This is a genomic window from aff. Roholtiella sp. LEGE 12411, assembly GCF_015206995.1.
Classification (GTDB): Bacteria; Cyanobacteriota; Cyanobacteriia; order Cyanobacteriales; family Nostocaceae; genus Komarekiella.
Window position 1 is genome coordinate 1 of sequence record NZ_JADEXR010000007.1, and the last position, 57,671, is coordinate 57,671.

At 42.1% G+C, this 57,671-nt stretch carries 56 protein-coding genes and 1 pseudogene; 38 read left to right on the forward strand and 19 right to left on the reverse strand.

What is annotated here, in order from left to right; translation table 11 throughout:
* Positions 1-195: 195 nt before the first annotated feature.
* Positions 196-1,368 (reverse strand): Re/Si-specific NAD(P)(+) transhydrogenase subunit alpha, encoded by a 1,173-nt coding sequence (locus IQ246_RS02750; RefSeq protein ID WP_193999906.1) that lies wholly within the window; start codon positions 1,366-1,368, stop codon positions 196-198.
* 857 nt (positions 1,369-2,225) lie between these two features.
* Here IQ246_RS02750 and IQ246_RS02755 point away from each other — a divergent pair.
* From IQ246_RS02755 to IQ246_RS02785, 7 genes are all read left to right on the forward strand, one after another.
* Positions 2,226-2,738: a DUF2808 domain-containing protein gene (locus IQ246_RS02755; RefSeq protein WP_193999908.1), complete on the forward strand. Its 513-nt coding sequence runs from the start codon at positions 2,226-2,228 to the stop codon at positions 2,736-2,738.
* Positions 2,739-2,935: 197 nt separating this feature from the next.
* The gene (rpmH, locus tag IQ246_RS02760; RefSeq protein ID WP_193999910.1) at positions 2,936-3,070 is read left to right on the forward strand and encodes a 50S ribosomal protein L34; all 135 of its coding nucleotides are present in this window, start codon (positions 2,936-2,938) and stop codon (positions 3,068-3,070) included.
* Positions 3,071-3,095: 25 nt separating this feature from the next.
* Entirely contained in the window at positions 3,096-3,518 is a 423-nt protein-coding gene (rnpA, locus tag IQ246_RS02765; protein WP_193999912.1) for a ribonuclease P protein component, read from the forward strand.
* Positions 3,505-3,894, forward strand: a complete 390-nt coding sequence (locus IQ246_RS02770; RefSeq protein WP_193999914.1) for a PH domain-containing protein — start codon at positions 3,505-3,507, stop codon at positions 3,892-3,894. Before rnpA ends, IQ246_RS02770 begins: the two co-directional genes overlap by 14 nt.
* 311 nt (positions 3,895-4,205) lie before the next feature.
* A complete protein-coding gene (gene yidC / locus IQ246_RS02775) occupies positions 4,206-5,357 on the forward strand; it encodes a membrane protein insertase YidC (protein WP_193999916.1) in 1,152 nt (383 codons plus the stop codon).
* Positions 5,354-5,875, forward strand: a complete 522-nt coding sequence (locus IQ246_RS02780) for a R3H domain-containing nucleic acid-binding protein (RefSeq protein ID WP_193999918.1) — start codon at positions 5,354-5,356, stop codon at positions 5,873-5,875. Before yidC ends, IQ246_RS02780 begins: the two co-directional genes overlap by 4 nt.
* Before the next feature lie 114 nt (positions 5,876-5,989).
* Positions 5,990-6,496, forward strand: coding sequence for a DUF177 domain-containing protein (locus tag IQ246_RS02785; RefSeq protein WP_193999920.1), 507 nt, complete (start codon positions 5,990-5,992; stop codon positions 6,494-6,496).
* Positions 6,497-6,963: 467 nt separating this feature from the next.
* Here the strand turns inward: IQ246_RS02785 and IQ246_RS02790 are convergent, their stop codons facing one another.
* Entirely contained in the window at positions 6,964-8,928 is a 1,965-nt protein-coding gene (locus IQ246_RS02790) for an NACHT domain-containing NTPase (RefSeq protein WP_193999922.1), read from the reverse strand.
* A 9-nt stretch (positions 8,929-8,937) separates the two neighbouring features.
* Positions 8,938-9,390, reverse strand: a complete 453-nt coding sequence (locus IQ246_RS02795; RefSeq protein WP_244141913.1) for a hypothetical protein — start codon at positions 9,388-9,390, stop codon at positions 8,938-8,940.
* 343 nt (positions 9,391-9,733) lie between these two features.
* Between IQ246_RS02795 and IQ246_RS02800 the strand changes: the two genes are divergently transcribed.
* From IQ246_RS02800 to IQ246_RS02810, 3 genes are all read left to right on the forward strand, one after another.
* Positions 9,734-11,248, forward strand: a complete 1,515-nt coding sequence (locus IQ246_RS02800) for an AAA family ATPase (protein ID WP_193999924.1) — start codon at positions 9,734-9,736, stop codon at positions 11,246-11,248.
* 165 nt (positions 11,249-11,413) lie between these two features.
* Complete coding sequence (locus IQ246_RS02805; protein WP_193999926.1) at positions 11,414-11,932, forward strand: SH3 domain-containing protein; 519 nt, start codon at positions 11,414-11,416, stop codon at positions 11,930-11,932.
* A gap of 136 nt (positions 11,933-12,068) precedes the next feature.
* Positions 12,069-12,206 carry a hypothetical protein gene (locus IQ246_RS02810; protein ID WP_193999928.1) on the forward strand — a complete coding sequence of 46 codons (138 nt, stop codon included), beginning with the start codon at positions 12,069-12,071 and terminating at the stop codon, positions 12,204-12,206.
* 23 nt (positions 12,207-12,229) lie between these two features.
* Here IQ246_RS02810 and sbcC read toward each other — a convergent pair whose 3' ends face one another.
* The 3 genes from sbcC to IQ246_RS02825 all read right to left on the reverse strand — a co-directional run bounded on the left by sbcC (position 12,230) and on the right by IQ246_RS02825 (position 16,631).
* Entirely contained in the window at positions 12,230-15,256 is a 3,027-nt protein-coding gene (sbcC, locus tag IQ246_RS02815; protein WP_193999930.1) for an exonuclease subunit SbcC, read from the reverse strand.
* Positions 15,257-16,194: 938 nt separating this feature from the next.
* Entirely contained in the window at positions 16,195-16,449 is a 255-nt protein-coding gene (locus IQ246_RS02820) for a hypothetical protein (RefSeq protein ID WP_193999932.1), read from the reverse strand.
* A gap of 2 nt (positions 16,450-16,451) precedes the next feature.
* Positions 16,452-16,631 carry a hypothetical protein gene (locus IQ246_RS02825; protein WP_193999934.1) on the reverse strand — a complete coding sequence of 60 codons (180 nt, stop codon included), beginning with the start codon at positions 16,629-16,631 and terminating at the stop codon, positions 16,452-16,454.
* Positions 16,632-17,019: 388 nt separating this feature from the next.
* Here IQ246_RS02825 and IQ246_RS02830 point away from each other — a divergent pair, with 388 nt between their 5' ends.
* Together IQ246_RS02830 and IQ246_RS30130 are read left to right on the forward strand one after the other, a co-directional pair.
* Positions 17,020-17,808 carry a conjugal transfer protein TrbI gene (locus tag IQ246_RS02830; protein ID WP_193999936.1) on the forward strand — a complete coding sequence of 263 codons (789 nt, stop codon included), beginning with the start codon at positions 17,020-17,022 and terminating at the stop codon, positions 17,806-17,808.
* A gap of 88 nt (positions 17,809-17,896) precedes the next feature.
* Positions 17,897-18,019, forward strand: a pseudogene (locus IQ246_RS30130) (S-layer homology domain-containing protein); the annotation flags it as partial.
* Between the two features lie 48 nt (positions 18,020-18,067).
* Here IQ246_RS30130 and IQ246_RS02835 read toward each other — a convergent pair.
* The gene (locus tag IQ246_RS02835) at positions 18,068-19,420 is read right to left on the reverse strand and encodes a GAF domain-containing sensor histidine kinase (RefSeq protein WP_193999938.1); all 1,353 of its coding nucleotides are present in this window, start codon (positions 19,418-19,420) and stop codon (positions 18,068-18,070) included.
* A 284-nt stretch (positions 19,421-19,704) separates the two neighbouring features.
* Here IQ246_RS02835 and IQ246_RS02840 point away from each other — a divergent pair, with 284 nt between their 5' ends.
* Entirely contained in the window at positions 19,705-20,022 is a 318-nt protein-coding gene (locus IQ246_RS02840; RefSeq protein WP_193999940.1) for a DUF3155 domain-containing protein, read from the forward strand.
* 436 nt (positions 20,023-20,458) lie between these two features.
* Here IQ246_RS02840 and IQ246_RS02845 read toward each other — a convergent pair whose 3' ends face one another.
* A complete protein-coding gene (locus tag IQ246_RS02845) occupies positions 20,459-20,989 on the reverse strand; it encodes a cofactor assembly of complex C subunit B (protein WP_193999941.1) in 531 nt (176 codons plus the stop codon).
* A gap of 53 nt (positions 20,990-21,042) precedes the next feature.
* On the reverse strand, positions 21,043-21,390 hold the full coding sequence (locus tag IQ246_RS02850) for a PadR family transcriptional regulator (protein ID WP_193999943.1): 348 nt from the start codon (positions 21,388-21,390) through the stop codon (positions 21,043-21,045).
* Between the two features lie 558 nt (positions 21,391-21,948).
* On the opposite strand from IQ246_RS02850, the gene IQ246_RS02855 reads away from it, so the two are divergent.
* The 6 genes from IQ246_RS02855 (at position 21,949) to rpsN (ending at position 26,953) form a co-directional block, all read left to right on the forward strand.
* Positions 21,949-22,527 carry a DUF3611 family protein gene (locus IQ246_RS02855; RefSeq protein WP_193999944.1) on the forward strand — a complete coding sequence of 193 codons (579 nt, stop codon included), beginning with the start codon at positions 21,949-21,951 and terminating at the stop codon, positions 22,525-22,527.
* A 213-nt stretch (positions 22,528-22,740) separates the two neighbouring features.
* Positions 22,741-23,040: a hypothetical protein gene (locus IQ246_RS02860; RefSeq protein ID WP_193999946.1), complete on the forward strand. Its 300-nt coding sequence runs from the start codon at positions 22,741-22,743 to the stop codon at positions 23,038-23,040.
* Between the two features lie 179 nt (positions 23,041-23,219).
* Complete coding sequence (serS, locus tag IQ246_RS02865) at positions 23,220-24,500, forward strand: serine--tRNA ligase (protein WP_193999948.1); 1,281 nt, start codon at positions 23,220-23,222, stop codon at positions 24,498-24,500.
* A gap of 144 nt (positions 24,501-24,644) precedes the next feature.
* The gene (rseP, locus tag IQ246_RS02870) at positions 24,645-25,742 is read left to right on the forward strand and encodes an RIP metalloprotease RseP (protein ID WP_193999950.1); all 1,098 of its coding nucleotides are present in this window, start codon (positions 24,645-24,647) and stop codon (positions 25,740-25,742) included.
* Between the two features lie 162 nt (positions 25,743-25,904).
* Complete coding sequence (nth, locus tag IQ246_RS02875; protein ID WP_193999952.1) at positions 25,905-26,573, forward strand: endonuclease III; 669 nt, start codon at positions 25,905-25,907, stop codon at positions 26,571-26,573.
* 77 nt (positions 26,574-26,650) lie between these two features.
* On the forward strand, positions 26,651-26,953 hold the full coding sequence (rpsN, locus tag IQ246_RS02880) for a 30S ribosomal protein S14 (protein ID WP_191758068.1): 303 nt from the start codon (positions 26,651-26,653) through the stop codon (positions 26,951-26,953).
* Between the two features lie 70 nt (positions 26,954-27,023).
* On the opposite strand, the gene IQ246_RS02885 is transcribed toward rpsN, so the two are convergent.
* Entirely contained in the window at positions 27,024-27,353 is a 330-nt protein-coding gene (locus IQ246_RS02885; protein WP_193999954.1) for a hypothetical protein, read from the reverse strand.
* 96 nt (positions 27,354-27,449) lie between these two features.
* Here IQ246_RS02885 and aat point away from each other — a divergent pair, with 96 nt between their 5' ends.
* The 5 genes from aat to IQ246_RS02910 all read left to right on the forward strand — a co-directional run bounded on the left by aat (position 27,450) and on the right by IQ246_RS02910 (position 29,344).
* Positions 27,450-28,025 (forward strand): leucyl/phenylalanyl-tRNA--protein transferase, encoded by a 576-nt coding sequence (gene aat, locus IQ246_RS02890; RefSeq protein ID WP_193999955.1) that lies wholly within the window; start codon positions 27,450-27,452, stop codon positions 28,023-28,025.
* Positions 28,026-28,223: 198 nt separating this feature from the next.
* Positions 28,224-28,448 carry a type II toxin-antitoxin system HicA family toxin gene (locus tag IQ246_RS02895; protein ID WP_193999957.1) on the forward strand — a complete coding sequence of 75 codons (225 nt, stop codon included), beginning with the start codon at positions 28,224-28,226 and terminating at the stop codon, positions 28,446-28,448.
* Entirely contained in the window at positions 28,445-28,663 is a 219-nt protein-coding gene (locus tag IQ246_RS02900) for a type II toxin-antitoxin system HicB family antitoxin (RefSeq protein WP_193999959.1), read from the forward strand. Before IQ246_RS02895 ends, IQ246_RS02900 begins: the two co-directional genes overlap by 4 nt.
* 121 nt (positions 28,664-28,784) lie before the next feature.
* Positions 28,785-29,009, forward strand: coding sequence for a DUF433 domain-containing protein (locus IQ246_RS02905; protein ID WP_193999961.1), 225 nt, complete (start codon positions 28,785-28,787; stop codon positions 29,007-29,009).
* Entirely contained in the window at positions 29,006-29,344 is a 339-nt protein-coding gene (locus IQ246_RS02910; protein WP_193999963.1) for a DUF5615 family PIN-like protein, read from the forward strand. The genes IQ246_RS02905 and IQ246_RS02910 overlap by 4 nt, the downstream gene beginning before the upstream one ends.
* 20 nt (positions 29,345-29,364) lie before the next feature.
* On the opposite strand, the gene IQ246_RS02915 is transcribed toward IQ246_RS02910, so the two are convergent.
* Positions 29,365-30,222, reverse strand: coding sequence for a DUF3598 family protein (locus tag IQ246_RS02915; RefSeq protein WP_194000038.1), 858 nt, complete (start codon positions 30,220-30,222; stop codon positions 29,365-29,367).
* 73 nt (positions 30,223-30,295) lie between these two features.
* Positions 30,296-31,198 carry an ABC transporter permease gene (locus IQ246_RS02920; RefSeq protein WP_193999964.1) on the reverse strand — a complete coding sequence of 301 codons (903 nt, stop codon included), beginning with the start codon at positions 31,196-31,198 and terminating at the stop codon, positions 30,296-30,298.
* 602 nt (positions 31,199-31,800) lie between these two features.
* Here IQ246_RS02920 and def point away from each other — a divergent pair.
* Together def and IQ246_RS02930 are read left to right on the forward strand one after the other, a co-directional pair.
* Positions 31,801-32,364, forward strand: a complete 564-nt coding sequence (def, locus tag IQ246_RS02925) for a peptide deformylase (protein ID WP_193999966.1) — start codon at positions 31,801-31,803, stop codon at positions 32,362-32,364.
* 12 nt (positions 32,365-32,376) lie between these two features.
* Complete coding sequence (locus tag IQ246_RS02930; RefSeq protein ID WP_193999968.1) at positions 32,377-32,580, forward strand: hypothetical protein; 204 nt, start codon at positions 32,377-32,379, stop codon at positions 32,578-32,580.
* Between the two features lie 155 nt (positions 32,581-32,735).
* On the opposite strand, the gene IQ246_RS02935 is transcribed toward IQ246_RS02930, so the two are convergent.
* Together IQ246_RS02935 and IQ246_RS02940 are read right to left on the reverse strand one after the other, a co-directional pair.
* Positions 32,736-33,980 (reverse strand): glycosyltransferase, encoded by a 1,245-nt coding sequence (locus IQ246_RS02935; protein WP_193999970.1) that lies wholly within the window; start codon positions 33,978-33,980, stop codon positions 32,736-32,738.
* A 104-nt stretch (positions 33,981-34,084) separates the two neighbouring features.
* A complete protein-coding gene (locus IQ246_RS02940) occupies positions 34,085-35,539 on the reverse strand; it encodes a DUF2079 domain-containing protein (RefSeq protein WP_193999972.1) in 1,455 nt (484 codons plus the stop codon).
* Between the two features lie 681 nt (positions 35,540-36,220).
* Here IQ246_RS02940 and IQ246_RS02945 point away from each other — a divergent pair.
* The 4 genes from IQ246_RS02945 to IQ246_RS02965 all read left to right on the forward strand — a co-directional run bounded on the left by IQ246_RS02945 (position 36,221) and on the right by IQ246_RS02965 (position 41,199).
* Positions 36,221-37,048 carry a PD-(D/E)XK nuclease family protein gene (locus IQ246_RS02945; protein WP_193999973.1) on the forward strand — a complete coding sequence of 276 codons (828 nt, stop codon included), beginning with the start codon at positions 36,221-36,223 and terminating at the stop codon, positions 37,046-37,048.
* 61 nt (positions 37,049-37,109) lie between these two features.
* Positions 37,110-37,751, forward strand: coding sequence for a GNAT family N-acetyltransferase (locus IQ246_RS02950; protein WP_193999974.1), 642 nt, complete (start codon positions 37,110-37,112; stop codon positions 37,749-37,751).
* A gap of 129 nt (positions 37,752-37,880) precedes the next feature.
* Positions 37,881-40,418, forward strand: a complete 2,538-nt coding sequence (locus IQ246_RS02960; protein WP_244141914.1) for a DHH family phosphoesterase — start codon at positions 37,881-37,883, stop codon at positions 40,416-40,418.
* A 124-nt stretch (positions 40,419-40,542) separates the two neighbouring features.
* A complete protein-coding gene (locus tag IQ246_RS02965; RefSeq protein ID WP_193999976.1) occupies positions 40,543-41,199 on the forward strand; it encodes a Uma2 family endonuclease in 657 nt (218 codons plus the stop codon).
* 185 nt (positions 41,200-41,384) lie between these two features.
* Here the strand turns inward: IQ246_RS02965 and IQ246_RS02970 are convergent, their stop codons facing one another.
* Positions 41,385-42,080, reverse strand: a complete 696-nt coding sequence (locus IQ246_RS02970; protein WP_193999978.1) for a YdcF family protein — start codon at positions 42,078-42,080, stop codon at positions 41,385-41,387.
* Positions 42,081-42,389: 309 nt separating this feature from the next.
* Here IQ246_RS02970 and ctpB point away from each other — a divergent pair, with 309 nt between their 5' ends.
* The 3 genes from ctpB to IQ246_RS02985 all read left to right on the forward strand — a co-directional run bounded on the left by ctpB (position 42,390) and on the right by IQ246_RS02985 (position 45,666).
* Positions 42,390-43,739: a carboxyl-terminal processing protease CtpB gene (ctpB, locus tag IQ246_RS02975; RefSeq protein WP_193999980.1), complete on the forward strand. Its 1,350-nt coding sequence runs from the start codon at positions 42,390-42,392 to the stop codon at positions 43,737-43,739.
* A 61-nt stretch (positions 43,740-43,800) separates the two neighbouring features.
* Positions 43,801-44,769 (forward strand): glycosyltransferase family 2 protein, encoded by a 969-nt coding sequence (locus IQ246_RS02980; protein WP_193999981.1) that lies wholly within the window; start codon positions 43,801-43,803, stop codon positions 44,767-44,769.
* A 201-nt stretch (positions 44,770-44,970) separates the two neighbouring features.
* On the forward strand, positions 44,971-45,666 hold the full coding sequence (locus IQ246_RS02985) for a response regulator transcription factor (RefSeq protein WP_193999983.1): 696 nt from the start codon (positions 44,971-44,973) through the stop codon (positions 45,664-45,666).
* A gap of 516 nt (positions 45,667-46,182) precedes the next feature.
* Here IQ246_RS02985 and IQ246_RS02990 read toward each other — a convergent pair.
* Entirely contained in the window at positions 46,183-46,467 is a 285-nt protein-coding gene (locus IQ246_RS02990; RefSeq protein WP_193999985.1) for an Npun_R1517 family heterocyst differentiation transcriptional regulator, read from the reverse strand.
* A 474-nt stretch (positions 46,468-46,941) separates the two neighbouring features.
* Here IQ246_RS02990 and IQ246_RS30755 point away from each other — a divergent pair, with 474 nt between their 5' ends.
* The 5 genes from IQ246_RS30755 to IQ246_RS03010 all read left to right on the forward strand — a co-directional run bounded on the left by IQ246_RS30755 (position 46,942) and on the right by IQ246_RS03010 (position 54,086).
* Complete coding sequence (locus IQ246_RS30755; protein ID WP_255515430.1) at positions 46,942-47,073, forward strand: hypothetical protein; 132 nt, start codon at positions 46,942-46,944, stop codon at positions 47,071-47,073.
* Positions 47,074-47,348: 275 nt separating this feature from the next.
* The gene (locus IQ246_RS02995; RefSeq protein WP_193999987.1) at positions 47,349-47,708 is read left to right on the forward strand and encodes an NAD(P)H-quinone oxidoreductase subunit M; all 360 of its coding nucleotides are present in this window, start codon (positions 47,349-47,351) and stop codon (positions 47,706-47,708) included.
* A gap of 1,587 nt (positions 47,709-49,295) precedes the next feature.
* Positions 49,296-51,572, forward strand: a complete 2,277-nt coding sequence (locus IQ246_RS03000; protein ID WP_193999988.1) for a protein phosphatase 2C domain-containing protein — start codon at positions 49,296-49,298, stop codon at positions 51,570-51,572.
* A 133-nt stretch (positions 51,573-51,705) separates the two neighbouring features.
* Positions 51,706-53,286: a CHAT domain-containing protein gene (locus tag IQ246_RS03005; RefSeq protein ID WP_193999990.1), complete on the forward strand. Its 1,581-nt coding sequence runs from the start codon at positions 51,706-51,708 to the stop codon at positions 53,284-53,286.
* 152 nt (positions 53,287-53,438) lie between these two features.
* Positions 53,439-54,086 carry a hypothetical protein gene (locus IQ246_RS03010; protein WP_193999992.1) on the forward strand — a complete coding sequence of 216 codons (648 nt, stop codon included), beginning with the start codon at positions 53,439-53,441 and terminating at the stop codon, positions 54,084-54,086.
* Positions 54,087-54,380: 294 nt separating this feature from the next.
* On the opposite strand, the gene IQ246_RS03015 is transcribed toward IQ246_RS03010, so the two are convergent.
* From IQ246_RS03015 to IQ246_RS03025, 3 genes are all read right to left on the reverse strand, one after another.
* On the reverse strand, positions 54,381-55,760 hold the full coding sequence (locus IQ246_RS03015; protein WP_193999993.1) for a PrsW family glutamic-type intramembrane protease: 1,380 nt from the start codon (positions 55,758-55,760) through the stop codon (positions 54,381-54,383).
* A 583-nt stretch (positions 55,761-56,343) separates the two neighbouring features.
* Positions 56,344-56,796, reverse strand: coding sequence for a nitrate reductase associated protein (locus IQ246_RS03020; RefSeq protein ID WP_193999995.1), 453 nt, complete (start codon positions 56,794-56,796; stop codon positions 56,344-56,346).
* 322 nt (positions 56,797-57,118) lie between these two features.
* On the reverse strand, positions 57,119-57,577 hold the full coding sequence (locus tag IQ246_RS03025) for a phosphate-starvation-inducible PsiE family protein (RefSeq protein WP_193999996.1): 459 nt from the start codon (positions 57,575-57,577) through the stop codon (positions 57,119-57,121).
* Between the last annotated feature and the right edge of the window lie 94 nt (positions 57,578-57,671).

Genomic DNA, 57,671 nt, shown 5'->3' on the forward strand with positions numbered 1-57,671 from the left:
GGATGGGGCATTGGGGATGGGGCATTGGGCATTGGGCACTTGTACTGAGCGTATCGCTAAAGCGAAAGCTCCGCTAACGCGTAGCGTCTCGTAGAGAAGTATTGGGTATTGGGTATGGATGGATCTCAAGGCTCCTGTGTGTGCCCATCTGCTCCTCTGCCCGTCTGCTCATCCTGCTCCCCTGCTCGCTATTCCCTAATTAACCGCTGGTTGTTGAGTACTCAAAGCTTGTAGCGCATCCCGCACTCGTTGATTGCGAATTTCACCAGCATGGGTAACGCAAGCCGCATCAACAATATCGTCGGCAAAATTCACCTGCAAAGCTTTATCTTTGATCAGCAGTTGAATCAACGATGTCACGTTCTTGGAATACAGTTGGCTAGCGTGGATTGGCATCGATGAAGGGAGATTAATGGGCCCAATAATTGTTACGCCATTCCACACAATGTCTTTGCCGGGTTCGGTGCAGGCACAGTTACCACCCTGTTCAGCAGCCAAATCCACAATCACCGAACCTGGTTTCATTTGTGCCACCATTTCTTCTGTAACGAGCCGTGGTGCTTGTCTACCAGGTACTTGGGCGGTGGTTATTACAACGTCAGAGTTTTTGATATGTTCGGCGACAACTTCTTGGGTGCGCTGTTTACTAGCTTCGGAAATTTCTTTAGCGTAGCCGCCAGCTGCGACGGTTTCTTCTTCTAATTTGACTTCAACAAATTTAGCCCCTAAGCTTTGTACTTCTTCTTTGACGGCGGGACGAATATCGAAGGCTTCTACTACTGCTCCCAAGCGTCTGGCGGTAGCGATCGCTTGCAATCCTGCCACACCAGCACCCATAATAAATACTTTCGCTGGGGCGATCGTCCCTGCGGCTGTAGTCAACATTGGGAAATATTTCGGTAATGCCGCTGCGGCAATCAATACTGCTTTGTAACCTGCCAATGAAGCTTGCGAGGACAAAGCATCCATACTTTGCGCCCTGGTAGTACGGGGAATCATTTCCATACTTAGGGCTGTGATTTGGCGATTTGCCAGTTGCTGCGCCACTACCGGATTTCCCAAAGGATTGAGGAAGCTGACTAAAACAGATCCTTCTTTGAGCAAGTCAATTTCTGAGCGCCCATCTTCTCGCTCTTGGGGAGGGCTAACTTTTAGTAAAATATCTGCTTCGCCCCATAATGTGACAGGATCATCAATAATCTTGGCTCCTGCTGCTTGATATGCAGCATCGCTAAAAAATGCTCGCTCTCCTGCACCCGTCTCTACCCATACTTCCAAACCTTGTTTTACCAATCGGGCAACTATATCAGGAATCAATGCCACACGACGTTCACAAACTTCTATTTCTTTAGCAACTGCTATTCTCATGAAATCTCCTGGAGATAAATACCTAATCTCTGCCTACGCGATTGTCCAGATGAAGGACGTCCCACACCTTTCATAGTGCCTGGGCGGGAACTATCAGCCATGACTTTTACTAATAAATTGAATGAACTTTTCCTCTCCCACTCTTAACTCTTCAGGCAAGGCCTCACTTTCTTGTAAACTTCTGATGGACACCGAACTTCTAAGCGTCGGCTTCCGGCGATGATCTATCAGATTGATCGCAAACCTCAGCTGAGACTTTCCGCTTACCGCTTGCAGATGTCACAGTTTCAGATAGTTGCAAACAGGATTATATATTGCACATCCTAAGTGATTCCCAAATTTTGCATCTTTGTCTTCAGCTTCTTTTAGGGATTGGAAAATTTTGGTATACCTTTGTTGATATAGTGCAATATTCATCAAATTTTTTAAGCTTGATGATTTCCAAACTAAATTTTAATGATTACTACTTTGGTTCAAGCTTATTTTAACAATTTACCTCAATTTAACTGGCGATCGCTGATCGCATGGTTCAAGTTTTATCACAAAATTATTAAATTTAGATACACTTATACATATTCAGAAACACAATCTAATCTCAATTGTGTTTCTAGCTAGTTCAAATTTGACCGAACTGCCAATATAATTAGCACACCGCAAGGATAATGCGGTAAGTAAATATTATATTAGTAATATAAGTTACTAAGTAGTTTATCTTACCTAATCCTCTAAGACAAATGGCACTTTTTCTTGTCATTGAGCGTCCCTTGTCAGGGAGTCAGTAGTAAAGTTTAGTTACGAATACTAACGCATAGCTATTTTAGATAACAGATTTATATTTTGGTTGAGGAAGCCCCATTATGCGACGTTTACTTTCCGCTTTAGCTGTTACTAGCTGTTTAGTGACTGGATTTCCCGTGATCACCTGGGCGCAAAGCTTACCTGGATTTACGCTGTTTAGCGGCATCAAAAGCGAAAACCAGCTACCCTTCCGGTTAGATTTTGGTGGACAAACCAATAGCACAGATCGTTACATACTAAGAATTCCAGAACAAAAGATGAAGTTGGCAGTGGCTCAATTTGCCATTACCTACCCTAATTATTACAAAGGAAATTTTGATCCCAAAGAAATTGAGGTACGCGTCAAAGGCAAAAAAGTTCCGCTTTCTGAAGTGAAGTGGGACAAAGAAGCTAAACTTATCAACATTTATCCTCAAGAGCCAGTGCCAGCAGGTAACAAGGTTGAGTTAGTCTTATCTAACGTGCGAAACCCAGCCTTTGGAGGAGTTTACTATTTTAACTGCCAGATTCTCTCGCCTGGCGATGTGCCACTTTTACGTTACCTCGGAACCTGGATTATTAGCGTCAGTTAAGTACAGACGCAATTAATGGCCTCTGTACAAGGGCTAAGGGTACAGACGCAATTAATCACGTCTGTTATGGGGTATATTTATTTGACCTTTAACTTTGGACTGTTGACTTTTTAAGCTCAATCTCTAATTCTTCACGATTAAAGTGATACAATAGGAGATTGTGGCTTTTTATGAAAATCACCTAAGAGGAGAATAGTATGCAGAGAACTTTGGGCGGCACTAACCGTAAAAGAAAAAGAACCTCTGGTTTTCGCGCTCGAATGCGGACACCAGACGGGAGAAACGTGATCAACGCTAGGAGAAAGAAGGGACGTCATCGTCTGAGCGTTTAGGGCACTTGAAGCTAAAAGAGCAACTGTGGCTTTGCCCAAAGCAAATCGATTAAAATCTCGAAAAGATTTCCAGGCAGTTTTCCGGGAAGGAACTCGGCGTCATGGCTTTTACTTAACATTGAGAGCCTTAAAACCGCCATACGTAAAACAACCTTCTTTGGATACTGCCACCAAGACTACACAACCAACAGACTCAACACATCTTGCCAGTACACAAATTGGCATTTCAATTAGTACAAAAGTTAGTAAGAGAGCAGTGATCCGCAACCGGATCAAGCGGCAGATCACAGCTGCTTTGCATAATCTACTACCCAAATTATCATCAGGATGGCGGCTAGTAGTTGTTGTGAAACCCACAGCAGCAGAATCTAAGTGCGTAAGCCCACAATTTCTGCAAGAATTAGAGCAGTTGTTGGCACAAGCCGAGGTGTTCGATGGGCATTCGTGAAGATATTTATTATGAGGGTGGCCCTCACATTGGGGATTTAATTCTAAACCTGCTGATTGGACTAACTGTGGTTGGGATACCGTTGGCAGTCGGTGCAATTGTCAGGGCATTGTGGCTGCGTTTCCGGATCACAGATCGCCGAATTACTTTGATCGGAGGTTGGAGGGGACGCGATCGCACTGACGTAATTTACTCAGAAATTGTCAAAATCGTCAAAGTCCCTCGTGGCCTTGGCTTTTGGGGAGATATGGTGCTAACCCTCAAAAATGGTAGTCGTCTAGAATTGCGGGCTATTCCCAACTTTCGTGAAGTCTATGACTACATCAACGAAAAAGTAGCTGCGAAAAATCCCCAATATAGTAGTGCTGCTAATTAAGTGATGGATAGTAGGGACAGCAGAGGGAGTGGGGGAGTGGAAGAGTGGGGGAGTCGGAGCAAGGGGAAGTTACAGTAAGTCTTTCCCCTGTGCCCCTGTGCATCGCTCGTTGAGCGCTAGCGCTGAGCGGAGTCGAAGCGTAGTCGAAACACTGCCACTCTGCCTCCTAGCTCTTGACCCTTGACTTTTGACCCTTGACTCAGCACTTTGAATGTGCGGCTATCCGTAGCGAAAGATAGTCGCCGACAAACTACGATTTAGATAAATTAGATCTCAGTCAGTTTACAGTACCTCAGGTTGAATTCAGAATAATGGATTTTGGTATCGGGTTTCTCTCGAACAACGTAATGTTGCCAATCATAGACTTTTTCTATGGCATTGTGCCTAGCTATGGATTGGCGATCGTTGCCTTAACATTGATAGTCCGCTTCGCGCTCTATCCCCTGAGTGCTGGCTCAATTCGCAATATGCGGCGGATGCGAGTTGTGCAACCTTTGATGCAAAAGCGGATGGCAGAAATTAAAGAGCGCTATAAGGATGATCCGCAAAAGCAGCAAGAGGAAATGGTCAATGTCCAAAAAGAATTTGGCAACCCATTAGCAGGCTGTTTTCCATTGCTAGTGCAAATGCCAGTTTTATTAGCACTGTTCGCCACTTTGCGAGGTTCACCTTTTGCTGGGGTTAACTATTCTGTTAATCTACAAATCCTTCCCGGTGAACAAATCGAACAAATTCAACCCCAAGCCTTCGCTACTTCTCCTCAAAACATCTATATTGCTGATGGAGAACACGTTAAGGTAACTGCTATTCTTCCCAGTGGCAACAAATTAGCGGTGGGAGAACAAACCAAGATACAGTATCAGACTATTGAAGGCAAACCATTTCAGGTACTCTTAGCAGAACATCCAGAAAATAAGTTGATTCCTGAATGGAAAGTTACCAAAGGTGAAGACAGGATCAAAATCGATGCTGATGGCAATATAGAAGCTTTACAACCAGGAGATGTTACGATTCAAGGCTCGATTCCTGGACTTGCAGCAGATAAAGGCTTTCTATTCATTGATGCCCTAGGCAGAGTTGGCGCGACTGATCCAGATGGTACAATCCACTGGGATATCGTCGCTATGATTGTCTTCTTTGGGATCAGCCTCTACGTTAGCCAATTACTTTCTGGGCAAAATTCTAGTGGTGGCAATCCACAGCAAGATACAGTTAACAAAATTACCCCAGTTATCTTTTCTGGGATGTTTTTGTTCTTCCCCTTGCCAGCTGGGGTACTGATGTATATGGTAATTGGTAATATTTTCCAGACGCTGCAAACCTACATTCTCTCCCGCGAACCCTTACCAGAAGAACTGCAAAAAATTGTAGAGACTCAGGAGAAAGAAACAGCAATCGCAGAACAAAAGGCATTGCCGTTTGAGCCAAAAAGTTCTAAGAAAAAAGCCACAGGGGGATCATGAGCAACAATCCCATGCAGCGAGGTCAGCAGTGGTTAAAATCGCTGCTCGAACTCACTGGTATATCTACTGAAATTCAAGGCAATTTAGAAACTGCCCAGTCTCAAGACAGTGATTCCCCAGAACCAGATAACTACTGGTTGACGATTGATAAAACAAATTTGACGCCAGAACAAGTCCAAGTTTTAATTGGTGTCGATGGTTCTGTGCTTGATGCAATACAGTATTTAGCTAATTCGGTTTTAAATCTGAGCCAACCACAAGAGGAACAAGCCTCTTACACCATTGAATTAAATGGATATCGTGTTAAAAGACAAGCCGAAATTCAGGCCTTAGCCGAAGCAGCAGCTGACGAAGTACGCTTTTCTGGTCAAGAAGTCGAAATAAAATCCCTCAGTTCGGCTGAACGGCGTCAAGTTCATACCTTCTTGAAAGACTTTGAAGATTTGGAAACCTTCAGTCGCGGTAAAGAGCCACATCGTCATCTGGTTGTCCGACCATCTGTAGCGGTTGAATCATGAAAAGCTAGCCCAGTACTGAATATCTGCTGTCGCTCAAAGCTAAAATAAAGATATAGTGTCAGCATAATTGCTGATAATCACCATAAATTTTCGTGAGGATGTCTCACAAATCCTATGGACGCAATTTATATTCCGCAGCTAACTAGAGCATCGGAGCGAACAGAGGAAGTTCAAATTAAGGAGTTTCTACCTGGTCTGGAAACATTGACTCCAGTTCGTGGTCACGTCCGCGTGCAGCATCAAGGCAATTACTTGGAAGTATCTGGCCAAGCAGAAACAATTATTACTTGTACCTGTAACCGCTGCTTACAGCAATACAATCAACGTTTAGGGATTGATACTAAGGAAGTCATCTGGTTAGATGAAACCGCTAATCAAGCCCAAGACTTGCCCCTAGAGCGGGAAGTAGCTATGGAAGATTTGGTAGAAACCATATCACCTGATAGTTATTTTTATCCTAGCGAATGGTTGTATGAGCAGATGTGCTTAGCAATGCCTCAGCGCCAACTATGTGCTCGCAATTGTCCAGGTATCATTAACAATACTGCCGATAGTTCAGAAAATCCAATTGACAATCGTTGGGCCTCTCTAGAAGCACTGAAAAAGCAACTTCCGGGATAGACAGGTTACTTTCAGCTTGGTTAACGCGCTACTAATAGCGCGTTTATTACAAGTAATCAATTATTATATAGCAATGCTATTTTATTTGTAAGAATTGCAACCCGCATAACCCTGACTTCTTTGAGAAGTCGGGGTTCTTGTTTCTTACGAATTATTCAGGATTGCTATAGCTGTAGGGTACACAGTAAAGTCAGCAAGTGAAAACAGTACAGCACTTCCGGCAGCTATGAGGTACATCCTAAAAGCTGAAAGCAATGATAGGAGAGGGGCAAGGAGAAAACTATATTGCATAATAGCCGGAAGCGCTGTAATACTGATTACTTGTGAGATTTATCCCCAACAAAGGGCTTAACCCGAATTTCTCACCAAGCTTAATTTTGTGCAGTTTCACAAAGAATTGGTATTAGCCATAATAATAAACACAAACTGGCAAATAATGTTCTTTATTTATTATGACTATGCTTAATTTATTCTCGGCTAACTGGCTCCATTTGGGCAAAATGCTCCAGCAGCATTCGATGAATAAAAATGTAACTACCTCCAACCTTTTGCAAAAATATGTGTTCAGTCGCATATTCAAGAAAGTGGGCATAGTTTCGAGGTATGTAATTCTGGCTGTAGAGAATGAGGCGTAAAGTGAAATGTTGTAGACAAGCTTTACCACCCCCAAATACTAGCCCAAAAACTAATCCAAACACTATCCCCAGTTGCAGCCATGAAGGATGTGGGGGACGTAAAAGTTTTAAACCAATTAATGCTCCAAAAAATCCACCAATTAATCCGCCAATCAATCCCATTAGTATGGCATTCCTGACTGAGTTCCGTATCCCTTGGTTAGGAATCGTTTTTGTCTCTATTTCTGGGCCTCTCAACCCACCTAATAACCCTAAAATTAGTCCACCAGTTAGCCCATGTATTAACCCTAATTCTAGACCATCGATGATATTTGGTTGAGGTTCCGTTAGCTTAAAACACACTCCTACCATTAGCCCCACAAATAATCCACCTATTAGTCCATTTTTCAGAGATTTTTTGGCTTCTTGCCAAGACCATTTCAAAGTTTCAACTGGTTTTATTTTTGTAATACTCAAAGAACCAGTTAATACAACACTTATTACAACAATATATACCAGATTGATTGATTGTGATTTACTTATTAAATTGCAAACAATGCTGATTAACGCACAAATTATGACTCCAAATAGAAAAACTCCCAATTGATAAAATATTTTTGGCACTCGATTGGACAACCAAGTAGGCTGTATTCTTTCAATAAGAAAGACTGTTTGAGATTTTTGATACATCTGCTGTGCTAACCAAATTAGCCAGCGCCTTGCTTGCACTTTTGAGTATCTTTGCTGAGATTGACGACGCTGAAACATCCGTTCAATATAAGCATCAAACAGGTGTTTGCGGCGTTCTTCTTTTGAGCCTGTATTGGGTAAATCTTCGAGTTTCTTACCTTTATAAGCCAGGGTCATGACGCTTAAAGTCAGGGGAGACTTGGCTAACTCTTGTAGCGTAGTGTCTTCTTGAAGCAATGTTTTTACTGCTTCGAGTTGTTCACCAGCCCGGTCTAAATATTGGTTAACTTGCTGAAATGTCAAAGATTGGATGCAGATAGCACCTTGCAATTGCAAACGAGTAGACAGAGCTTCATAATCTCGGATACGGCTTGTCACTACAATCTCAATCAGCCCATGTTCTTGCATGAATTTGTTGATGGCTTGGATGCAGGTTTCCCGACGCTCAATTTTAACCTCATCTAGACCATCTAGTAGTAGTAATAATTGTTGATCTTCAATCCAGACTTTACCAAGCGCCTGAAAAATTTGATAAGTACTATGCAATTCTTCAATCAGCCAATCAGCAATTGTTTGCTGTTTATTCCCCCAAGAAGATAAGTTTAGTACTACTGGAATAGGTTGACTCAAATCTTGTTCGGTACGAGCAATTAATTCTTGTGCCAGCTTTAGGATAGTGATTGTTTTACCCGCTCCGGGTTCTCCTAAAATTAGTAAGGTTCGCCCTTTTCCCATCTGATTGAAGATATCAGAGACACTTTTACCTTCAAGTAAGGTTTGTCCAGACTCATTAGGAATTTCTTGGATAACGCTAGACGGGCGCTTTACTGCGTCTAATCGTTCTTCAAGTCCGAGATCAATTAGACCTTTGGTGTACAAAGATTTTTCTAGTACGCCTTTAATCCAATACTGTTTGACTTTATTAAGTAAAACTTCTCGGAAACGGTACTCCTCTTTTCCTGAAGGAGCTTTTACTTGCCTGTGACTTATTAGTTTAGCTAAGCTGAAGCTTTCATTTACAGTTAGGTACTGAATTTGGTGCAAGTCGCGTCCAGCCTGTCCGATTTGAGCTTCCCGAATCAAAGCACCATCAATATTCAAATTTTGAAGGGGCTGTTCTTGATTCATAATCTTTTTTTATGTAATTAGTAAAATACTTTTAACTGCAACTCCTAACCAAGGAGCTAATTGTTTGGCAATTGGCTCTAACTTTTGCCAAATTCCTTGGCCTGCATTAAAGGTTTCGTTTGCTTCTTTAAGGACTTTACTAGCTTTTTGCAAACTTGTCGCCGCAGTGTTTTTGTCTGGTTCTTTTTCTTTAACTGCGTCGTTTGCATAATCCAGATGTTTCAGTGCTTGTTTCTTTTGGTCTTCTGGTAAATCTGAATTACGAAATATGGATTCAATTTGTGCCATTAATTCCGCAACCTCTGGTAAGGTCAATTGTTTCTCAGCCTCACCCTGAGTAATTTGCTGATTTTGGGTCATGTCGCCAGCAGCTTGTCCAACTTGAACACCTGAAAATTGACCACCGCCAATGTTGAGGGACATTCCGCCAGTATTTTTGGGCTGTGAGTTATTTTCTTCCATTTTATTTACTTTGGAAAAATATAATTTAATTTAAGCTCTAATCCAGATTGAGCAGACGACTTTCCTGAATATTAAAAAAAATTACGTATATAGTAAGCTAATTATTACATCATGAATATTAGCCAATACTGTTTGGTTAAGTTACCAGATAGGGTTTATCGCTGCCTCGACAAAGTACTAATTATTGTAAGGACGGCGATAAACCGCGTCTTTGTGATCTATTAAAAAATCTGATCCGATCCGTATTGAGAGCCAGATAACGAGAAATATTCGTTTTTAGTTGTGAGACACAATACAAACCTGAACAATGGGATAAGAACGAATAAACACTAACAGCTATTTTATGAACTTTCGTGAAGAGTTTAAACTACTCCTACGTGCCCGTTATCCTTTAATTTATATTCCTACCTATGAGGAAGAACGGGTAGAAGCAGCTATCCGGGAAGAAGCAACCAACCAAGGCAATCGCCCAGTGTATACCTGGGATTTTGTTGATGGTTATCAGGGAAACCCAAATGATGCTGGGTTTGGGCGACGTAACCCGCTGCAAGCTTTGGAATTCATTGAAAAATTACCAGCAGCTGCACCTGCGGTATTGATTTTACGAGATTATCATCGTTTTTTAGATGATGTGGCGATCGCTCGCAAACTCCGCAACCTAGCGCGACTTCTCAAGTCTCAACCCAAAAATATTGTATTATTATCGCCGCGCATCGCCATCCCTGACGACTTAAGCGAAGTTTTGACGGTCGTCGAGTTTCCCTTACCCGCCGCTCCAGAAATTAAACTAGAGGTGGAGCGCTTGCTACAAAGCACTGGTAATTCCTCACTTTCTGCCAAAGTCCTAGATGATCTTGTGCGCTCTTGTCAAGGACTTTCTATGGAACGTATTCGCCGAGTTTTGGCAAAGGCGATCGCTACCCACGGAGAATTGCAACCAGAAGACGTGGATCTAGTTTTGGAGGAAAAACGCCAAACTATCCGCCAAACCCAAATCCTGGACTTTCACCCTGCCACTGAGCAAATTTCTGACATTGGCGGACTGGATAACCTGAAAGATTGGCTGATTCGTCGGGGAGGTTCATTTACTGATAGGGCGCGACAGTACGGATTACCGCACCCCCGTGGTTTAATGTTGGTGGGTATTCAGGGCACTGGTAAATCTCTAACAGCAAAAGCGATCGCTCATCACTGGCATTTACCTCTACTACGTTTGGATGTGGGGCGGTTATTTGGTGGTTTGGTGGGTGAGTCAGAATCTCGCACTCGCCAAATGATCCAGGTAGCTGAAGCCCTCGCTCCCTGCATTTTATGGATTGATGAAATAGATAAAGCCTTCTCTGGACTTGGTAGCAAAGGGGATGCTGGCACAACCAGCCGTGTCTTTGGCACTTTTATTACCTGGTTAGCCGAAAAAACCTCACCTGTGTTTGTCGTCGCCACTGCCAACGATATCCAAGCCCTACCGCCAGAAATGCTTCGCAAAGGACGGTTTGATGAAATTTTCTTTGTGGGTTTGCCCACCCAAGAAGAGAGAAAAGCAATTTTTAATGTTCATTTATCCCGATTGCGTCCCCATAACTTGAGAAGCTATGACATCGACAGGCTAGCTTATGAAACGCCCGATTTTTCCGGAGCCGAGATTGAGCAAACTTTGATTGAAGCAATGCATATTGGCTTTAGCCAAAACCGAGACTTTGCTACCGACGACATATTAGAAGCAGCCAGTCAGATAATACCTTTAGCACGAACCGCTGTAGAGCAAATTCAGCAACTACAAGAATGGGCGGCGGCGGGGAGAGCGCGTTTAGCATCGAAACATAGTCCTTTAAGCGATGCCTTCGGCAAGCTACGCTAACATATTCAGTGGCAGCTACAATAATGGGTTAGTCCAGAGTCAATAGTCCAAATAAACGCCTTTGAACCTTGAATTTTGACTCTTGAGAGAAGTCAGAGCAGAGGAAGCTTCCGCTCTGAACTTCGGTATCATTGACTATTTACCAGTGGTGATCAGGTTTTAAATATGTTATCTGGCTTACTAAAGTTTACCCTTGGATTTTTCTTAGCGATCGCTGTGTTAATAGGTGGCGGCGTTGCCACTGCTCTCTATTTCATTAATCGAACCGCTATACCCCCTGCTAAGCCCATTTTTGCCAATGATAGCCCGCAGGTGAAGGCCCAGGCGGGAGCAAGCAGTTCTACCCCTACACCCGGAGCTGCGACTCAATCCTCTGTTGACTCAACCTCTACTCCTAATCCTACTGAATCACCCAAGATCCAATCACCAAAGCCATTACCACCAGGAACTTACCGAGGGCGTGTTAGTTGGTCTCAAGGCTTGAGCTTGCGAGCAGAACCCAATCAGGAAGCCCAACGTATTGGTGGGGTTGGTTTTAATCAAAAAATCATCATCTTGGAAGAAAGCGAGGATAAAACCTGGCAAAAGATTCGTGTAGAAGCTAACGAACAAGAAGGGTGGGTGAAAGCAGGTAATACTAAAAAAGTTGACGAACAACAGCCTGAACAATCAGGACAACAATAATGAAAAACTCCACCCCCTTGTGGATGGAGTTTTTGGGCATAGGGAACTCGGGGCCCCTCTGAAGATAAGGGACAATAGGGAACTTGTACTGAGCAAAGCCCAGGTAAGCCGTTGGCGCAGCCTCTCGTAGAGAAGTATGGGGCATGGTAAAGAAGCTACCAATGCCCAATGCCCAATACCCAATGCCCCATGCCCCATGCCCCATGCCCAATCCGGCGGAGCGACTATCCCTCTACAGACACCTGGGGATGGAGTTTTCCGTCGCTTTCAATGAAGAATCTGTCTTGTAGCTGAGGATTAAATCAACAAATGCAATTGCGAACCTTGCTGGGTTTTACTGACTTCAATCCGAGCTTGGAAAGCTTCTTTGAGGTGGGGCATGTGGGTGACGGTGAGGATGCAGGCAAAATCAGCAGCGATCGCATTAATCGCCGCAATCAGGCGATCGCATCCTTCTGCATCCTGTGTACCAAATCCTTCATCCACAATCAATAATTGCAACGCCGCCCCTGCCCGCTGCGCCAATAATTTCGCTAGAGCCAAACGGATGGAAAAGTTAATTCTAAAAGCTTCACCACCAGAGTAAGTTTCATAAGCTCGCGTTCCTCTAGCATCGGCAATTAAAATCTCCAAGGTGTCTATCAGCTTGGCATTTTTCTTCGTTGATCTACCACTGCGTCCAGCTTTTTGTGTAATAAATTGTACGTGTAACTGATTGGCACTCAGCCGTGAAAGTAGTTGATTAGTTTCAGCTTCCAGTTGAGGTAACACATTCTCAATCATTAGTGCTTGGATACCATTTTTACCAAATGCTTGCGCTAATTCCTGATAAACACGATATTGCTGTTTGCAAGATTGCAGTTGCTGCTGCTGTTGTTCGTACTGAATTTGCAGCGTTTCTAGTTGATGAGCCAGCTGTTCCAAACGCCCTAACTTCGCTATTTGCTCATCAAGTTGTCGTCTGCGGTTTGCTAACTGCTGCTCTAAAGCTTGAATTTGAGCAGATGGATTGGCTGTTGCTTCTAACTGCTGGATAATGCTTTCAATTTGGTTAGCGAGGTTTTGTCGCTCGGTGAATCTGGCGCTTCTGGATGCTTCTAGCTCTTGTAATCTCGTCTGGAATTGAGGATGCTGTTGCTCGGCTGATAACAGTTGTTGATAACGCAAATGCCAAGATTGAGCTTGGCGTACAGCCATGCGTAAGTTGTTATGCTGCTCTGAACTGTAGCCAATTTCGACAATTTGACGCTCAAGAGCCGCGATCTGTTGAGCACAGTCAGAATCAGTTTGATCCTGCTGAATTCTAGTTTGTAATTGAGCAATAGTGGCTTGTAGTTCTGGTTTTCTGGCTGCTAGTTGGGCTTGTCGCTTAGTAGCATCTTTAATCTGTCCTTGTTTAATTTCTGCCCACCGCCACCGCTCAACTTCGCTCCGGGCCAGGGCGTGGTCTTGTTCATTGTAATTAACTTGTTGCAGATACTGATCTAGCTGTTGGAGTTCGGCTTGTTTATCGGGAGCGTAATCACCTGCTTGGAGCGATCGCTCTAGATGTTGCTTTTCGGCAGCAATTTGTTGTAGCTGTTGTTGGACATCAGTTGTAGCTTCCAATTGTGCTGCTAACTGTCCTCGTTGTTCGTGTAAACCATCGTAGCTTGCCAACTGTTGAGATATTTCCCGATATTCTTGCCTCAGTACCTGAATTTCTCTATCTGATACAGCCATTTGTTCCCGAACTACCCAAAACTGCCCTTGAGTGTCCTGTAACTCAGTTTGGGTTTTTTCTACCACACGGCTCCAGTGATGTTCATCTAGAGGACGCTCGCACAAAGGACAAAGAGCATTGGGATTTTGGAGCATTTGTAGTTTTTGCTCTAGTTCTCCCAGTAGTTTTTCGTAGTCACGTTGATGAGCTTGCAGACGTTCAATAAAGTGACGCCTCTCCTGTCCTTTTTCCTGCACTCTTTGCAGATAAACCCGTTTTTTCTCCAACTCCTCAATCTGTACTGCTACATCCATTACCGCTTGTTGGAGTTGTGGTTGGCGTTGTGAGGAGCGTTGGAGTTGGTTTTCTGTACTTTGCAGTTGTTCGAGTCGTGCTATTAAACCAGCATGAGTGCGATCCAGTTGACTTTTTAAAGTGGCTCGTTGTTGCAACAAAGGAGTTACCTGCATTTGCAGTTGATCAAGACGAGCAACATGGTGACGCGCTGCTGTTAGTTGTGCTAAAGCTGCTTCTACTTCACCTGATTTAGTGAGAGTTTGCTGAATATCTCGCTCTTGCTGCTGTAAAGCTTCTAGTTGGGCTTGGGCTTGTTGCAGTTGCCGTTCAATTTCGTGAAGTTGTTTGGTAAGCTGTTGTTGCTTTTGTTGGCGAGTCTGTTGGGCGCGGGTGTATTCTTCAAATTTGGTGGCAAAAGCTTCTTCTTGAGATTGCAGACTTTGGTACTGAGCGTATCCAGCTTTAATCTCAGCTTGCTGATTTAATATTTTTTCTATATCTGACAACTGGCTGCCAATAGTTGACCGCTCTTGTTGGAGGCGATCGCAGTCTTGTGTAAGATTCTGGTATTGCTGCTTGACAAAGCTGAGTTGTTGTTCCCAATTTTGTCGCTGGTGCTGGACAACTTGCAAACTTTGTAATTGAATATTGTCAAACGCTTGCACTTGTTGCAATTGGTTCAGTTCAGCTTCTAACTCGGCTCTTTGTGTCTCGGTTATTTCACGTTGTTGCAACTGAGTTTTAATCGAATCCAAAGAACGTTCTAGCTCCTCCACCCGTGCTTTGAACTGACGGGAAGATTCTTTTGCTCGTTCTTCCAAATCATCGTACTGATTGAGTTTCAACAACTCCGCTAAGATTTCTTTGCGTTCGGTGGGGCGCTTGAGCATGAATTCATCTGCACGACCTTGACGTAGGTAGGCAGAATTAATAAAAGTATCATAATCTAGCTTGATGTGTTCTAGAATCAAATCCTGTGTCGCCCTTACTCCTTTGCCAGTAAGTGGACGAAACCCAGAGGCTGTTTCGATTTGAAATTCAAGAGCGCTAGTTCCACCTCGAATTCGGGTACGAATCACCCGATATTTTTGCTGGTTATTTTGGAAAGTAAAATCAACCCGAACTTCTTTCGCGCCAGAATGAATAACATCATCTTCAGTTGTGGCGCGGCTTTCGCCCCAAATTGCCCAAGTAATCGCTTCCAGAAGGGAAGATTTACCCGCACCATTGGAACCAGAAATACAAGCCGTATGCAAACCACGAAAATCTAAAGTGGCATCACGGTAACTGAGAAAGTTTTTGAGGATAAGTTGTACTGGGATCATTCAGGCTATAGCGCCACATCTACTTTTAATAATTAAGAGTACAGATGCACTGTTTGTTAGTTTAGCTATCTAAATATCAGGTTTCTAGTCTTGAAGACTTCAATTTTACAAAAATTAACAATAAGATGAGTGCTTTTTTCTTTCTGTGTGAATAATTTTTGCTACCGCCAGAGAAAAATTAAACTCACCTGGAGGCTTTCTTTTATTTACCCCTGTTGAGCGAGAAGAAAACAAGCTAAGAAGAGTTGTTCTCAGGGTTGAAGGAGATGATTTTTACTTGACTTCTCCAGGTTCCGCTACTTTCAAAAACAGGGGTAGCCAGAAATTCTCTTCACTATGACTATCTAATGAGATCAGACATCGCCTTTTATGGATAGTCGTAAAACATCAAAACCCGCGCTGGCGGGTTTCGTTTATTTGGTTCTCCGACTTCTAGCCACCAAGACATCATTTTAGTTTGATTAATTGCGATCGCGTTGGCGCAGCCTTTCGTAGAGAAGTGACTCTTATGGAGTATTGCGATCGTTTGACTCTGACCGAGGTATCAAAAGTCCACTATATGTACTTACAGTAAATTTTGTTAAATCCATGCGAAGCCTTAATTTTACTCTCGATGGGTTAGATGAGGTTAGAGAAGAGGATAGCGATCGCATCTTAAATGAAATTCGTGAGTTTTCTGACCGTTTCCCAAACATCAGTTTGTCATGACCTGCCGCAGCACGTGAGTATACCTTCGATAAATTCACAATAGAATATACTTTGCTATTACCCATCGCAGAGATTGATCAGTGTCAATATAAATTTTAAATACTCATATAGCTGATATATAACTGATAGTTTATTTTTTACTATTACAGGTAACTCAATCGTGATATCTGTTACCTATCTTTTACCCAACTACTAACTTAAAATTCAGCTTATATTTACTCTTTATCTAATCACGAATGATCAGGTAACTGCCAAGAACGCCCTTGACAATAAACATAACCATTTGTAATAGAAATACCAAACATTTGTCGCATGATTCTAGTTGCTTCTTTCCTCTCTTCATCCGTCAAGTAATCCTGACCCTTGAAACCTGCTCGATAACCTCCGGGATTACCACCAGCATCTATATAACGCTGTTTACCAATTTCTAAAATTTCTTGGAACCTAGCATACTTTTGTTTTTGTTCTTCAGTCCAATTTGCCATAATTACAAGTCCCAAGTAGTCGGAACAATATCACCATTCTGCAAAATCATCGCAATTGGCAAGATTGGGCTGGGGCTATTTATGTACCAATTGCCACTTTCTTCATCATAGAACGTATTACCGAGTAAATCTAGGGTAGTAAATGCGTTGATAATCAGATATTGTGCTTCACTCGGTTCCATTAATGGTTATTCTATAAATTAGCTTTAGCAATTCTAAAGGAAAACGAAAGTATTTCCCAAGTCATAGCAAATAAACCTAAAATATAAGTTAAGAGTTCACAGTCAGCCCATTCACCTCTATATCAGTGGCTATCAATATGTGGACGTAAGCATTGAAACAACATTCAATAAAAGTTACAGTAATTCTGCGTTATCTAAGCGTCTTGCTTCTTATTGATTGACGCACATTAGCAAGACGAAAATCTTTAGGAACGAGCGCATATATTTCACGTCATATAATCACCTTTACTTTCGGAATATGCCTATAGATAGGTTTAAAAACAGTCAGAAACAATCTCAGTGAATCATCGTCATTACACACATCACTCACACAAATGGAAAGCCTCTTATGACACACCTTCTTCGCTGGAAATCTGGAACCGTTGCATTCATGACAATGGCAATTGCCACAAGTACTATTACCCCTATGATTGCTTTTGCTCCTGCTAATGCACAGTACAATATTGGGCAATCTAGAACAGTTACTATTCCTGCTAACGTGTCTTTTCCTGTTACCTACGAAAAAGATAAAGTTGTTGTTACTCCTGGGGAAAGTTTGTCCATAACGCTGAAAATAGCAAATGATATTATCGATAGGAACAGAAATGTATTAATTCCCGCTGGGACTGAAGTTGTGGGACGGCTAGAACCTGTCAACCTGGACAGTTATTCCAGAGATAGGGATTACAACAACAGAGATAGGGACTATAACAACAGAGATAGAGATTATAACAACAGAGATAGGGACTATAACAACAGAGATAGAGATTATAACAACGATAACAATAGAAAAGGTGTAAGGTTTGTAGCCCAAGAATTAGTATTCTCCTCTGGTCAGCGTCAGCAAATTAATGCAACTTCTAGGACATATACCAGAACGGAAAAAATTTCCAAGGGTTCGGATACTGGTAGTATATTAACTGATGCAGCTATTGGTGCAGGTGCTGCTAGTGTCATTTCCCTAATTACAGGCAACCGCAGAATTGAGGTATTAGAACCTATTATTGGTGGTGCTGCGGGTGCAGCAGCAAGTGTGCTGTTGCGGAAAAAAGAAGCAACTGTTTTCGTCCTTAGACCAGAACAAGATTTGAGGCTCACACTCAATTCTAACTTGAACTTAGTACCGTACCGTTACTAAACGAAACTCCTTTTAAGTCGTGAATTTAATTATCTCCGAATAGCGATCGCCACTTGAAGCATAGTGTGCGATCGCTTCATTTTTGCTGGCATCCAGTGCAATTCAGCAGCCTTATACTATCGGTTTCTTATCAGCTTATTCTGGAAATCTCTTCAGACTTAATGAGGCTATTCCCCGCCAGCAAGTTTTGATTTCCCTCGCCAACACTTTGGTTGCTGTATATCCTAATTATCTGATAAAAAACTGCATTAATTTTGGACTACATTTTAACTTTTGGTAACCAAATAATAAATGTAGTTCCTGGTGCATCGAGTGAAGTGATTGATGAGTTGATTGCAGGGCTGAAAATTTCAATTTCGCCTTGCATTTGTTCTATTAATTGTTTAGCGATCGCTAGCCCTAAACCTGTACCAGGAATTTCTGTTTGCGCTTGTACACCCCGGTAATGTCGCTCCCCAAGATGCTTTAAATCTTCAGGTGGAATGCCAGGCCCGTTATCACTGATAACAATTCCTTGGAAATTAGCTTTTTCTTGCCCCGCTTGAATCAAAATTTTACCACCAGCGGGAGTGTATTTCAATGCATTATCAATGATATTGTTCAATACCTCTTGTAACGCTTTGACATTGGCGCGTACTAGTGGCATCTGCTTAATTTCAGCTATTAGTTTTAGGTTTCGCTCCTGCGCTATTGCTTTGGCTGATACTAATAATGGCTTTAATATCTCTGATAACGAGCAATCAGTTTCTTTGTCTCCCGTTCCCGGTAATAACAGCGCTGGTTTGGCATCTTTTTGGACAGTTGCTTCTACAAATACTTCATGTTCAGGGAGCGAAAGCGGTACTAAATCTGCATCTGCCATGTCAATTACTTTATCGAATTGTTGCAGCAATTCTTTGAGGCGATCGCTCTCCCGCACTATACTATTTGCCACATCACGGTTAACGTCTGCTGGTCGTAGTCGCTTTAATAGTAGTTTGCCAAAAGTCCGCAATGCTGTTAAGGGGTTACGAAACTGGTGCAATAGGTTATCGAGCAAATCCCGCTGTTTTTCTTGTAAAATTTGTTGTTCATGCAACTGCTCTTGCAACCATGCTCGTCGCTGATCTAAAATACAGGCGATCGCCAGTGTTTGGGCTATACGTTGAATTTCACTCTGCTCGTGTTCATTCCATACACGGTCTTCCCTACCTGTCACCAGTAACCCCATCATCACACCCTCATAGATCAGAGGTAAAACAATTTGGTTGCCACTAAGCAGGTATTCTTCTCTGGAGTGAGGTTGGGACGCATTTGGTATCTCATACTCCCGTGATGAGGTGGGAGATTCCGATCCCGCTGACAATAACCTTCCTTGATGATTGGGTAAGACCAACACATTTCCTACTTTCAGTTGCTTACGTAGTGTTAACTCAGCAGTTTCCTCTTTTTGCAGTAACACCGCTGTCTCCGGGTAAACCATTACAGGAACTAGTTTCGCCTCACCTGAACTTGACTCTACCAATTCTTGTGTCAAGTACACAACACTCAAAGATGCTCCCAGCCCTTGGGTGAGCAGTGCTATTTGCTCTCGACACAGAGCAAGAAAATCAGAACTGGCAGACATTAACATTTTTTAGCTTTTGCTCAGAATTACAGACTTTGAGGGATGATTAAAAAGGATACTTATTTTTCGCTCACTTAATTTAATAAAGCTTAACTGAATTTTTTTAGTAATGCTTTGTACCAGGGGATTATATCCTTAGTTACTTTTAATTTAAATATTTTAAAATGATATTATTTTTTCTTGTATCAAAAGGTTAACAACTATTGATATTTTGAACTAGAACTTATATAATGACGACGGATTTTGTAGCTATCACTACAATCTATAGCTTGAAAGAGGAGGACAATAGGTTGGCAAGGAGACGCAAAAGGAAAAGTCGTCGTCGCCAAGAAGGACGGCGAATTCTAGAGCATGTGCCTCAATATAGCATCGAAAGCGGCGAAGAAAAACCTGTGACAGCAGCGAGAAAATTCATTCAAGCTGAAGGTATTTTGCCACCGGCGTTGCTACTCGTAAAGCGGAACGAACACACCACAGACCGTTATTTCTGGGCAGAAAAGGGACTGTTTGGTGCTCAATACGTAGAGGAAAACCATTTCTTGTTTCCTAGCTTGAGGGTGTTAGAACCTTCACCAGGTCAAGAACCCCTTGCTTTAGCTAGTCGGTGAACCATAAATGGTCATCAGATACATTGAATGTTGCTTCTGACTATCATTTAACTGGCAAAATTGCTCAGTTTATGCGAAAGTTTCTTTTTTTTTTAGTTTGTAACTGATTTGCCAGTGAGGCTAGTCCAGGTATTTGGAAAATCAACTTGTGTTAAACCACACCAAATTGGTTGCACGAGTTGATTGCTAGTCAGATGATACAGAAGGGAGTGAGAATATCAAGTGCTTCTAGAAGCGCAGGTAAAGTTGTACTTACATCCAGGTAGATTGTTAAGTACGCTCTGTCAACAAATTTAAATTTTTCCCCACAACACGAGTCGTGGGGAAAATTGACAAAGCGCTAGTTGTGATTTACTCCTCTATGCTGTCCACTAGTGAAGAAATAGGTCAGAAGTCTGCATATCTATAAATAGGGGATGGTGAAGAAAACCAGCAATTATTCACCAGCCTTTAACTGTAAGTTACTCTGTAACTCAATGAGTTCATCTCGATGGGCAACTACAGTTATTTTACTTGGGGAGTGTTGTTCGCTGTGGGTTGCTTCCACCTTTAGGGACACCTTCTCAAGTCTTCCAGCTTTTTTCCAATAAAATATACCACTCAAAGGTGACAATAGTACTATAACGAGAGAAAAGTTACTAAGCCCGGGAAAAAGCAGGGATAGAACTAGCGATAGGCAAACAAAACCAATAGATGCCAGCAGAGTTAAAAATATAGCTAAAAACCAGCTGGGTCTAACAAACCCTTCAAAAGTTACTTGGTTTTGTTCTCGGTCTACCGCTGCCACTCGGTAAGACCGTGAGCGGAAATACTCCTTTAATTGAGACATTAAAGCAGCTTCGTCTTGCTCAGATACCAGTTCCACTGTTTGTGTACGGTCTTTAGTCGAGGCACGAATAAAGAAAAACAGCCCAACCGATAACAACAAGGTTAGCAGCAACGTAGATGGCAGAATAGCAGTATCCATAACTATTTGTTACTGTGCGACTGGAGGAGACTTATTCATTATCAATATATTCCTTAATTTGTCCTCCCGTTTATGTAATCTTGCCAAAGAAAAGCCAAATCCTGCGCTTTAACTTGCCATTCGGAAGGAACTTGGTACATTCGCCTAGGGCGGCCTCGCCCTTCGAGTTTCTTCCAATACCCAGTAATTGCCCTTTGATCTTCAAGAAATTTGATCGCACTGTAAAGCACTGTGTCTGAAAGTCTGTAGGTGGGATATTCAGTTTCTAGTAGCTGGATCAACTCGGTTCCGTAGGATTCACCTTGTAGCAAAACAGACAGTAGGTAACAAACTGCTAGTTCCTGACAGAGGTAAGTTGGCGGAGGATTCTCAAAGAATTGATATATATCCTCAAGTTTCATGGTTGGTGAATGGCTAAAAAAAATGCCTTAGGGTAAGGTCTACTATCCCTGTAGTCAGTATATAGTTCTACTCTAAAAAAAGTAAGTATATAATGCTACTGGGGCTGAAGTATAAGTGTAAACGTCAAATGATTACCCACGCCTCTATAAAGTTGTGGGAAGAGTTTGCGAGTTTTAGGAATGCAAAATATTGCACCCCTACCCAAGCTCGATACGGTATTGTGAGGAGCGATTTAGACAATGGTAAAGCCAGAGTCTTAGTGTTAAGTGATGCCGAGCGGGTTAGAACAGCTTAAGCATAAGATGCTACCGAAGAAATTTTACAGGTAAAATGGCGTTTTGTCTGTAAAACTTAATAAACACTTTGTTTTACGGTGATTTTCCTAATGTAGATTCTAAAAGATTAAGCTAAACCCAGGTCTTAGTTACAACCGTTATGCCAACAGATACACGCAAGCAAGTATTCAGTACTGACTTTCTGGACTTGAGATCCTTTCGTTTCATCTGGTAAGTGTGATAGTAAACTTATCAAGCGCCTAGTATCTTGGTGATTCAGTTATGTCACAAACCCCCGACGCTCCATCATCTTCTTCTACTCTTCGGGCAATTGCCCAAACTTTTCGCCTTACAGGTTGGATTAGCTTTTGGATTCAGTTAGTACTAGGCGTTGTTTCGGGCATAATTGTGCTACTATATGCCATCTTCAGTCAAAGATCTGGCAGTCCTAGTAATAATCCTGGTACTGGCTTTGGTGTCTTTTTAGCCGTTTGTGGGCTGATTATTTTAGGAGGGGGTATTTATTTAGCTTACCGTTACACCAGAATCGGCAGGCAACTACAATCCTCTAATCCCAGCAACCGACCTCGTAAAAGCGAGACTGTGCAAATATTGCGTTTGGGACTGTGGGTGAATTTAGCGGGAACGCTAGTGACTCTTTTAGGAGCGCAAGCGATCGTTGGGACGTTGGTAGCAAGGTCTATATCTCCTCAAGCTATAACTACCCAATTTTTTGACCCTACTCGGATTATTAGCGGCCTAGATATGCTTGTGGTACAGGCTAACACTAATACTGTCTCAGCACACTTTGCAGGGCTTGTGGCATCGCTTTGGCTACTCAATCGCGTCAACCGACCTTAGCAAAAAAAGTGGGAGAGTGGGAGGAGTTTTAACTTGCTCATTTTTCCTTTCGTTGTTCCTTAAAAATTCAAAAGTTTTATCTTAAACTTTTCCGAAACAATCATTTATTTGTGTGGAGACTAAATATAACAATTCCTGAAAAAACATCCTTCTAAGGGATAATGCCACACCTGGCACAGGGATGAGATTAACGTTTATTAGAAGTCTTATACCGTGAAAAATCAACAAGCATGGAAATTTGGTATTCAGGTTTTCTTTAGCACCATAGTGCTTGGGCTGTGTGTTTTCCAGATTAGCTCAGCACGGGACAAGGAGAATCTTGCGCTTTACTGGGGTGGGTTATCAAGTGTACTTGCATACTGGTTACCTTCACCTGCTGGACAAAGTAAAGACGATAAGGAACAAATGACTTTCAACCAAAGGACGTTTGCAGCTGCTGATGACAGTAATGGTAGGGGTCAGAGTCTTGCTCAGGTTACTAATACAACAGTGACCACAAAACCTCAAAGCTGATTGATTTGGTGAATTATCTATTTTTGTGGCCCTGGTAATGATGCTAGGGCCAAATTTTTTATTAAACCGAGACTGATTCTTCCAACAAATTTTGTTTTTCCAGTCACAGCAAGGCAAAATTACTATATGCTGCTCATGTGTTGGCAGGAAGACAATAGGCGAAAGACTGAGAAAAATCTGTGCTGGATATTAAGCAAATACGGGAAAATCCACAACTAATTCAGGAACGGTTGGATAATCGCAGTGGTAAGTATGACATTCAACCGATATTACGGCTAGATCGGCAACAACGGGAACTGGAAGTTACGCGCAGCCAACTCCAAGCTCGTAGTAACGAAATTGGTAAAATAGTCGGACAAAAGATCAAATCTGGTATTGATTCTCAAGCATCAGAAATTCAAGCCTTGCGCGAGGAAGGTAACTCCATTAGAGCTACATTGAGTGAACTGGAACCGCAAGAAAAAGCCCTGAAAGCTGAAATTGAACAACTTGTGTTGGCGCTTCCCAATTTACCAAGCGACTCCACACCCGTTGGTAAGAGCGAAGAAGAGAACGTAGAAGTGCGGCGTTGGGGTGATGAGTACATTCCCCAAAACCTGAGTATTGTCCCCCACTGGGAAATTGGTGAAAAGCTAGGTATTCTCAATGTTGAGCGAGCTGTAAAAGTAGCCCAGAGTCGCTTTATTACTCTGATAGGCGCTGGTGCAGCGCTGGAGAGGGCATTAATTCAATTTATGCTCTCTGTCCAGACTCTGGCTGGGTATGTGGAAGTTAGTCCGCCGCTGTTAGTTAATACCGCGTCTTTGACGGCCACCGGTCAGCTACCCAAGTTTGCTGAAGAAAGTTTTAAATGCGCTGACGATGACTTATGGTTGATTCCTACAGCGGAAGTCCCACTTACTAACCTCTACCGGGGTGAAATACTCGCTGCTGAAAACTTGCCTATCTACTACTGTGCTTATACTCCTTGTTTTCGCCGCGAGGCTGGTAGTTATGGGCGTGATATGCGGGGATTAATTCGCCTGCATCAATTTAACAAGGTGGAATTGGTGAAATTCGTCCATCCCAGCACTTCCTTTGATGAACTGGAAAAATTAGTGGGGAATGCAGAAGCGATTTTACAGGCGTTGCAACTGCCTTATCGAGTAGTAAGTTTATGCAGTGGGGATTTAGGATTTTCCTCAACCAAAACCTATGATTTAGAAGTTTGGCTACCATCGTCTGGCAAATACCGCGAAATTTCCAGCTGTTCTAATACTGTAGACTTCCAAGCACGACGGGCTGATATTCGGTTCAAAGAGGCGGGGAAAAAAGGTACGCAATTTGTACATACCCTTAACGGTTCTGGTTTGGCGGTGGGACGGACAATGGCAGCAATTCTGGAGAATTATCAGCAATCAGATGGGACTGTGCGGATACCAGAAGCGTTGCAACCTTACTTAGGACGTGAGGTATTGTAATTCAGTTGTCATTAGTCATTTGTCCTTTACCAATGACTAATGACCATTAAACGATGGAAATATCCCATTGAGAGAAGTCCTATCTTGTGACACATCTTAAAATGGAGATAAGTATATAGCTTAATATCTTCACTAATTTGCTCTATGTCAGTTTTAGCAGCGATCGCAGTCTTGGCTGTTCTGATCTTGATACACGAGTTGGGACATTTTGTTGCAGCACGTTCTCAAGGTATTTACGTTAACCGCTTTTCTTTGGGTTTTGGCCCAGTTCTTTGGAAGTATCAAGGATCGCAAACCGAATATGCCATCCGCGCTTTTCCTTTGGGTGGCTTTGTTGGCTTTCCCGACGACGATCCCGATAGCGATATTCCACCCAATGACCCGAATCTGCTGCGTAACCGTCCAATTTTAGACCGGGCGATCGTTATCAGTGCCGGAGTGATCGCAAATTTAATATTTGCCTACATGTTGCTGGTGGCCCAGGTTAGTTTTGTCGGCATAGGACAAGCCAGCCAAAACGGGGTATTAATCCAACAGCTAGCGCCAGAGGTTAGTTCTGTAGCAGCCAAAGCAGGTATTCAGGCAGGAGACGTTATCTTAGCAGCTAATCAAAGAGAATTTGGAAAATCGCTGCAAGAGATAGAGACTTTAAGAGACATCATTAAAACTAGTCCAGGTAAGCCCGTTCAATTAGAAATTGCCCGTGGCGATCAAAAGCTAGCTGTGAATGTGATTCCTGAAGCTAAGTCCAGTGGAGGTAGTATTGGTATCGGACTTGCTCCCAACGGGAAAGTTGTGCGTCGTCGTATTACTAATCCAGTAGCAGCTTTGAATTTTGGTGCTACAGAATTTCAGCGACTTGTGACAAGTACTTTTAAAGGTTTTGGGCAACTGATTACCAACTTTGGCGAAACAGCTAGTCAAGTAGCTGGGCCCATTAAAATTGTGGAAATTGGTGCTAACATTGCCCAAAATGATACAGGTAGTTTGTTCTTCTTTGCCGCACTAATCAGTATTAACTTAGCGATTATTAACATTTTGCCGCTACCAGCTTTGGATGGGGGACAACTCGCTTTTCTGCTGATTGAAGGTTTGCGCGGTAAGCCCTTGCCCAATCGCATTCAAGAAGGTGTCATGCAAACTGGTTTGGTGCTACTGTTAGGGCTAGGAATTTTTCTGATAGTCAAAGAAACCACTCAATTAACTACGCAGTTGGAATGGGTGCAAAAATTGCTCCAGTAAGTTGCCAGATTCGCTTAATGCTTTCAGACTGAATAGGGCTAACTGAACAAAGCCTGCCTACGCAGGCTGAATCTATTTATTAATCCTATTGCCATACGTAGGTGTGGCTCTAGTTTGTGAAGCGGCGAATAGAATTCGCCAGGCATTTTAACTAAAAATCCAGTGAGTGTTACCCGGAAATCTCCATCTAAAAAGCAACAGGCCCGAGAAATTTTAGCTCGCTTGCAGCGTCTTTATCCAGACGCTACTTGCTCTTTAAACTATTCAACGCCGGTGCAGCTGCTGGTAGCGACAATTCTCTCCGCTCAGTGTACTGATGAACGGGTAAATAAAGTGACACCAGCTTTATTTAGTCGGTTTCCCGATGCAGCCAGTTTGGCGATCGCTGATTTGGTAGAGTTAGAAAACTTGGTACGTTCGACAGGATTTTATCGCAATAAAGCCAAGAATATTCAAGCCGCCTGTCGGATGATTGTCACCGAGTTTAACTGTGTTGTTCCCAATCAAATGGAGCAATTGTTAAAGCTTCCAGGTGTAGCACGCAAAACAGCAAATGTCGTTTTGGCTCATGCTTATGGCATTAATGCCGGGGTGACAGTAGATACTCACGTTAAGCGTCTGAGCGATCGCTTGGGTTTAACTAAGCATACAGACCCCGTTCGGATTGAGCAAGATTTAATGGAGTTATTGCCGCAACCAGATTGGGAAAATTGGTCAATTTCCCTGATATATCATGGTCGTGCTATTTGTAAAGCCCGCTCTCCGGCTTGTGTTGCTTGTGAACTTGCCGATTTATGCCCTACTGCTAGTAAGTCAGTGGTGACAGGGTAGAGAACACAAGTATCCACTAGAATTGATGGGGAGACTGTAGAATGGAAAATGCTGTCTTTAAATAAATTAGAAAATGTATGGCGAAAAAGAGCATGATTGAGCGCGAGAAAAAACGCGCCAAGTTGGTAGAAAAGTATGCTGACAAGCGGGAAGCTCTGCTGGATGATTTCAAAAGTGCAGAATCTCCTTTAGATAAACTGGAAATTCACAGACAAATTCAACAGCTACCCCGGAATAGTGCGCCCACCCGCCGCCGCAACCGTTGCTGGGTAACTGGTCGTTCTAGAGGTGTTTACCGCGATTTTGGGCTATCTCGGAATGTCCTGCGGGAATGGGCACATGAAGGTCTTTTGCCTGGAGTGGTTAAGTCTAGCTGGTAGTCAGCAGTCATTAGTCATTGGTCATTGGTAACTTGGCAACTGACTAATGACAAAAGACAAAGGACAAAAACTATTGACCACAACACTTATCAATTCCCAGACTTTCTAAGAGTAGATCGCTGACGGCGTTGGCGATCGCAAACTCTCCATAAAAGCTATTGGAAAAATCATACGACTGCATCTCTGTGACAATGGCAATTACCAGAGAACCAAGGTCATTTTCTCCTTCCATCCGTTGACGCACAAAAATCTGTGCGGCTCGTTGGGCAATATTTTGGTTTACGGCTTCGGGGATAAATTCTTTATCTAGCCACCGTTGTAAGCGTTCTCGTAACCATTCACCTTCGAGCAGCGGATTTTCTGGCGGTGGTAGGGTAATGGGTGGGATTGGTTGAGTCATGTTTTTAAACGCAAAGGAACGCTAAGGAAATCGCAGAGAAACGCAGAGAATGATTAAGTAGTATTAAATTGCGTTCCTCTGGTATTTTTTAGATTTATGCAATATGATACTGCCGCTATTGTTGAGGGCTATGCACAAGGCTATTTTCTCATGGCTGATGAGCGCGATCGCCTGAGTTGGTATGGAAGTCGCGATCGCACTTTCATTCCTTTGGATGAACGGTTTCGCTACCCCAAGTCTTTGCAGCGTGTCCTCAATCAACAGCGGTTTACTGTGGCAATTAACCGTGACTTCCAAGCTGTGGTGGCTGGGTGTGCTAACCGCGAAACAACTTGGATTTCACCAGAATTACAAGAGATTTATTGGTTACTTTACCAGACAGGATATGCTTATAGTTTTGAAACTTGGCAGGGTGACGAACTCGCTGGGGGAATTTTAGGGATTGTCATTGGCGGTGCTTTTATTGGCGAATCGATGTTTTACCGCATTCGCGAAGGTTCCAAGGTAGCGATGGTGAAGTTAGTGGAAAGATTGCGCCAGAGGCAATTTGTATTTTTTGATGCCCAAATGATGAATCCCCATTTAGAAAGATTTGGCGCTTATCGGGTTAAGGATGAAGAATATCAAGCTCTACTTAACAAAGCATTGCAGCGTCAATGTTCTTTAATATAGGCGATGTCTGTCTTGAAAAGTTTGGATCGCCGCAAGCCAGTCCTCCAACTTTTCGCTACGACAGGCTACGCCTACGCAGCCTTTGAATTAGCAAAGGAAATATTGACTGCTTATGCAATATGATCCTGCTCATTGTGTCAAAGATTAACCAAGATCTAAATCCTCGTGAGAAAATAGGTAGAGAAGCAGACAAATCCAATGCCCAGGAAAATTCGGGAGTTTAAAGCCCAGATTACGCGTGAAGGGTTTGTTTATCTGCCCAAGCGCGGCAAAGGTAGCCATGAGCGTTGGCGGCATTCTTTGCTTAGAAAAACATTGACAATTCCTGGCAAGGATGGGGATGATGTGCCACTCTACCTAGAAAAGCAGTTAGAAAAGTTATTAACTGAATTGGAAGAGTTAAGGGAGGACGAGGTTCTATGAGCCGATACAGTATGGTTGTTCAGTGGTCTAATGAAGATCAGCTTTTCCTAGTCACGATTCCAGAGTTTGCTGATCGCGTTGTTATGCCTTGCACTCACGGCAGAACTCGTGAGGAAGCTATTCGTAATGGCGAAGAAGTAATTGAAATGTACTTGGAAGCTTGGCAAGTAGAAGGTGAATCTATCCCTGAACCCAGCACACTGCAAATTGCTTGATTAGCATTCTTAAACCCTTTGTCAAAACCAACTCTACTTCCATGCTGTTCTTTGGGATAGATGTGTAGGAGCACGCACCTTACATATACTGGGTTAAGCACTCATCTGGGAGTTAAACCGTATGTCAGACTTACTTGGAAGAATTACAGTTAATCCCAAACAGTGCGGTGGTCGTCCCTGTATCCGGGGTATGAGAATTCGGGTATCAGATGTACTCGACTTATTTGCAGCTGGACTTAGTGCCGAACAAATCCTAGAAGAAATGCCCGATCTGGAAGCGGATGATCTTAAAGCAGCACTTATGTACGCTTCACGTAAGCTCAATCATCCGATTTTGGTTGCATGACGATCTGGGTAGATGCACATCTATCACCTGCAATTGCTACTTGGATCACCATCACATTCGGTATAACGGCATTATCTTTACGTGATGTTGGGCTGAGAGATGCCGAAGATCTAGAGATTTTCGAGGCTGCGAGAGCTAGAGGAGTCATCTTCATGACCAAAGACAGTGATTTTGCTGACTTAGTTGATCGTTTTGGAGTACCGCCACAAGTTATCTGGTTGACGTGTGGCAATACGTCAAATGACCGATTGAAAGAGATTTTGAGTTCAACATTGCTAGAAGCACTAGAGTTTTTGCGAGCAGGCGAAGCGTTAGTCGAAATCAGCGGAGATTAGCAGCGCAAGCTAACCAATTTTTACACCCTTTCTTCAGTAACTAATGTCAGGCTTACCCATTCGCCTTTGTCGTTGTAGCTGCGAATCATCCGCTGGCGTCGGTTTGGCTGGATTAACCAACCCACTTCCAAGAATAAAGGTTGACGTAGTTGCACCTTGAGAGGAGAAGTTGCAGAAGCGCCATCAGGTAACAGCAATACTTGTACTTGCTTTTGCGGATCTTGATCAAAGAGGATGAGCGAATCTTTGATGGTAGCAGTTGAGGTAATTGTGCGTAGACGCGTTCGCGCAGCGTCTCGAAGAGAAGCGGCTTGCCGTGAGACATCGCCAAAAGAGGTACTTTGAATTAATCGCCCAACCTCATCAAGTTGTAATTGCACAGTTGTAGAGTAAGTATCAGGCGATCGCCAATCTGGATATATTGTTACTGCTTTACCTTGCCATTCTCCCAACAAGTCATCCAGCTGTAAAGGTGGACGTTCTGTTACTGGGGTTCCAGCTAAATATTCTCGAATTAGGGTTAGTCCATTTAGATGACCGTTTTTATCAAACAGTTGCACTAAACGTAAGCGGCGATTTTCATGAATCAAAGCCAGTTCGGCCCCGAATTCCGAAAATGCGCCTAGCTGAATTAAACCTTCAGAAAATGCCCCATTTTCAAAAAACAAGATACTTCGCCCCAGAGAACTATACTCTAAAACCAAATCATCTCGTCCCGAACGACACAGAGTGAGGCGTACTGTCTGGTTATTGTTCAAACCTTCTAAAGATAGACGGCTAGGAACATCTTTCAAAAGAGTACCTTCGGGAGAAAAATTAGTGAATGAACCTTCCCATACACCGAGATTTTGCAGAAAACATTCCCATTGTGATTTCATGGCGATTTTGTCCTTTGTCATTTCCCCATGCCCCATGTCCCATGCCCCATGCCCAATCCCCCATACCCAATAACTAACCTTTAGCAAAACGCTGGACAGCAAATAAGCTCCCCATTAATCCTACCGTTGCACCGAAACTTAAAAGAATTAGAGGCAGTAGTAAAGTTTGTACCGCAGTAAGTTGCACCCCGTTGGAAATAACTTGGATAAACTCAGGTTGGTTGGCTAGCAACTTGCCAAAAAATTGTTGAATCACAGAAATGAAACTCCAAGCGATCGCACCACCAACTAAGCCAAAAGCAATTCCTTGTAAAATAAATGGCAGGTAAATCCAAACGGAAGTTGCTCCCACCAGTTGCATAATTTCAATTTCCCGGCGTCGTGCCATGACGATCAGGCGTATTGTGGTGGTAGTAACTGCGATCGCTGTTAAGGTCAAGATGATCGTAATTGTCAAAGTAATCTTGTTCAGACCTTGATGCAACTGGGCAATGCGTTTGACTGCTTCATCTACATACTGCACTGTATCAACGCCATGCAACTTGGCCAAGTGCGTCGCTAAAGTTGGTACAACTTGAGAATTACGCGCTTTCACCTTCATCTCATCAACCAAAGGATTCTCCTCTAACTGCTGGGTAGCACCTTCAATATCCGAAATGCCCATTTCTTTGACTAATTTAGTCCAAGCTTGCTCTTTGGTAATAGTTTGCATCGCCGCTACCTCTGGCATTTTTGCCACCAGTGGTTCAATAGTTTGTGCCCGCATACCCGGCTCAAGATAAACTGATACTTCCACCTGGCTACCGAACTGGTAGAGGAGTTTTTCTACTTGCCAAGAGGTTTGCAGACTCAAGCCAAATAAAAATAGCAACACTGTAACAGTACTTACAGCTGCCCAATTCATCCACCCTCCCCGCAGTAAACCGAGGACAGTTTCTTTAAGCAAGTAGTCAAGTTTCGTGAGCAATTTAAACACGTATCACCCCCAAATTTGAACTTAACGCCAAGGCGCTAAGTTTAGCTTTTGCGTCTTGGCGTAGATAATAGGACTTACGCAACTGGCACACAAGGCTTCTGGTATAAGAGTCAAGGGTCAAGGGGAGCCACTGCGCCCTTGCGGCTCTGCCGACTTGTTCGCGCAGCGTCTCCGAATAGGAGAAGCAAGTGGCGTTCAAGGGTCAAGGTTTTTTGGACTTTTGACCTTTGACTCTGGACAACCTCTGGCGTTAAAAATATGACACTTGCGTAAGTCCTGGATAACACTACTATTTATACTCGATGGTGCAAATACCAATACATCAGCTTTTATGCGTTTCTAGTTCCTTCTTTAAATTGAAAATAATTATTTCTGTTTCATCTGTTCCCTATCTCCTGTCACCTATAGGATTCCTATTTGATTTTTGAAAGAACTGCGTACAACTCTAACTCCCTTTTTTCCCACTTCCCATTCCCTATCCCCTATCCCCCATTCGGTGTCTCTACAAGTCAGTTCACGAATCAAATCGGATTACCTGGGGTCTGGCTGAGATTGATAGAATTAGAGTAATAGGAATTTTCACAATCTAGCCATCGAGACTCATGCCCTCTGAAATTGCTGTAGAGAAAAAAAAGTTAAAAAGTCCGCCTTTGGAGCTACATTATTTAGGCGATCGCGTGCTACGTCAAGCTGCTAAGCGGATTCCTAAAGTGGATGACGAACTCCGCCAACTAGTGCGTGAAATGCTGCAAACTATGTACAGCAAAGATGGCATTGGTTTGGCTGCACCCCAAGTGGGAATTCATAAACAACTAATTGTCATCGACCTTGAACCAGATAACGCAGTTAACCAGCCCTTGGTACTAATTAACCCCACAATTAAACAAGTTAGCCGTGACATCTGCGTTGCTCAAGAAGGGTGTTTGAGCATTCCCAATGTTTACCTGGATGTGAAACGCCCCGAAGTCGTGGAAATTGCTTATAAAGACGAGTATGGTCGTCCGCGGACATTGAAGGCGAATGACCTACTTGGCCGCTGCATTCAACATGAGATGGATCACCTCAACGGGGTAGTATTTGTAGACCGTGTGGAAAACTCCTTGACTTTGGCACAGGAGTTATCGAAGAATGGCTTCTCGTATCAAGCGGTGAAACCAGTAGCATAGGGTAATTTAGTCGTGTATTTAACTCCAAAAAGCGGTTTATTTCTAGGTGGTTCTTGCATAACAGCGATCGCAGCCGTAGGTTCCATCTTTGAACTCAGTTACGGACAACCAGATTTGGGTGTCCAAGTCACTGCGATTATCCTGGGATTGAGCATTCCACTCACAGGATTATTTTTCTTTGCCGCAGTGAGGGACGCAAGGGCTAACATTAAGTAAGCATCAGGTACATAAAAAAGGTAAAGGGATGAATCAAGAATACAAAATTCATCCTTTTACCTTTTATTTTTGGTTTTCATCTTCCACTGCCTCTAGAGTTTTCAACAAAAGTACCCTGAAGTCGCGGCTAGAAAAACCTAACCCGCGAAGACGGACTATTTCACGTCGGTCACTCGCCAGCTTAATTTCAAATTAACCCAGAAATTCCAAATAGTAGCAACTGCGATCGCAATGAAGTTAGCTATGTAGCGGTTAGGAATCAGGAAATTGAATATTAAATTCAACACCAGTACATTCAACACAAGTCCAGCAAGGCAAACGATGTTGAATTTGAAAAAGCGCTTCAGGCGATGACGCCATTCCTGCTGGTTTATGCTGACATCAGCAAAAGTCCAGGCGTCATTCCACAAGAAATTATTGCAAATCGCAATTTCACCAGCAATAATTTTACTGCGTGTCAAGGGCCAGGCTAGGGTTGTTGGATCACTAAGCAAGTAAAGTACTGTCATATCTACAAATACTCCACTTAGTCCCACTAAACCAAAACGGAGGAACCGACCAATGGGAAAATTGGTTTTTCGACTCAATTTTCCTAGTCGTCCTGTAGAAATCCGCAACCGCAATAAGTGGTGTATGTAATCTATATATTGCTTCCATGTCACTTTGCTTTCACCCTCTTTGCGCTCGCAAAAAACATAACCTACCTCGGCAATTTCGCCTACTCTTCCTCGCCCAATTACCTCAAGGAGAATTTTATATCCTACTGGATTAAGTGTTATGGCTGCGATCGCATTCCGACGCACCATAAAATAACCACTCATGGGATCAGAAACTCTGCCCAGCACACCTGGTAAAATAGTCAATCCCAACACCTGTGCGCCACGGGATAAAAAACGCCTAACAACACTCCAACTACTTACACCACCTCCTTCTACATGACGACTGGCTACTGCCAAATCTGCTCCCTGTTCAATTGCACTGAACAGTTGCGTCAAAACTTCTGGTGGATGCTGCAAATCCCCATCAATTACCCCTAGCACACGCCCTCTAGCTACTTGCCACCCACGAATCACCGCAGAGGATAGCCCCCGCTCGTGCTGGCGTCGCATCACCTGTAACTGCGGGTATATTTCCATCAAAGATTGCGCTACTTCCCAAGTGCGGTCTGGGCTATCATCATCTACTACAATCAATTCGTAGTTTCCTGGGATAGCTTCATCCAGCAACTGGCTCAATACGCTGACAACATTCTTAATATTGTCTCGCTCTTTATACGTGGGAATTACTAGAGAAAGATGGATAGATTTGCTACCTACACCCATGCTAATAGGAGTAAGTTCAGAAATCTGCAAAGGCCCAGATGGTATTGGTAACAATGAAGTAAGTTGGTTGTTACTCATAAAGCATAATCAAAGTTGTAAAAGAGTAGTTTTCCGTCAATATTGCGTTAATAGTTTTAGAAATTATAGATGTTTTTACTCAAATTAAAGACTTGGTTTTATTTTTAGTATTTCCTCTCGAATAAGTAAACCTGATGCTGCTCATAGTTCAATTCCAAGCGTGGATTATCTTTAAGTTGATTGATAAAGTTAGTTGCAGAATTATTAGTTTTAAAATTATTCCTAAAACTCGAATATTGTAAATTTAGTAATATATACTCAAAACTATCGAAGTTAGGAGAAACAGAAGGATTACTATGCCAAGAACCATAATAATTAACTAAGGGACGGTGGGTTACATGAGGTACAATCTCATGAGTTGTTAAAACACTTCCCTGAGTACGAATTCGTGTAATTGCAGTTTGAGTTGCTTGCAAATTTGACCAGTCAAAAAAAGAGTTTTGAAAATCTATTCGGGATAACCTGGTTGTCACACCTAATAACAAAACAATTAACATGAACAAGATAATTTTCCGTCCCTGTTTCAGCCATCCTCTATTTGCAGCAAGGGTAGAAATTATGGGTAAGAACATAAAGGGGATGATGAGTAAGGAATAGTGATTATCTATTTGTCGCTGAGAAGAATAGCTAGAGAGGATATTTAATCCCAATATGGGAAGTGCCCCAATTAACGGAGATAGATGCCGAGGTGACAATCCCCAGATTAATGGCAGTACCAACAAAGCTAAATATTTGAGTGTATCCAGAGAGATAATTTTACTCAAGATTATATTAGGTTTGAGGAACAAATTCTTGACAAATTCTAAAGGAGTTTCACCTAGATATTTATACCTGTTTACTCCATTTAGATAACCTATGGTGACATCCCCGGTTGCATTAGCACTAAAGAATGGAATGATTACTTGAGTAGCAATTAAATACCAACTTACACCAGCAAATAATGCGATCGCACCATATAAACGCCTCTTCTCAAAAAAGAAAAGCCAGATACCCATAGCGAATACAGTCAGTGACAATACACTTTTGCAACTTAAGGCAAGAATAATAGCTAATCCAAACCACACTATTTTACCCAGACGTGCAGCCCAAACTGCTCCCAACAGTGCGGGAACTGCTAGAACTTCTGGATGAAAATCAAACAGATTACTGATCAGAACCACTGGATACATTAGATAGGCTACTGCTAAACCGATCGATTGTTCCTGCTTTAACCCAGCTTGGCGAGCTAAACCCCAGATTGGCCAAGCCCCCAAAGCTAGAGCTAGTGCTTGCACAGCTAACAACCAATGAACATCTGGATAAATTTTGTACAGCAAACTCAGTGGATAGAGGATCAATGCTGCGTGATCACCCAAAATATGAACATTTAAGATAGAGGAAATAGGTGTTTGACCCTGGCTAATTAAGTAAACTGCTTGGTCAAAAATTCCTAAGTCCCAAGCGCCAGAACGGAAAAGCGCGTGCCTCAAACTGCTGAAAGCGAATAATATTAAAGCGCTGACGCCAATTATCCAACCCATAGTATTAGGTTTTAGTTGTTGAGGAATTAAGCTACGCATAGTCTTGCAGTATCCTTTGATTCGCTTAAGGAATTTCTTCTAATTCAAAAGTCATGCTCACCTTGTCTATGCATTTGTCATCATAATTTGGATATTTCATTGGAGTTATCAAAAATCTGAGCAGTTACTTGAATGATGGCGACTATGTTATGTGTACCAAGTCTGCAATTTTATGTCTAAGTCAGGTTACTCTTAACCCATAAAGACTACTGGAGATGAGTAGATCGAGTAAAAAGTTTGTATGTAGCAAATCACTTTAATAACTGAGTGTCACTAATGATTTATTAATGAAAATATTGTATAACATAACACAGTATATTAATATGCCTGTAACATCCGCGAAAAGCAACTATTATTACGAATTCTTCATCAGAAAAATATAATGATTTTTGTTTTACTTATAAAAAGTTTGTACTGTAAGGTTGATGATTTTTTAGCTATTTCGTTTGTATAAAATTTAAATTAAAGCCTAGCATTCATAACTTACGCATTAGCAAATAAAATCAGATATAAATTAAAACAAAAGCAAAATTAACACACGTAAACTACTCTCCAAATGGGCGCTATACATGATTTTGATACAGATTCTCGCTTTGAGTACTTATTTACTAAGCCATAGAGACTATTTAGTCTAGTGGCTTAATTTGCCTAGATTTTTGACCGCGTTTCTAAAATATAAGAATGCTATCAACTACAACTCAACTATTGCGACTGTCTCAAGGACAGCTAAACTTGTTAGAAGCTTGTCCGCGTAAATTCCAACACACTTACTTAGAAAAACTCAGTTCTCCCTCAGATCCCGAACACGAGGAACGACAGACTTTGGGTAGTCGTTTTCACTTGCTGATGCAGCAGCGAGAAATGGGTTTGCCAATTGATAGTTTCCTACAAGTAGATGTCCAACTACAAAGATGGATGTCATCTTTTGCCAATGCAGCCCCAGAAATTTTAACGCCTGCAATAAATGACCAAACCTTCCGTGAAAGCGAACACTACCGGACTCTACAAGTTCAAGACTATTTGCTAACCGTTGTCTATGACTTATTGATTGCAGATAACCAGCAAGCGCAAATTCTCGATTGGAAAACTTATCCTAAGCCACTAAACAAAAGCAAGTTAGCACATAACTGGCAAACACGTCTTTATACGTACGTGTTAGCTGAAACTAGCGAATACTTACCAGAAAACATTTCAATGACTTACTGGTTTGTCCAGTCTGAAGGCAATCCACAAAGTATTAAATTTAATTACAATGCTGTCCAGCATGAGCAAACTGCTAGGAAACTTAATCAACTATTAAGCAAGTTGACAAATTGGCTACAACGTTATCAAAATAACGAGCAATTTCCACAAGTAGTGGAGGGTAGCAAAGCTTGTAATTATTGTCAGTTTGCCACACGATGCGAACGGGAACAATCTACTGCACAAGAATCGGATGACAATCAGCTAAGTGTAAACGGCACAACCTTGCTGTCCAATCTGGCTAATATTCAAGAAGTATCAATTTAATTGCAAAAAGCCTATTCCCTACTATGGATTTTTATATCAAAAAATTAAAACTTCCACAGCTATGACAAACTATGATGAAACTGACACAATTTACGTGCGTGAGTTAGGAATTGATGATATTGCTCCCATTTACCATTTGGGAGAAGAACTATTTACTAGCGACTTATATCCTTATTTGTACCGTACCTGGGATGAATGGGAGGTAATTGGACTTTACAATACAGATCCAGAATACTGCCTCGTTGCTGAAACGGATGGGGAACTAGCAGGATTTATTTTAGGAACAATTATTACCAAAGCATCCTGGACTTATGGATACATTTTATGGCTTGGAGTTAGTCCTAAGTTTCAGCGTCGAGGAGTAGCAGATAAGTTGGTTGATAAAGTTATTGCTCGCATGATTGAAGATGGAGCGAGGTTTATGCTGGTAGATACTGACCCTACCAACACTTCAGCATTAAAGTTTTTTAACCGCAAAGGTTTTGGTAATATTCGCCAGCATATTTTCTTGTCGATGAATTTAAGCAAGCATGAACATTATGGCAGATTGATTGATTATGAACACCAAAAAGCTGAAAGAGCAGGTTATAGGCGATCGCGCCCAGCAATTCGCGCCCGGAAACCCGATAGCGCGGCGAATGAAATAGTTCTCAATCCTCTTGTGAGTCAACCTCAAACGACTCAAGAAGAATCTCCAATTTGACCGTTGCCCAATTTAGGGCTGAGTCTATTTCAAAACAATGCATTTAAAAGATTCAATTTGATGGTGACATTTCTATATAGTAAACACAGCACTATCTAGCTTATTGCAGGGATTCAAGTATAAAACCAAATGCAGTGGATTCTATCAGCAACTGAACGACCACCGGAGTCGTTCATCCAAGCAGTAAAACAACATACACCCGCATCAAATGGATTATATGCGGCGCAATTGTTGTGGCAACGGGGAATTAAAAATCAGAAACAATTGGCAGCTTTTATCAACCATAAAGCTTATCAACCAGCAAGTCCGTTTGAGTTTGGTCAAGAAATGTATTTGGCGATCGCCCGGTTGCAACAAGCACGCAATAATAAAGAAAAAATTGCCATTTGGGGAGACTTCGACGCTGATGGTATCACCGCCACCGCTGTGCTGTGGGATGGTTTAGGAGAGTTTTTTGCCCAAAATACTCAATTAATTTACTACATTCCCAATCGCCTCACAGAATCTCACGGACTCAATGAACAAGGAATTAATAACTTAGATAAACAAGGTTGTAAGTTAATTGTCACTTGCGACACAGGCAGTACAAATATTAGTGAAATTATTTATGCCAAACAGCTAGGCATAGATGTAATAGTTACAGATCACCACACCTTACCCGCAGAACGCCCACCAGTCATAGCGATTATCAACCCCCGCTATTTGCCAAATGAAAAACTACAGACACCTGGAGATGGAGTTTTTGGGCATGGGAAAGAAGCTACCAATGCCCAATACCCTATGCCCAAAGCGGCGGGGCGACTATCCATCTCCACCCACCTGGAGATGGAGTTTCCCGTCGTTTTCAATGAACATCCACTATTTCATCTTTCTGGGGTGGCGGTAGCTTATAAGTTGGTGGAAGCACTTTATCAAACCCTACCTGATGTGCCCCAACATCCGTTAGAGGATTTATTAGACTTAGTAGCAGTAGGGCTAATTGCCGACTTAGTACAGCTAAGCGGCGATTGTCGCTATTTGGCGCAGTTGGGAATTCAACGCCTCCAAGAAGATTTTAAACACTCACCCACAGCGCGACGGCGGCCAGGGGTAGGGCGATTATTGGAATTGTGCCAGAAAAGTGGCGATCGCCCTACAGATATTTCCTTTGGTTTGGGGCCGCGCATCAACGCCGTCAGCCGTATCCAAGGCGATGCTAGTTTCTGCGTAGAATTATTAACTAGCCGCGATGCCAAACATTGTAACCAACTAGCTGAAGTTACAGAATTAGCAAACGCCCGCCGCAAGTCTTTACAGAAAGATCTACAAAAGCAAGTAGCGCAAAAACTTACCCAATTAGACCTATCAACCACTAGCGTGATTGTGCTAGAAGATGCCCAATGGCCTACAGGTGTGTTGGGCTTAGTCGCTGGACAAGTAGCACAAGAAACAGGACGCCCGACAATTTTGTTGAGTACCGAGGGACTGGGTACTGAGGAAAAGAAGGAAAGCAGAGGAGCAGGCGAAGAATTTCTAACTCAGCACTCAGCACTCTCATTAGCTCGTGGTTCCGCTCGTTCAGTGAACTCTGTCGATTTATACCAATTGGTAAAAGACCAAGCACATTTGTTGCATCGCTTTGGAGGACATCCCTTTGCAGCGGGTTTGAGTTTGTTGGTGGAGAATATTCCTTTATTTACAGAGGCGATTAATCAGCAGTTGCGGCAATCTTTGGGTGGTACAACCCTAAAGCCAACGGTACAAGCAGACTTAACAGTAACAGTAGCAGACTTGGGCAAAGAGTTATTTTTAGAACTGAAACTGCTAGAACCCTGTGGAATGGGCAACCCCGTTCCGAAATTGCTGATTCAAAACTGCTGGTTTGAAAATTCTTGGAATCGCAATCAGCAGGATTGGCAGGGTAAAAAGGTACAGTACATTAAAACCGAGTTTGATATTCGGGATGACTCCAGTAGAAGCGCCTTTCCTGGTATATGGTGGGGACACTATAAAGATGAATTGCCAATGGTAAGGTGTGATTGCATAGCAGAACTGGACTACAACACCTTTAAAAAACGCTACGAAATTAGATTAATTGCTGTACGTCCTGCTGCTAACTCAGAACTCACAACTCAACACGGGCTACGTCCCGCTACGCTAACATCATTCATTCTTGACTGGCGCAACCTAACCACTTCCGACTCCCTAGAGACGCGATTAATCGCGTCACTACCCACTTCCCCACTCCTGCTTGAAGATTGTCCTACGAACTGGGATGATTTACGCGCGTGGTTCCGGCGATCGCAATACAATCAACAACAACTAGCGATCGCTTGGTCTAAACCTAATCTGCAACCACCCAATCAAATTTGGCTAACTCTTGTCGGAATTGCCAAATATCTCAGTCGCACAAATCAACTAGTTACCCGCGTACAGCTTTTAGAGAAACTCGGCATACGCGATCAAACCTTACTTTTGGGAATTAAAGCTTTAAAATATTGGGGATTTACAGTCAAAACACAAGACCGTTATTTGCAAATCAGCTGGCATCCAACCGATAGCACCGAAAACTTTGCTGATGCAGTTGTTGCCCAATTTTTAGCTGCTGTCCGAGAAGAACAATTTCAGCAAAAATACTTTGCTGAAGTGCCCTTGTCTATTATCGTTGCAATGATTAATAGTCAGTAATCAGTTATCAGTTTTAAAGATTTATTGCTTTTGAAAGGACAAAAGTGTTTGCTACATACACGAGGCAATTCAGCCTGTGTAAGCAACACTATGATCAGAGTATTAGATCAATGGCAATCAACTCATGCTACAGTACGATCCGCTAGACTGCTTACCCTCCGCCGAGGATTTGCCCGACTCAGACGATACCCCTGTGGATAACGAGTTACAAAATTTGGTTTCCGGTTTACTCCAAGCCATACTAGCTATGGCATGGGCAGACCGTATGGACTGGTTTTTTGGCGTTGATATGGGGATTTATCACGATCCCAATCAGCCGGCGATTGTACCAGATGGGTTTTTGAGTCTGGGAGTTGAACGGATTTTTGATGAGAATCTGCGTTTAAGTTATGTTCTTTGGGAAGAACAGCGCGTACCAATTATGGCATTAGAGGTGGTTTCTCAGAAGCGGCGCGGAGAATACAGCACCAAGAAAGAATTTTATGCCCAGTTAGAAGTTTTATATTATGTCGTTTATAATCCCCAGCGGCGAAGAAAAACGACTTTAGAAGTGTATCGTCTAGTAAATGGTAAGTATCAATTGCAGCGAGGAAATCCAGTTTGGCTACCAGAAATCGGTTTAGGAATTGGTAGCGATCGCGGCACATATCAAGGCATTACACGCGAGTGGCTTTACTGGTATAACAAGCAAGGAAAGCGTTTATTAACACCAGAAGAACGGGTTCAAATCCTAGCAGAACGTCTCAGATCGCTCGGTGAAGATCCAGATTCTTTGGTTTAAAATGTGCTTCGATCTGAATTATAGCGATCGCAATCTCCAACAACCAAAGCATAAGCCGAAAAAACTGGTGAACGAGTATCAAAGACTCGTAGATAAATCAACTTAACGCAAAATAGGCGATCGCTATTAAGCAATACCCGACATAAATCAACTAATTTTGTTAACTGTAATATTCTTCATCACCTTTATCTCCCCAACTTGCCTTGATGTTCACACTTAAAACCTTGATGCTGCCATGACATATCTACATCCGTAAGTGCGATCGCATTTGCACATTGCGGCTGAATAATTTGACTTGCAATTGCCCAAAATAAGCTGCGCGTTAAATCTAATACTGTTTTTTGCCAATACTCACGATTACCAGGAATACCTTGCTCCTGAACAATCTCGAAATCCACCCAAATACCATGAGCGCCCAAGAGAATTTGTGCCATCCATTTGGCTCTTGGTAAGTGAGTTTGAGAAGTAATCAATCTTATATTATGTACCCCCCAATGGTGCAAAATCGGAATACCATAATAAAAATTTTCAAAAGTGGAATTAGCGCACTTTTCTAACCAAACTTGTTGTAAACTAACTGCTTCTCGCTGAAAAATTAACCACAAACATTGGTCTGGTGAACCATGAGAAATTAAAATTGGGATTTGCGGGTATTGTCTTGCTTGTTGAGCAACATAGATTTCTCGGCTAATACTGCCACCAAGCACAAAAAAGGCATCTATTGGCCGAGAAGATGCAAAAACCAAAGTTATGGTGGTAAAAATCAGCCAACTGAAGAAGATCAGGCATAATCCACAAGCTAATTTTTGTAACAATTGCCACAGTTTACCGAATTTACCCCTACTTGGGATTGATGATTTGATGGTAAATTTGCGTTTCATGACTTATGTAAAAAAAGCTTATTTAGTAGCTGTCTGACAGTACTGCAATTAAGCGATCAAAGTGCTATCTTATAAAAGTAATCTAGACTGCAAAGATGACGCTGATTAAAGTGTCACATGGTCAGTATAGCCTTCCGGAAAAGGCCAGCAAACTGAGAAATGATTGTTAACAACTAATACAGTATTTTTAACATCATTGAAACAAAATGATGCAGAGAGTATAACTGACTTTGGAGTATAAAAACTTAAAATTTTCTGAAAAGCCTGATTGCTAAACTGTCAACAATACAATTATTCCATCTGATATACATGAACCAATCTGCAAAAAGTTACTCGCCGCTCCAAGTAGCCTTGATTGGTGGAGCGATCGCCACGACTGCTGCTATCTCCGTGTTTGGCCCTGCTTGGACTCGCTGCGTTCGTGCCGCTCTAGCTCTACAAGATAGCCCCAAAGCACTTGTTGACCAAGCCTGGCAAGTGGTGAATCGTGAATATGTTGATAGTAAATTTAATCAACAAGATTGGCAAGCAACCAGGCAGAGCTTGTTAAATAAAGACTATTCTTCTCGTGAAGAAGCTTACACTGCCATCCGCGAAGCTCTACAAAAGTTGGGAGATCCTTACACTCGGTTTATGGATCCCAAACAGTATGAAGCCCTGACTAACCAAACATCTGGGGAAGTCTCCGGGATTGGTATTCGGATGGAAGTAAACGAAAAAACTAAGCGACTCACCGTTGTTGAAGCCATAGAGAATTCTCCGGCGCTGAAAGCTGGGATCAAAGCAGGCGATGAAATTTTGGCAATTGATGGCAAACCCACTCTCAAAATGAAAGTGGATGACGCCTCCAAGTTGATTCGCGGTAAAGCCGGTACTCCCATAAGCTTGCGACTGGGACGGACGGGGCAGAATATTTTTAATGTCAAGTTGACCAGAGCAACTATTGAAGTGCCAACAGTACGTTATACCCTCAAGCAAGAAGGAAATCGACGCGTTGGTTACATTCGTTTGCGAGAGTTTAGTGCCCACGCCGCAGAGCAAATGCAACGAGCCATCCGTGACTTGAACACTAAAAAAGCTGATGCTTATGTGCTCGATTTACGGGGAAATCCTGGCGGTTTGTTGCAGGCAAGCATTGAAATTGCCCGAATGTGGCTGGATAATGGTGGAATTGTCAAGACCGTAGACCGACAGGGAGGAAGTGAAGAAACTAAAGCTAATCGTACTGCCCTGACCAATCAACCTTTGGCAGTATTGGTAGATGGCAATTCAGCTAGTGCTAGCGAGATCCTCACAGGAGCACTCAAGGATAATAGACGGGCGGTAGTTGTTGGTGGTCAAACCTTTGGCAAAGCCTTAGTGCAGTCGGTTCACGAACTTGCAGATGGTTCCGGTTTAGCAGTGACCATTGCTCACTACTACACCCCCAAGGGAACGGACATTAACCACAAGGGAATTGCACCAGATATCAAGGTAGACTTGACAGAACCACAAGAACGCCAGTTGGCTTCTAATCCAGATTTAATCGGAACTAAGAGTGATCCGCAATATTCCCGCGCGATCGCAGTTCTATCTGGCAGTAATTTTGCTCAACCCCCAGTAAATCGTCCTTCCTCTTCCCTACCCCTGAGCGATCGCGCCAACGACTTGAAATTTTAAATTTACTAAACCTTGGATTGGGAATACTACATAGTAATCCCAACTCCCAAATCTCAGGATTATGAATCATCAGCCAGTTGATACAACCACCGCTAACAGCTTCTTGCCACAAGTGTCGGTGGTTGTACCTATTTATAATGGTGAAGCAGATTTACCAGATTTACTTTGCTGTCTGTTGTCTCAAACTTATCCAAAAGACCGGGTAGAGTATTTGCTGGTAGACAATAATAGTAGCGATCGCACTCTCACCTTCCTAAAAACATCTGCCGAAAACTGCCCAATTAAAATTTACCCGTTGAGCGAAAACCAAATACAAAGCTCCTACGCTGCGCGTAACACTGGTATTCGCGCTGCAACTGGCAAAATTGTAGTTTTTACTGATGCTGATTGCCGACCACAACCGCAATGGCTAAATGCATTAATTCAGCCATTTGTCAACTCTGAAGTAGTAATTGTCGCTGGTGAAATTGTGGCATTACCAGGCAAAACCCTCTTAGAACAACACGCAGACCGTCAAGAAACCCTGTCACAAAAGCATACTCTTGGCCATTCCTTTCATCCCTACGGTCAAACCGCTAATTTGGCAATTCGACGGATCGCCTTAGAAAAAGCGGGTTTATTTCGTCCCTATCTTACGAGTGGTGGTGACGCAGACATCTGCTGGCGGATTCTCTTGGGAAACATCGGGCGTTTAGAATTTGCCCCAGAAGCGATTGTCCAGCACCGCCACCGCGCCACACTCAAGGAACTGCAAAGTCAATGGCGGCGCTATGGACGCTCAAATCATTATCTGCACGAACTGCACGGTGTAGAGTTGATGCGACAGATTACACTTCAAGAATGCAGTTATCGTTTGGCACGTTGGTTATTAAAGGAAGTACCAAGGGAAAGTGTAAAGGCGATCGCAGGTAAAGCCACCCTTGTAGATATATTAAATACTCCCATTGGTTTATTCAGTGCTAGAGCACGTTCTGCTGGACAACAAGATGCTAAGCTCCCAGAAAATGCCAAGATAATTGAGTGGCTGTAACAATGTGCTCCAGTTTAACACCGGGGTTTACTCAAAAGACGCTGATAAAGCGGCTCACAAGTAAGATAGATTATTGATTCTAGGGTGAGTGTTATGGCAGTAATATCACAGCCTTTCCCATCTTGAGTATTACTATATTGATATTCCAATGACCCTCAACTTTCGCTAAATTGGAAAAAGGTAAACTCAAGGAAACTTTAAATGTCAGCACAATTGTTACTGGTAGATGATGAACCAGGGTTGCGGGAAGCCGTGAAAGATTATTTGCAAGAAAGCGGTTTCAGTGTTCAAGTCGCCAGTAACGCCCGTGAGGGTTGGGACTTGATGCAGCAAAATACACCTGATTTAGTGATTTCTGACGTCATGATGCCCCAAGTAGATGGCTATCAGTTCCTCAAACAACTGCGAGAAGACCCCCGCTTCCAAGCGCTCCCAGTAGTATTCTTAACTGCTAAAGGCATGACAGGCGATCGCATCCAAGGCTATCAAGCTGGTGTTGATGCTTATCTACCCAAACCGTTTGATCCGGATGAGTTAGTAGCAATAGTCGAAAACTTACTGACTCGCCGCACCGCCGCGCCTCCGGGTACGGGTGAAGAAGTTGAAACTCCTGATCTTGCTGAACTGGCTAATCAGATTGCTCAAATTAAGGCTTTGTTAACTCAAAGAAGTGCAATTTCTCAATCCCCAGCCCCCTTCAAAATTGATTTAACCCCCAGAGAACAAAGTGTTTTAAATTTGGTAGCTGAAGGGTTGATGAATAAAGAAATCGCTCGTCGCTTGGAAACTAGTGTCCGCAATGTAGAAAAGTATGTCAGCCGTTTGTTTAGTAAAACTGGCACCAATAGCCGTACGGAGTTAGTTCGTTTTGCCCTAGAACACGGTCTTGCTAAATAGACAGCCTGTAAAATTCTCTTTTGATTGGGGCTGATAGGTAACTGGCTGCTAATCTATTACCTATTGCCAGTAATAAATAAAACATAAATATTTTAGCCAAGATGATATTAGCTATATTTTTCAGGCACTTGGTTAAAACAAAAAATAATTTTATCTCAAATGCTTTGATTTGTTCAGAATATTTAACGGAATCGGTTACTAGCTAATATTTGTTCAAATTTAAGCACAACAATAGTTTGAGGATTTTACTAGAACATAAATCTAGAAAAATTGCAACCAACCTTGGAAGCAATATATGACTGCATTAAAAGCCACCTAAGTATATTCGTAGTGTAAAGGTAAAAGACTATTGTAAGTGCTTTTTTAGGTTCCCTTGGGGTAAGCTCTAGCTCGTAGCCGTAGAGTTAATTTGTACAAGCCAACTCATAATGGGAGCAAATAGGCAAATAGACAAATTTAACACCAATTCCATATTTGATGCTCAATTCACGATTTGCCACTACTCAAACTACACTTTTAAGCTTGTGTATTATCAACAGCGTTACGCAAGCGCATTAGCTGGCGTCGCATTTGAGGTGAGGCTTTGAACTCGGATACTTCCTGGGCTTTAACAGACGCTTGTAGCGTCTCTAGGAAGTCGTCAGAACCCTCAGTCAAAGCATCAAGCAGCACCTGCAACAGTTGCTCGCGATCGCCTAATAGACTCTTTTCCTCAATCAACCTGAACTTGAGATGTATTTCGCACTCATAAACACCTACTTCGAGATTATTTATTTGGCGTGGTAATGCTTTGGAGTTCATAATTTTTAGGATTCCTTTACTTGGGGGCTATGAGGGTGAGAAAGTAGATCTCCAGCAAAAATTCTTTATAGTTTTTTTGAATCCAAAGTGTTTGAATCAAGAATTTTTCTTCATCCATCACATTTGTATTCCATTTCACTCTCCTGTGGTTTTTTGTCAACCTAGATTTTTATGGTCTAGGTTTTGCTGTGCCTGCGCCAGATGTAGATCAAGGTAAGCCATAACTATTATTCAGTTTTTAAGATTCCATACAATAAAGTTTCTGTAAGAAGTTGTTCTGGCTTTTTAAAGGTTTTTACATCAACTTTATTTTTACGTCAATAACAGTTTGAGTTGTTACTGTATTTTTGGTGTTTATACGTAAGTAAAAACGCTGATCTTTTTTCATTTGATTAGACCCAGAGGTCGATGTACCGCAATTACGTAAAATTACTTGATGTACGTTTTTTTCATCAGCAAATTCAGGAGACGTTAATGAGCAAAGTTATTCGAGAAAAACTTTTTTTGGAGGAAAAGATATGCACTGCTCAAAGTATTCCAGTTGAGTACTTTATCTTACTGTTTTCTGCTGTTAAGCTTTGGCAAGAAAGACTAGCAGACTACTAAGACTTATTTGTGGTTTTATCAAATCAAAACACTCTACTCAATAATTGTGGTAAGAGAACAATTAGGCGGCTTTAAATGCTAGTGATGATCCCCTGCTTCAACTCCTAACAGCAGTCAGAGCAGCAAGCAACCCAAGCGATATTTTGACTTAAGCCCCCTCAGATACTCTTCAGGAGTTGAGCCTGGGCTTAAAGCTTGTGAGTTGAGGACATTCAAGCTAAGGTATAGCGTCTACAATGATTTCAGTGTAATTCACCCAAATCTTACACCCTCTTATGGATAATCCGATGCTGCTCAAGTCCACAACCCGTCATATCCGCATTTTTGCGGCTGAAATGGATCAAGATGGCGAACTGCTTCCCAGTAATCAAGTCTTAACTTTAGATATTGACCCTGACAACGAATTCAACTGGAATGAAGATGCACTGCAAAAGATTTATCGGAAGTTTGATGAACTAGTAGAAGCATCAAGTGGCGCGGACTTAACGGACTATAACTTACGTCGTATTGGATCAGACTTGGAGCATTATTTGCGATCGCTCCTGCAACAAGGCGAAGTCAGTTACAATCTTTCTGCCCGTGTTACTAACTACAGCATGGGAATCCCCCAAGTTGCAGCTCAGGCCAATCAATAAGGCTAAGAGTTCTCAAATTATGAGTTATGAGTTTTGTAACTCTTGACTCATCGGGGCATGGTTTGTCCATGTCCCAATTAACTCTTAAATGATGATTCTGAGTAAAACCCCGCTGTATCATAAAACTGCTCAAACAGTATATTTATAATTTTGTCTGTTCTATTTACAACTTGTTAATAGTAGAATCCCATCACAATTTGCTCAGGTTTTTACCCTAGAACAGCCAAACTTAATTTTTGTGAGAATGTCCCACGAATCCTAGCATGAAAATTTAATCTTTTAAATAATTTAGCGGCAGCAAATTAAATTTTCTAAGATCTCCCAATTTGAATTCGTTAACTTACCTAATAACCTAGTATCAGGTTTAGCGCCAGTTGTAATGTATTGTGCTCAGTACTAAGAGGATGTTTGAAAAGTCCTCTTATCGGTAGCAAAAAGTTCTAGGTTCCCCTTAAAAAAGGGGACTTTGATTCCCTCTAACACCTTTTTCAGAGGGGTTAGAGGGAATCAATAAGTGCCTAAAATCACAACCAACAACTTTTCAAACAACTTCTAAGGACAAGAAGCTTGAGGTGATGTTAGCCAGAACATTGGTAGGCTAGCTCAAACAGCTTAGATGATTAATTCATGACATAGCTAATTTTTTACCTTTGTAGGAAATTAACTATGTAATTGCTGAGCTAACAGTCTTCAAAAACAATGAATTTCTTATAATTGAGCGCCAACCTCAATCAGACAATCCCAAAAACCTAGTTTTGCAGAAATCTGCTCAATGCAAACACCTGTAAAAATTTAGATCAAAAATTTGGATAAACAGGGTTTTATCAATCAGAAATTTACATTAGATTTTTTCAAAATTTATACAAAATTCCTAGTTAAAAATTTTAACAAGGATGTTGGGATCAATAATGTATTTGCATTTATGCTCTTGATAATTATCAAGGTACTGATAATTAATTACGACAGCTATTCTCATACATTGCTTATATGGCAATCTGGAATAGAAATTTTTAATCTATAGCCCGAAAACTAGATAGAGCGACTGCTTTGGTTAATCACTAAAATACACTACTGTCGACTATGGCTTAATACCTAGCTATTTACTTTATTTGTCAACGTGGGAAATACTAAGTTTAGATTAAAAATTTATTACTTTTAATTAACATTGTTTATAGTCACGATAAGTTTATATATTGACTATCTTAATTCTTAATTAAAGTTCATTGATGCTCTGCTACTTATAAACTAAATGAATACCAATATTGTCTGCCTTTTGATGATGGGGTAATCTAGCAAAAGTTAATAGCACAGTTGTGCTTGGGTTATGTTTTGGTGACAGGGTTGGCATTAGTTGCTCTGGCGATGCAGAGTCACAGAGCAATAGAAGCTATGATTGAGGCTGTAGGGTTGACTTAGGAGCGTGTTCTTTGGATAAGTAGGTAAATAAGTATTAGCACCTGCTGGTATCTACCAGCTAAAATCATCATCCAAAGTTTGGATATGTCAAATTCAAGAAACATGAGCGGTCTAGGTTGCCGCTGCCAATGCTGTTGAAGTAATTGCCAAGCGCTGATCGGTGCGACAACTATGGAAAATGAAGCGGCAACGCTCTACTGCCCAAATGAAAACTGTCAGGCTCTCAACCCCCTGACTCACAAGTTTTGCCAGCGATGCTCCACACCCTTACCCAAAATTTATCTCTGGGCTGTGGTAGATGGATTGAGTGTGGGTAGTCCTGGAGAAATATTAGCCGATCGCTATTTAGTTATCAATCAATCTGTGGTTTTAGATACAAAACCAGGTTTATTACCTCAAACGCCTGAGTTAGATGATGTACAGGTAATCAAAGCTTATTTGAGGCTAATTCCTTACCGTTTAAATGTACCGCAGGTATATGGAGTGCTACCCCTAACTGACGGGCACTCCCATCAAGAAATCTTACTTTTAGAAAAACCGCCACTGCTTGTAGATGACACAGACCAACAAATTTATCTGTGCAGCGAGTTCACCACAGCTTGGCGTGATGCGACATCGATGCGTCAACTCAACTGGTTGTGGCAGTTAGCTCATCTGTGGGAGCCTCTTTTAAGCGAAGGCGTCGCCTCTAGCTTGCTCGATACTTATTTATTGCGGGTAGAAGGGCCGTTAGTGCGCTTGTTAGAATTGCGTTTTGACCCCGAAACAGCACCAGAATTGCCCCAATTAGGTGAATTCTGGCAGCAACTGCTGAGCGAAACCAAACCAGTCATAGCTGAATTTGTCAGCGTTATTAGCCATTCTTTGATTCAAAGAGAGATCAACTCACCTGAGCAATTAATCGCAGTTTTAGATCGCGGACTAGCAGAATTAGGGCGATCGCAAACACCCACAATCACAATTACCACAAAAACTGACACTGGGCCCAGCCGCCAACGCAACGAAGATGCCTGTTACCCTCCCAGCGGTACACTTTTGAGCAAACCACCACAACCGACAGCCTTAACAATTGTCTGTGATGGCATTGGAGGACATGAAGGAGGCAATCTTGCATCCAATTTAGCAATTGAAACAATCCAGCAGCAGGTACAGCAACTAACAAAAGTTCCCTACGATCACATAGACCCTCCAATGCTGCTGGCTGACTTAGAATTGGCCGTAGCAGTTGCCAATGACAAAATTAGTCAGCGCAACGATGGGGAAAATCGCCAAGGGCGTCAACGCATGGGCACAACCTTAGTGATGGCATTACCCGTTGCTCATGAAATGTACATTACTCACGTTGGCGATAGTCGTGCATACTGGATTACACGCCACGGCTGTTACCAAGTTACTCTTGATGATGATGTGGCTTCCCGCGAGGTACGGTTAGGCTATGCAGTCTACCGCGAGGCCGTGCAACAAAGTGCTTCTGGCTCTCTGGTGCAAGCTTTGGGGATGAGTCCCAGCACTTCATTACATCCCACTTCCCAACGGTTTATCCTCGATGAAGATACAGTTTTTCTGCTCACATCCGATGGTTTGAGTGATTTTGATCGCGTGGAAGAGTCCTGGGAAACAGAAATTTTGCCGATTCTGGCTGGCGAAGCTAATTTAGCAACTGTTGCAGACAGATTAGTAGAAATTGCCAATACTAAGAATGGACACGATAATGTCACCATCGCTTTAGTACATTATCAAGTCCAATACTGGGAACCAGAAATTACTGTAAAAGCAGTTATTCCAGACAGTAACTCGATCCAAACTGCTGATGCGCCCAGAGGAACAGGTGGAACACTCTTAGGTAACTCCAATCAGAAAACTCAGGTAATTCCAGAAAGCAAGCCAGCCAAAACTCCCCAATTACCGCTACAGTTCCTAGTCCCGTTAATATTGGTTGTCGCTGCTGGTTCTCTGGGATACTTTGTAATGAAACTGCGATCGCCATCTGGATCAATTCCATTTTTGTCTAGTCCAAAAACTCAAAAACCAACTGACGAAGCAACACCTGAAGAACAGCGATCGCTCGCTAATCTCGCAGCCGGGTGGGTGATGCAAACTAAGCGTGAAATCCCCTTGAGAAACAACCAATCTCTTCCCCCAGGTACTTTTTTAGAAGTTCTTGATACAATACCAAGTCCCAAAACTACTTCTGGGGGTTTTGAAGTGCAACTGCGCCTCTGCTCAAATAAAAACACGTCAACTCCAGCAAATGCAAATAAGCCACCAATATCTTCCCCTGCGGCTCCAAATTCAACTCCTTTGCCGCAAGAGAAAACAGTATTAATTGATTTCTCTCAACTGAAGCGTTTTGGAGTATCTGTTTTGCAATCAGACACACCGAGTCCATGTAATACTGTCACGCAACCGCCAGTGAGTAATTCAACTGAATCAGTCCAACTGAATTAAATACTCGATAAACTGGTAAAAACCTGAAATAATACAGGTAACAACTAAAATGAAAAATTTACAAGGTGAAGTTTTAACCTTGAAAAATTGTTATTTGAAATTATTTGTTTTTAGCTTTTAGTTTAATGAATCCATGCCATCCCTGAATCTGGCGATCGCCCGTCTCCTAAACACTGGCACTGATAACTTCGCCATTTGGGTGGTCAAAGCTCCCTATCCCAGTGGCTATGTTCTACGTGACTGTGTATGGCCTGTTGAACTAACTCAAGTCTGGCAAGAATGGCAGCAAATGTTTGCTGGTCATAGTCGCTTAGATATTTCCCCTTCAACATCTGGGCGGGTAAACCCATTCCCCATTAACTTAATTTCACCCCCTTCATCTCAGACCACTGGGCCTTACAGTAGTCGTCTGATGCAATACTTGGGAATAAGTTTATGGCGCTGGGTATTCGACGGATCAATTCTCGGCAGTCTGGAACGTAGTCGCGGCATTGCTATGGGTCAGCATACACAATTACGTTTTCGACTGGAAATTCGTGACCCGGATCTGATCGCTTTGCCTTGGGAAATTATGCAGCGTGAGCCTGGTCAATCTGCTATGTCCTTCTCCCAAGATTTACTATTTAGTCGCACCAGCAGTGAAGTTGACCCGTTACCATATTTGCGGACTGACCAGGCTTTAAGTATCCTGCTCGTTTTGGGTAATGATGATAACCTGCAACTAGAACAAGAAGCCGCTATTTTACAGCAAACTCTTGCAGAAGCCGCGACCGTGGCCAGCAATTCCCAGAGATATGCACCCTGCATTGTAAATACACTTCTGCAACCAACCCCACACGAGTTGATTCAAGAGCTAGAAACTAAAGCATATAACGTCTTGTTTTATGCTGGACATGGTTTGCCTGGCCCAGACGGAGGGTTACTGTTTTTACGCTCAGAGATGACCCTTAATGGTATAGAATTAGCGCAAGTATTGACGCGTACGGGTGTGAAATTAGCGGTGTTCAACGCTTGTTGGGGAGCACAACCCGCTGCCATCAATCACCAGGCTGTACCTGCTAGCAGTTTAGCCGAAGTATTAATTCGTCATGGTGTGCCCGCCGTTTTAGGGATGCGCGATAAAATTGCTGACCATGAAAGCCACAGTTTTATTCAAGCCTTTACCGAAGCTTTGCGATCGCGCAAGCCAATTGATGAAGCTGTAGCAATGGCTAGGCAAGAATTATTAACCCTGTATAAATTTAATCAACCAGCTTGGACTTTGCCCGTTCTCTACCTGCATCCAGATTTTAATGGCGAACTGATCAAGAGTTTTGATGAAGGGATTACGGAATTACCAGACACTGCTATCCCTGAGATCGGTTCCCCGCTTCCCACTGCTTGTTTGCGATCGCTTTCTCCAGGCGGTGCAACCTGGTCGTTGCGTTCTGGAGTAACTCGCATCGGTCGCACGAGAGATAATGATATCGTCATCCCAGAACCGTCGGTTTCTAAACGCCACGCTGAAATTTTATGCCGTAATACTCTCACCGATGCTACACTTGTGCGAACTTATTACTTACAAGATTTATCCACCTACGGCACAACCTGGTTTTTAGCTCCTAATGGTTGGCAACAAATCCTCCGGGAGGAAGTCCCATTAAAATCGGGAACGCAGTTAAAGTTTGGTAGTGCGAGAGGCGAAACCTGGGAGTTTATTATTGAAGATTCTTAACTGAAGGTATTGCAGGAATTAAGATTTGAGCCATTAACATCAGTCTTTAAAACCTGCGTTTACTCTAGGGAAAAACAACTTTTTTTTGCGGAAATCTGATTCTTGCAGTTGTAGCTGTCAATACCGCTAATTAATCAATCGTGAGGCAAAAAATGAATAACAAAATCAATAGTTCCAACACTCCCGACTCTTTGCCATCTCAAGTAGATTTAGAGTTTCTAGAAGCGTTATTAGAACCAGAAGATGCTACTTACCCCTGGAATCCGGCTGATGAGGAGTCAGAAGCTTATTTTCACGAACTAGAACAGCAGTTCGTGACGCCAGATTGGCTGGAAGATGAACTGACGACAAGATCAGAAGGTTTTTACAGCAATCTAGACACACTTTGGTCTGGGATTTCAAATAATATATATTACAAACGTAATACAGAGCAAGTGCTTGATATTAATCTTCAAGAAACTTTACATAATACTTTTGCTGGCTGTGTTCCGCAAGTTTGGCTCAACGCGATCGCCAAGAAAGCTACTGAGATATTTGCATCTCACCAATCAGTAGGCGAGCAGTTGATTACGTGTGTTCAGAGCGTACTACCAGCTTGGGGAGCAGATGATCTTTTGGTCTTAGCTCGTCCTTTTGCCTATTCCATGCGAAGTAGCGAACCGCAAGATGCAGCATCGGTAATTAGTAATCTTGACAATCGTGAGTGGACAACATTGTCAGAAATAGAACAAGCAAAAATCAGCTTAGCGATCGCTTATTATGCTTTAAACCAACTAAATAGCTTTCAGTCTAAGCCATAACTTCAGTCTGCCATCTATTCCTTTGTTACCACTTTATTTTGATTAAATTCGATGGGCAAGTATGTATGATGTCTGTAAGTGGAGTGGTGCTTGTATTGAAAGCATTGCAACTCTCTTATGATCAGTCTTAAGACATATTAATCCCAAGGTAATTTCACAATAAGTTAATTGCAACAATAGCACTATCTATCCCAAGACATAAATAGTCAGTCAAGAGTCAAGAGTCAAGAGTCAAAAGTCACTATTTATTGCCTCCTGCTCCCCTGCACAAGTGCTCCCTCATTTTCCCCTCTCTTACTTCGGCCCGAGAAAGCGAGTAGCGAAGTTTTGCGATCGCGTTGGTGACAGTGCCCGTGCTTTGAGAATTGCCGCCATCAAAAAGGCATAAGACAACACCCCAACAACTACTAACAGCAAAGCGTTGATAGATCCTGTAGCATTCCATAAAGCATGGAGTGCAGCGGCGCTCAGATAACCAACTAAGAGAATTTGCCAACTCCTACTAGGCTTGAGAACAGCCAAACCAATAAAATAGCCCAGATACCCACTGTAAGCCATGTGTCCGGCTACAGAGCCTAAAATTCGGGGAATTAGTAGTTGTAAACCCACCAATTGACCAGTCCCTATGTCTACCTGTTGGGTAACATTTTGAGTGATATCTGGTACGTATTGTCCGAGAGTTTCTAATAAAGTAAAACCCACAGCAGAGGCTGTTCCCAGAAGAATGCCATCTAGAGGTTCCCAAACACCTATACGTTCCCGCCAAGGTGAGGATAATATTCTACCCAGGAAGAACGCCCCTAGTACAGGTAATGCCTTGAGTAATTCCTCCATCAATCCAGCGCCAAAAAACATTCGCACCAGCAACTCTGTAAAGGTTGTGGAGTCTTGAGGCGAAGACAAGTTACCAGGTAAGATGCCGCGAAACACAAAGATAAAGAAACTCAACACAGGACTGAGCAAAATTAGCGTTGTGCTCAATGCTGTTGCCATTAGCACCCACCAAGGCTTCTGTTTACCGCAAAGTTGGTAAACAAAATAGTAGGCAGCAGAAGCTATGTAAGTTGCTACGATCACTTGATTAGCTTGAGGCTGACCTACCGTAGCAAACATCAATACCACGAATATTACAGTCAGTATTCCTGGTATGAGGTAAGCTTTGCGAGTTAAATCTTTGCCAGTGGAAATAATTGGAAACAGTTGAGTAAAGCTAACTGAATCTGGCTGCTTTAATTGTGTGTGGTTGTGGTAATTCGTCGCCGAAGGCAATGGTGTAACTTGGTTCGCCGACATCACCGTTCCTTGGGAAATAGAATCATACTCAAAAACGAATTGTGGCCCATCAGTACCCAGAGAAATGCGATCGCCAGAGTGCAATTCCTGACACCCGTACAAGCGTTGTCCATTTAAATAAGTGCCATTAGCACTATTCAAATCACAAACCAACCAGCTGAATTTGCTATCTGGTGATGAAGAGAGGGGACGAACCACTGCATGACGACGAGATACCATCCGGTGCATCATGGCATCCAAGACAACTTGGCAGCTAGGGTCACGTCCAATTACCATCTCTTTACTGGGAGGGAGCGAGTAGCGAGATTCTGATCCAGAAGCTGCTCCATTACCAGACACTAGCCGCAGAAATGCATTTTGTCTTGCGTTTTTGCCTGTCATCGAGTTGAGTACGTTTCTAAAATTATTCTTAAAATACTTTGGCAGGAGGACTTAACCTTAGCCACATCAACACAACATTGCTAAATACACTATAGCTTCACTCACTGCTAATAAATTTAAAATCATTGAAGTTCTGATTGATGGAAGCCATCACTTACACTTGTGTCAAGATTTAAAATTTTTTCACCAATGTTAATAGTCATTCTAGCTGTTGTTAACGTTTCCTGAGTCTATGTCAGGTTTATTAATCATAGTCTATAGGTTATGTAATCCTGACACCCTACTGCAAATTAAACGCATGGCAATCTATCAACAAATAGTAGTTTTCACCACATTTATTCATATTCAAAAAAGATAAAATTATCAGCGGTCTATTGTCAGTTATTTTTAGATACTAACGATTGACCACTGAGTACTGAAAATTCTCAAATTTTATATAATTTGGCAAGCTACCTGTGAGTTTACTTTTGCTAACACTTAATTGACTGTAGCTATAGGAATCATATTTGATTTTGGAAAAAACTCCGTACACCTCTAACTCACTTTTTTCCTATCCTCCATGCCCTATCCCCCTATTAACTAATTAAAGCAAATAAAACTCTGCCATTGCTCTGGGAAAGTTTTTGTTTTCATGCCCTGAGCGGCTAAGTTTAATTAGGGCAAAACGCTGTAAAGGAGTTAAATTTGCCCACTGATGTGGTGTGAGAGTAATATCCATTTCTTGAGCTTTTTCCTGAATACTGACTGGTATATGGATAGAGTCCATCCATTCAGGATGAGGCTCTATAGGCAATTTTGCAGCTAGTGTGCCTGTGCGTTCTAAAACTAACTGTTGGAGATACTCTTGGTAAAATTGAATTTCCTCTTTTTTAGTGCAAGGTAATTCAACTAAAGCTTCACGCTCAGCGTGAGTCATTTGGTTCCAATCAGATAATTTTAGCTTGATACCACAGCTATCTAATTTGTAGCGTACCTGCATAGGGATACAACGCAGGGAATCAACAAAATCTCTTTCAAAATTAAAGAAAATTGCCATAATCAATAGTTATAAATTGAATTTCAGATAAAACTTTTGTTTAGAGTCAGAGATTTATCGCTCTGTGTAAAGCTTAAAATGGTTAGAGCCGCTGACTACAAGCTTGTACTTAATTATAAGCTTTTCTACTTAATAGAATCTAGCAATAGAGCTAATATATAGGACTAATATTTGATTTTTGAAAGAAATTCACTACACCTTTATTACTTCTTACCCATGCCCCATTCTCTGTCTCTACGAGTCAGTTCACGAATCAAATCGATTACTATACATGAATTACTTTAATAGTAGAGTATATACAAAATCTTTCAATTACTATATTTTAACGTGAATGACTAGAATTACTGGAGCGAATTATCAAGTAACTAATTGATAATGCGAGAATAGCGATTCCTAAACCGATAATGTCAACACCTGTGACTTTTTCTAAGTCAAGAATAATAATTTTTCTGGCAACAGCAATCAAAGAAGTTACAATAACTAACTCTACGTGAAAAACGTGTTTTCGCAAATAAGCTGTAATATTTTCTAATATTTCTAAAGCAATTAAAACATTTAAAAATAAACCAAAAGTTTTAAAGATAGTTGTGTTAAATTTGGCGTATGGAGCCGTAAATAACTCTTTGACAATAAAAATTGCGAGATCCGTGATCGCTACCAAAATTACTACCACCATGAAAATAGATAGCACTTTAGAAACTATCACCTCTAAGTTTTCAATCATGTGCATGAAGTTTTCATCTTTGGTAGCTGCCCTAATTCTCTGTAGTAATTTCTTCATCTTTTGCACCCGATTTTAAAGTAAAAAATAAAAATCCCATAGATAAATCTAAAGGATTAAAAAAATGCTTTGGAAGTTTTATATTGGCTTTTTT

Excerpts from the sequence above, each read along its gene's own strand:
- IQ246_RS02750 (WP_193999906.1), bottom strand. The coding sequence starts at position 1,368 with ATGAGAATAGCAGTTGCTAAAGAAATAGAAGTTTGTGAACGTCGTGTG.
- IQ246_RS02755 (WP_193999908.1), top strand. The coding sequence starts at position 2,226 with ATGCGACGTTTACTTTCCGCTTTAGCTGTTACTAGCTGTTTAGTGACT.
- rpmH (WP_193999910.1), top strand. The coding sequence starts at position 2,936 with ATGCAGAGAACTTTGGGCGGCACTAACCGTAAAAGAAAAAGAACCTCT.
- IQ246_RS02770 (WP_193999914.1), top strand. The coding sequence starts at position 3,505 with ATGGGCATTCGTGAAGATATTTATTATGAGGGTGGCCCTCACATTGGG.
- yidC (WP_193999916.1), top strand. The coding sequence starts at position 4,206 with ATGGATTTTGGTATCGGGTTTCTCTCGAACAACGTAATGTTGCCAATC.
- IQ246_RS02780 (WP_193999918.1), top strand. The coding sequence starts at position 5,354 with ATGAGCAACAATCCCATGCAGCGAGGTCAGCAGTGGTTAAAATCGCTG.
- IQ246_RS02785 (WP_193999920.1), top strand. The coding sequence starts at position 5,990 with ATGGACGCAATTTATATTCCGCAGCTAACTAGAGCATCGGAGCGAACA.
- IQ246_RS02790 (WP_193999922.1), bottom strand. The coding sequence starts at position 8,928 with ATGAATCAAGAACAGCCCCTTCAAAATTTGAATATTGATGGTGCTTTG.
- IQ246_RS02795 (WP_244141913.1), bottom strand. The coding sequence starts at position 9,390 with ATGGAAGAAAATAACTCACAGCCCAAAAATACTGGCGGAATGTCCCTC.
- IQ246_RS02800 (WP_193999924.1), top strand. The coding sequence starts at position 9,734 with ATGAACTTTCGTGAAGAGTTTAAACTACTCCTACGTGCCCGTTATCCT.
- IQ246_RS02805 (WP_193999926.1), top strand. The coding sequence starts at position 11,414 with ATGTTATCTGGCTTACTAAAGTTTACCCTTGGATTTTTCTTAGCGATC.
- IQ246_RS02810 (WP_193999928.1), top strand. The coding sequence starts at position 12,069 with ATGGGGCATGGTAAAGAAGCTACCAATGCCCAATGCCCAATACCCAAT.
- sbcC (WP_193999930.1), bottom strand. The coding sequence starts at position 15,256 with ATGATCCCAGTACAACTTATCCTCAAAAACTTTCTCAGTTACCGTGAT.
- IQ246_RS02820 (WP_193999932.1), bottom strand. The coding sequence starts at position 16,449 with ATGGCAAATTGGACTGAAGAACAAAAACAAAAGTATGCTAGGTTCCAA.
- IQ246_RS02825 (WP_193999934.1), bottom strand. The coding sequence starts at position 16,631 with ATGGAACCGAGTGAAGCACAATATCTGATTATCAACGCATTTACTACC.
- IQ246_RS02830 (WP_193999936.1), top strand. The coding sequence starts at position 17,020 with ATGACACACCTTCTTCGCTGGAAATCTGGAACCGTTGCATTCATGACA.
- IQ246_RS02835 (WP_193999938.1), bottom strand. The coding sequence starts at position 19,420 with ATGTTAATGTCTGCCAGTTCTGATTTTCTTGCTCTGTGTCGAGAGCAA.
- IQ246_RS02845 (WP_193999941.1), bottom strand. The coding sequence starts at position 20,989 with ATGGATACTGCTATTCTGCCATCTACGTTGCTGCTAACCTTGTTGTTA.
- IQ246_RS02850 (WP_193999943.1), bottom strand. The coding sequence starts at position 21,390 with ATGAAACTTGAGGATATATATCAATTCTTTGAGAATCCTCCGCCAACT.
- IQ246_RS02855 (WP_193999944.1), top strand. The coding sequence starts at position 21,949 with ATGTCACAAACCCCCGACGCTCCATCATCTTCTTCTACTCTTCGGGCA.
- rseP (WP_193999950.1), top strand. The coding sequence starts at position 24,645 with ATGTCAGTTTTAGCAGCGATCGCAGTCTTGGCTGTTCTGATCTTGATA.
- rpsN (WP_191758068.1), top strand. The coding sequence starts at position 26,651 with ATGGCGAAAAAGAGCATGATTGAGCGCGAGAAAAAACGCGCCAAGTTG.
- IQ246_RS02885 (WP_193999954.1), bottom strand. The coding sequence starts at position 27,353 with ATGACTCAACCAATCCCACCCATTACCCTACCACCGCCAGAAAATCCG.
- aat (WP_193999955.1), top strand. The coding sequence starts at position 27,450 with ATGCAATATGATACTGCCGCTATTGTTGAGGGCTATGCACAAGGCTAT.
- IQ246_RS02895 (WP_193999957.1), top strand. The coding sequence starts at position 28,224 with ATGCCCAGGAAAATTCGGGAGTTTAAAGCCCAGATTACGCGTGAAGGG.
- IQ246_RS02900 (WP_193999959.1), top strand. The coding sequence starts at position 28,445 with ATGAGCCGATACAGTATGGTTGTTCAGTGGTCTAATGAAGATCAGCTT.
- IQ246_RS02905 (WP_193999961.1), top strand. The coding sequence starts at position 28,785 with ATGTCAGACTTACTTGGAAGAATTACAGTTAATCCCAAACAGTGCGGT.
- IQ246_RS02910 (WP_193999963.1), top strand. The coding sequence starts at position 29,006 with ATGACGATCTGGGTAGATGCACATCTATCACCTGCAATTGCTACTTGG.
- IQ246_RS02915 (WP_194000038.1), bottom strand. The coding sequence starts at position 30,222 with ATGAAATCACAATGGGAATGTTTTCTGCAAAATCTCGGTGTATGGGAA.
- def (WP_193999966.1), top strand. The coding sequence starts at position 31,801 with ATGCCCTCTGAAATTGCTGTAGAGAAAAAAAAGTTAAAAAGTCCGCCT.
- IQ246_RS02935 (WP_193999970.1), bottom strand. The coding sequence starts at position 33,980 with ATGAGTAACAACCAACTTACTTCATTGTTACCAATACCATCTGGGCCT.
- IQ246_RS02940 (WP_193999972.1), bottom strand. The coding sequence starts at position 35,539 with ATGCGTAGCTTAATTCCTCAACAACTAAAACCTAATACTATGGGTTGG.
- IQ246_RS02945 (WP_193999973.1), top strand. The coding sequence starts at position 36,221 with ATGCTATCAACTACAACTCAACTATTGCGACTGTCTCAAGGACAGCTA.
- IQ246_RS02950 (WP_193999974.1), top strand. The coding sequence starts at position 37,110 with ATGACAAACTATGATGAAACTGACACAATTTACGTGCGTGAGTTAGGA.
- IQ246_RS02960 (WP_244141914.1), top strand. The coding sequence starts at position 37,881 with ATGCAGTGGATTCTATCAGCAACTGAACGACCACCGGAGTCGTTCATC.
- IQ246_RS02965 (WP_193999976.1), top strand. The coding sequence starts at position 40,543 with ATGCTACAGTACGATCCGCTAGACTGCTTACCCTCCGCCGAGGATTTG.
- IQ246_RS02970 (WP_193999978.1), bottom strand. The coding sequence starts at position 42,080 with ATGAAACGCAAATTTACCATCAAATCATCAATCCCAAGTAGGGGTAAA.
- ctpB (WP_193999980.1), top strand. The coding sequence starts at position 42,390 with ATGAACCAATCTGCAAAAAGTTACTCGCCGCTCCAAGTAGCCTTGATT.
- IQ246_RS02980 (WP_193999981.1), top strand. The coding sequence starts at position 43,801 with ATGAATCATCAGCCAGTTGATACAACCACCGCTAACAGCTTCTTGCCA.
- IQ246_RS02985 (WP_193999983.1), top strand. The coding sequence starts at position 44,971 with ATGTCAGCACAATTGTTACTGGTAGATGATGAACCAGGGTTGCGGGAA.
- IQ246_RS02990 (WP_193999985.1), bottom strand. The coding sequence starts at position 46,467 with ATGAACTCCAAAGCATTACCACGCCAAATAAATAATCTCGAAGTAGGT.
- IQ246_RS30755 (WP_255515430.1), top strand. The coding sequence starts at position 46,942 with ATGAGCAAAGTTATTCGAGAAAAACTTTTTTTGGAGGAAAAGATATGC.
- IQ246_RS02995 (WP_193999987.1), top strand. The coding sequence starts at position 47,349 with ATGGATAATCCGATGCTGCTCAAGTCCACAACCCGTCATATCCGCATT.
- IQ246_RS03000 (WP_193999988.1), top strand. The coding sequence starts at position 49,296 with ATGGAAAATGAAGCGGCAACGCTCTACTGCCCAAATGAAAACTGTCAG.
- IQ246_RS03005 (WP_193999990.1), top strand. The coding sequence starts at position 51,706 with ATGCCATCCCTGAATCTGGCGATCGCCCGTCTCCTAAACACTGGCACT.
- IQ246_RS03010 (WP_193999992.1), top strand. The coding sequence starts at position 53,439 with ATGAATAACAAAATCAATAGTTCCAACACTCCCGACTCTTTGCCATCT.
- IQ246_RS03015 (WP_193999993.1), bottom strand. The coding sequence starts at position 55,760 with ATGACAGGCAAAAACGCAAGACAAAATGCATTTCTGCGGCTAGTGTCT.
- IQ246_RS03020 (WP_193999995.1), bottom strand. The coding sequence starts at position 56,796 with ATGGCAATTTTCTTTAATTTTGAAAGAGATTTTGTTGATTCCCTGCGT.
- IQ246_RS03025 (WP_193999996.1), bottom strand. The coding sequence starts at position 57,577 with ATGAAGAAATTACTACAGAGAATTAGGGCAGCTACCAAAGATGAAAAC.